The sequence below is a fragment of the Microbispora sp. H10670 genome (genome assembly GCF_014161385.1).
Taxonomy (GTDB): Bacteria; Actinomycetota; Actinomycetes; order Streptosporangiales; family Streptosporangiaceae; genus Microbispora; species Microbispora triticiradicis.
Map to the genome: position 1 here is coordinate 1 of NZ_JABBWW010000040.1, position 48,649 is coordinate 48,649.

Consider the following 48,649-nt stretch of genomic DNA (forward strand, 5'->3'; position numbering starts at 1 on the left):
TCCCGGCAGGTCACCCACACATCCGGTCCGACCGGCTCCCCGGTCCACTCACCCTGCATGCCGACGAAGTCTGGCCCCGTGCTGTCCCAAGCGAGGCCAGAACGCAAGATTTTCAGTGATCTTCTAGTCGGGAACCGGGCCCAGCCCGAGAACGGCGCGCAGAGCGTTCTCCAGGTCGGTGGCGCGGTCGAAACCGCCGGCATGGCCAGTGAGGAAGGCGAAGGTGTAGCCGGCGGCTCCGGCATAGTTGCCGCCCAGGCCGCCCATCCCGTAGTCGTCACCCTCGACGCCGAAGCCCAGCCCCCAGCTCGCCTGTGCCCCGAAAACCGCGTCCATCCCCGAGCACTGGGCGGTGGTGGCCTCGGCGAGCAGGTCGGCTGACAGCAGCCGCGGCAACGCGGAGTAGAACCCGGCGGCCGCGCGGGCGGTGCCGTGGCCGTTGACAGCGGGGATCTCGGCGGCCCGCCAAGTGGCGGAGTTGACCACAGCCGGGTCCTGGGCACCGAGCGGATTGCCGATCGCCCGGCGGTAGAGGCCGGGTTTGCCGTCCAGCGCGGCGGCCCGGAAGGCTGGGGTCAAGCCGGTCAGCTCGATCGCCCGTTCCTGTTCGGCGGGGCCGAGGCCGATGTGAAAGTCCAGCTCGTGTGGGCCGCAGACCTCCTCGGCGAGAAAGCGGCCAAGCGTCCGCCCGTCGGTGCGCCGGACCAGTTCACCGACCAGGTGCCCGTAGAACAACGCCGACTCGCCGTGCGCGGTGCCCGGCTCCCACGACGGCTCCTGCGCGGCGAGAAGCGCGCACAGCCGGTCCCAGTCGTAGAAGGTCTCGGTGGGCACCGGTTGGTCCAGTGCCACCACGCCGGCCTGGTGCGACAGGACATGTCGTACGGTCGCCGGCGCCGTGAACTCGGGCCAGTAGCGCTGCATCGGGGCGTCCAACTCCAGCACGCCCCGATCCACGAGGAGCAACGCACAGACCGCCGCGAACGGTTTGGTCACGGAGTACGGCATGACGATGCTGTCGCGTGACCAGCCGGGTCCTCCCCACAGGTCGACGATCCATCGGCCGTCCAGCTGGGCGGCGACCGCTGCCCCCGCTCCTCCGGCCTGCCGCTTCAGCACATCGGCGAAAACGTCCCGTACCTGTTCGAAACCCGGTTCCACCGTTCCGCTGATCACGGCGACTCACCCTAGGAGCGGAGGTCAGCCGGAGGCAATCGGGATTCGGTCACGACAGATCGGCGATGCCACGTCCCCCACGCGGATACACACGCAGAGGCCCTCGGGGGCGGCCATCGGCCGAGGGCGACGTCTCCCAGGAGGAGGATGTCCCGACCGCGGAGGATCACCCCAGAGGGGGACATGGAATCAAGGACTGCTTTGACGACCGGGAAGGGGGACCACTTCTACCGTTCGATCCATGATTTTCAACGCGAACTCATTCCGCCGCACGGCAGCCGGGGTTGGTCTTGTCCTCGCCGCCCTCGCATTCCCCGCCGCGGCACAGGCGGCCACGACGCAGACCTCCGCGCCCCAGCTGTACGGCATCTACTCGACGTCGGACGCATGCCTGCGTGCGGCTGCCGAATACACCGCTGCCGGGAAGTCCGCTGTCTGCCGTCCGAGCAGCATCTATGCGAGGCCGCCCCTCTGGATGCTGTACGTCTCGTAGACCGCATCGAGGTAGAGGTAACCGGTGTACGGTTGCCGCCGAGCTGCCGTATGAAACGCAAAAGGCCCTCCCGGATCGACCGGGAGGGCCTCTGTGGTGGAGCCGCCTAAGGGAATCGAACCCTTGACCCCTTCATTACGAGTGAAGTGCTCTGGCCGACTGAGCTAAGGCGGCAGGCCGCGTACGGCTTCGCACAGTCTACAGGGTCGGCCGGGCTCTCGTGCACCGGTCACCGTCCGGTGTGCCGTGTCCGCGCGGCCTGCCGCCGTACGCGGGAGACGGGCCGGCTCGTACGGCGGGCGGGGAAGATCGGCGGGGCCGGGTAAATTCTCCCTCGCCGCCTCGGGATCGTCCCTTTACCGGGAGACGGGACAAGCCCGGCGCAGGTGTCACAGGAGGAGCGCTCCGTCTCTCCCGGCCAGGTCATCCGGCCGGAGGACGCCGCATGACATTCTCCGGAACCGCTCGCGTCCGGTGGCCGCTCCCGCCGGCAGGCGGCATGCTGGTCCTCGTCACGCAGACGACGGCAGGGGAACGACGAGCATGCGACTGGCCGGCCAGACCGCGAAGGTTACACACAGGACGAAGCGGCGAAGCGATGGCCCCGGCCGGCGCCTGGCGGCCGCGGCGGTGATCGCGCTGCTGCCCGTCAGCGCCTGCTCCGCCCGCACCCCGGCCCCGTCGTCCCAGCAGCCCGGTGTGACGAAGGCGCTCCCGGCGATGCGGACGCCCGCGTCGGAGCTGCGCCCCTTCTACGAGCAGCGGCCCGACTGGAGCGACTGCGGCGACGGCTTCCAATGCGCCAGGATCCAGGTCCCTCTCGACTACACCAAGCCCTCCGGCGAGCGCATCGAGCTCAGCGCGATCCGCCTCCCGGCCTCCGGCACGCGGGCCGGCTCGCTGCTCATCAACCCCGGCGGACCGGGCGGATCGGGCATCCAGTACGCGCGGGCCGCCAAGTCCGTGGTCAGTGAGCGGGTGCGCGAGCAGTACGACGTCGTCGGCTTCGATCCGCGCGGCGTCGGCGAGTCGACTCCCGTCCACTGCATGACCGGCACCCAGCTCGACAGGTACGTCGGCATGGACTCCAGCCCGGACAGCCCGGCGGAGGTCACCGAGCTGGACGATGCGTCCAAGCAGTTCGCGGAGCGGTGCGAAGCCCAGTCGGCCCGCCTGCTGCCGCACGTGGGCACGGCCGACGCGGCCAGGGACATGGACGTCCTGCGCGGCGTCCTGGGCGACGCCGGGCTCACCTACCTGGGCAAGTCGTACGGCACCTACCTCGGCGCGATGTACGCCGAGCTGTTCCCCAAGAACGTGCGGGCGCTGGTGCTCGACGGCGCGGTGGACCCGGCCATGTCGGCCATCAAGTCCAACGAGGTGCAGGCCAAGGGCTTCGAGGTGGCGCTGAGGGCGTTCGCCGAAGACTGCTTCCTCGACGGCGCCTGCCCCTTCACGAGCCGTACGGTCGACGGCGCGATGAAGGAGATCAGCGACCTGCTGGCGAGGGCCGACCGGCAGCCGCTGAAGAACGATCTCGGCGACGGCCGGGTCGTCAACGAGGCGTGGACGGTGCTCGGCATCGCCACCCCGCTCTACGAGCGCACCGCGTGGCCCCAGCTGCGGCAGGCCCTGGGCCAGGCCATGACCCACGGCAACGGCACGTCGTTGCTGCGGATGGCCGACCTGCTGGTCGACCGACGGTCCGACGGGACGTACTCGAACCAGACCGAGGCGAACATGGCCGTCAACTGCGTGGACCACCGCTATCCCACGTCGCTCGACGCGTACGGCAAGGCCGCCGACGCGGCCGGGAAGACGGCCCCGCACTTCGGGCCGTTCGTGATGTGGGGTTCGCTGCCCTGCGCGTACTGGCCGGCGAAGTCGGCCGAGGCCGACAAGCCGATCAAGGGCGCGGGCGCGCCGCCCATCCTCGTGGTCGGCACGCTGCGCGACCCCGCCACGCCGTACGAGTGGGCGCAGGGGCTCGCGAAGGAGCTGACCTCGGGCGTCCTGCTGGGCTACGACGGCGACGGCCACACGGCCTACCGCAGCGGCTCGACCTGCGTGGACACCGCGGTCGACGACTACCTGCTCACGCTGCGCGCGCCCAAGAACGGCACGGTCTGCCCGAAGGCGACCTGAGAGGCGGTTACGAACGGGCCGGTACGCGACGCGTGCCGGCCCGTTCGACGACCGTCGCCCCGGTCTCCGACTCCAGCGCCGGGGCGTACCCCGCGGCGCGCAACCGCGCGAGGGTCTCCTCCTCGCCGGCGGCGCTGATCAGCACGGTGGGTGCGATCTTGCGCAGCCCCAGCGCGCGCAGCGCCTGCGCACGGGCGAGTTCCTCGATCAGCGCCTCGTCGTCCGCGCGGAGGCAGCACCCGGACCGCACCACCCGGATCCGGCCGTGCACCCGGGCCGTGTCCTTGACCAGGTATTCGAGGGTCTGCGGCAGCGGCCCCTCCGCGGCCTCGGCGAGCCGCGCGAGCAGGTCGTCGGCCTCGTAGCCCTGGTCGAACGCGCGGCGCACGGTCGCCGCGCTCAGCCGCCAGACCACCGCGTGCCCTTCCGACTCGCGCTCCGCCACGCCGTCCAGCAGTTCGGCGAGGGACGGGTCGGGCATCCCGGGCACCACCGCCGTCAGGTCGGCCTGGAACCGGGCGGTGGCCTGGGCGGGCGGCAGCATGGCCGACAGGGCCGTGGTCAGCGCGGCCTCCGGCGACCGCCACGCCTCACCGCTGACCAGCAGGTCCCGTACGGCGTGCCCGACGGCCGTGAGGGCGCCACCGGCGGTCACGCCGAGCAGTCCGGCCTCGCGCAGGATGGCGCCCGCCTGCTCGGCTCCGAGACGCGCGGCCGAGACATGATGGGGACGATGCCAGGCGGCGCGGAGCATCAGGTAGGGGAGGCCGTCCGGCGGAAGGCCCCTCCCTGGAGGCACCGCGGCGAGGGCTTCGAGCAGGGCGTACCTGAGGCTGACCGCGTGCGGGTCCGAGGGCTCGGTGAGGGCGACGGGCGTCCCGGCCTCCGCGGGCCAGTGGGTGTAGGTCGCGGGCAGGGTCGCCCAGGTGCCGATGATCCTGGCCAGCCGCTCGACGGGCGACCGCTTGAGCCAGGTGTCGTACTCGGTGGTGGGCAGCAGGTTCACCACCGGTTCGGGCAGCCTGCCGCGGTGGCCCTTCGGGCGCGGCACCGGCTCGGCGTACAGGCCGAGCAGCTCCGCCTGCGTGGCCAGGTCGATCCAGAACCTCGCGAGGTCCTCGCCCACGCCGGCGGCCTTGGCGATGCGCCTGGTGTCCCGCACCGCCAGACCGCCGGCCTTGCGCAGGGTGGGTGGCTGATCGACGCACGCCGCGAGCAGACGTTCGATCTGGGAGAGCGCGGAGGTGGCGGCCGCCTGCGCGGTCCCCTCCGCCCCGTCCGCACCGGGCAAGTCGTCCGGGGGCGGCGGCGGATCGGGGGTGAACGGCACGCGTGGCCCGCCGAGGACCGCCGTGGCGACCTCGAACGGCACCTCCGCCACGTCGGGCGGCCCCGCCGGGAGCAGCAGGCCGTGCGCCACCAGCCAGTCGGTGGCCAGGTCGCCGGAACCCCCGGGGCGGACGACGTACCTGACGTTGTGCTGGTAGCCGTACCCGCTGTGGACCTGGTAGGCGTGGGTGCGCAGCCGTGATCCGTGCCCGACGAGGCGGAGCAGCCAGTCCCGTACGGACGCGGGGGCGCCCGCGACCAGGGCCCGCACCCGCTCGGGGTCGCCCAGCAGGCCGAGCACGTTCCGTTCCGCGACCTCCCGCACGCGGGCGTTCGGGAACCCCAGCACTTCGGCGATCGCGTGGACCTCCGGGGGGTTGAAGTGCGCGGCGAGAAGCTCGGCGGCGGGACGCCCGAGCCCCGTCTCGCCGGCGAGGTCCATGTGGACGGCGCCGGGCACGATCACCTGGTCGCCGTGCGGCGGGAGCACCAGCGCCATGCCCGCCAACTGGTCCAGTACGGCGTCGGCGGCCGTACGGCGGCCGAGGCAGGGCCCGGCCAGCAGGTCGAGCACGTCGGCGCGGGGCACGGCGCGGGAGGCCGGATCGTCCCCCTCAAGGTGATAACCCAGCGGCCCGTGCCGCTGCGCCGCCAGCCAGGCGACGGCCGCGAGCGCCTGACGCTGGGGCAGGGTGCAGAACCTGACGAGCGGCACCACCGCCTGCCGCCGGAGCAGCAGCCGGGCCAGGTCCTGCGGCGGGATGTCCTCGTCGACGACGAAGCCCACCCGGGCGAGCAGCAGCCGCCGCTCGTCGGGCGACCTGGTTCTCAACCACGTGGTCAGAAGCCGGGGCGTGCTCACCACGGCACCCTACCCGCGGCCCACCGCCCGCCGGCCCCTTCACCCGGAGGTCCTCAGCCCGCGTGCTCCGCCGCCCAGGCGCAGATGGCGGCCAGCGGTTCGCGCAGCGTACGGCCGAGATCGGTCAGCGCGTACTCGACGTGCTGGGGCGCGGAGTCCTTGACCACCCGGCGTTCGACCATGCCGTCCGCCTCCATGCCGCGCAACGTCTCGGTCAGCACCTTCTGGGTGATGCCCGGCAGGCGGCGGCGCAACTGGCCGGGCCGCTGGGGCCCGGCCAGCAACGCGTAGATCACCAGCACCCGCCACTTCGCCGCGAACCGCTCCAGCGCCTGCCGCGTCGCGCAGGTCTCCTGCAGTACGTCCGGAATCACCGGGTCCATCTCGTCTCCCTGCCCTGTGGGATGGGTACCTCGAAGTGCCTTCTGGCGCCGTGGTTCAGGCACGCCTAGCCTCACGCTCACCGCGAGATCACACACTAGGACGGGGACGCGGGCATGAGCGATATCACGAATCATCCATATACGGCGGCCGGACGGGGCCTGCCCGGCGCGCCGATGACCGCCGTACGGACCGAGCGGGTCACGTTCTCGGCGGGCGGTGTCGATCTCGTCGGGGATCTCCGGCTGCCGGATCTGCCAGGTCCCGCCCCGGCCGTCGCGCTCACCGGGCCCTTCACGGGGGTGAAGGAGCAGGTCACCGGGCTGTACGCGGAGCGTCTCGCACGGGCGGGGCTGGTCACCCTGGCCTTCGACCACCGGGGGTTCGGCGAGAGCGGCGGGCGGCGGGGCCACGAGGACGGCGAGGGCAAGCTCGCCGACCTCCGCGCCGCGGTGAGCCTGCTCGGCGGCCGGCCCGAGGTCGCCCCGGGCCGGATCGGGCTCGTCGGCGTGTGCCTCGGCGGCGGGTACGCGGTGCGGGCCGCCGCCTCCGATCCCCGGGTGCGCGCCGTCGCCGGGATCGCCGGCGCGTACAACAGCCCGGTCTGGTTCGCCGAGCGCATGGGCGTCGACGCCTACAGGGGCGCGCTCGGCGGCTTCCTCGACCGGTACGACGAACTCCTGCCCGCGGTGGCGCCCGGCGACGGCGAGGCCGCCATGCCCGGCGCCGAGCCGTACGCCTACTACGGCACCTCCCGCTCGGCGTCCCCGCACTGGGTGAACGAGGTGACCCGGGGGTCGCTCCACTCGCTGATGACCCTCGACGCGCTCGGGGCCGCCCCCCTTCTCGCCGCCACGCCGCTGCTCGTCGTGCACGGCCGGGCCGACGCCTACTGCGCGCCGGAACTGGCGGCGGAGCTCGTCGACCGGAGCCCGGGCAAGAAGGAGGTGATCTGGCTGGACTGCCGGGAGCACATCGATCTCTACGACGTGGAGCCCTACGTCACCCGGGCCGCCGACGCGGCGGCCGCCTTCCTGCACGACCACCTCTGACCGGGTTTCATTCGGCGTCGCCGGCGGTGGCCGTCCGCGCCTCCCCGTACGTCGCGTCGTGGGCCTTACGGGGGGCGCACACGCTGGCCCGGGAGCAGGAGCAGCGGCGGCCGCCGTCGTTGAGGCGGACGACGACCGAGTCGGAGGGCACGTTGTGCCCGACCACCGTGCCGGGACCCTCGGGGGTGTCCACCGCGAGACCGGCGCGCGGCGCCGAGGCCCGGAACTCCTGGTAGAGCGGGTGCTCGTACTTCAGGCAGCACATCAGCCGGCCACAGGCGCCGGCGATCCTGAGCGGGTTGACCGGCAGGTCCTGGTCCTTGGCCATGCGGACGGAGACCGGCTCGAAGTCCTTGAGGAACGTGGCGCAGCACAGGTCACGGCCGCAGGGACCGATGCCGCCCTGGATCCGGGCCTCGTCGCGCGGGCCGATCTGCCGCAACTCGACCCGCGCCCGCAGGTTGCGGGCGAGGTCGCGCACGAGCGCGCGGAAGTCCACCCGGTGCGGGGCGGAGAAGTACACGGTGTAGACGTTGTCGACGTCCAGGTAGTCGACGCCGATCACCTTCATCGGCAGCTCGTGCCGTTTGATCAGCCGCTTGGAGACGCTGCGGGCCTCCGCCCTGCGGCGGCGGTTGACCTCGTCCCTGGCCAGGTGCTCCTCACCCGCGACGCCCTGGCACACGGGCAGGCCCTCGACGTCCTCGCTCACGTACTGCGGCGCCCACACGCACTCGGCGACCTCCGGACCGGAGTCCGTCGGCACCAGGACCTTGTCGCCCACCTTCGGCGAGTGCGCACCGGGATCGAGGTAGTAGAGCCGTCCGTAGCGCGTGAAGCTCACGGCCATCATCATGCCCAAAGAGCCGGCCCTCCTCGGTTCTGTACGGCGGTCGCACGCCGAGCGCCCGGAACCACCATACGTCCCGTCCGGGACTGGCAATCATCCCCTGTGGACGACTCCGGGCGAGCGGAGGGCGAGAGTCATGGCCTCGACCGCGATCTGCGGGTGGACGTTGGCCGCGAGCCGCTCCCGGCACTTCATGATCGCGTCCGTACGGCGGAGCGTGTCCTCGGGCGAGGACGCCCGCGCGACGGCCTCCACCTCGTGCCTGCGGTCCTCGTTGGCCAGTTCCACCGAGGCGCCGAACTGCACGGCCAGCACGTCGCGGTAGAACGCCATCAGTTCGAGCAGCGCGAGGTCGAGCGAGTCGCGCTTGATGCGGGTCGCCCGTGACTTCTGCATGGTCTCGAGTTCCTTGAGCGCCCCGGCGCCACCCCGCACCAGGCCCTTGTTGAGCCCCTTGCCGGTGGACCCCTCGCCGTAGACCCGGCGCAACTCGGCGGTCTCGACCTCGTTCAGCGCGGTCGTGGCCGCGTCGGCGTCCTCGGTGGAGGTCTTCACCAGGCGCTCGGCGGCGGTGACGCACTCCGCCACGCCCGTCAGCGAGCGGGGGATCGACAGCACCTCGGCGCGGCGGCGCCGCGTCTCCTCGTCCAGGGCGAGGCGGCGGGCCCGGCCGACGTCCCCCTGCGCCGCCCGCGCGGCGTCGATGGCCACGTCGTGGGGCACTCCGTCACGGGTCGCCAGCACGTTCGCCACGGCCTCGGTGGAGGGCGTGCCGAGCGTCACGACCCGGCAGCGCGACCGGATCGTGATGATCATGTCGTCCGCGGACGGCGCGCACAGCAGCCACACCGTCCGCGGCGGCGGCTCCTCGATCGCCTTGAGCAGCGCGTTGGCCGCCTGCTCGGTGACCCGGTCGGCGTCCTCGAACAATACGACCCGCCAGCGGCCGAGCGTGGGCGCCCCCGCCGCCTTGAGCACGAGCTCACGCGTCTGCCGCACGCCGTACGACAGGCCCTCCGGCCGTACGAACGTGACGTCGGGGTGCGAGCCGACCTCGACCTGGTGGCAGGCGTCGCAGTGGCCGCAGCCCTGCTCGGGGCAGAGCAGCGCGGCGGCGAACGCCTTGGCGGCGGTGGACCGCCCGGAGCCGGGCGGGCCGGTGAACAGCCACGCGTGGGTCATGCCCGCGCCGCGGCCCCCGGCGACGGCCTCGGCGGCGGCGGAGGCGGCCCGCCGCAGCACGCCGATCGCCCGGTCCTGCCCGATCAGATCCCCGTAGACGGTCATTCGTTATCCGAAGTCACGGATGGCGGGCATCGTGCCGGTGGCCTCCTCGGCCTCGTACGGCACCGGATCAGGCAGGATGTCCCGCACCCGGTCCTGGATCAGGAGCGTCACCTCCCGCTGCTCCAGCGTGCCGTCCACCAGGAGATACCGGTCGGGGTCGGCGGCGGCCAGCGCGCGGAACTCCCGGCGCACCCGCTCGTGGAACTCCAGCGGCTCGGCCTCGATGCGGTCGGCCGGCGAGGCCATCCGCCGCAGCCCGACCGACGGCGGCACGTCGATGAGCACGGTGAGATCGGGGACGAGCCCGCCCGTCGCCCACTTGTTGATCTTCGCGACGTCCTCGGGGTCGAGCGACCGCCCCGCACCCTGGTAGGCCAGGGAGGAGTCCACGTACCTGTCGGTGATCACCGTCGAGCCCCGCCGGAGCGCGGGCACGATCACCTTCTCCACGTGCTCGGCCCGGTCGGCGGCGTACAGCATCGCCTCGGCGCGGGCGGAGAGTCCCTGGTGGGCGGCGTCGAGCAGGATCGCCCGCAGCCGCATGCCGACCTTGGTCGAGCCCGGCTCGCGGGTCTGCACGACGTCGAAACCCTGGTCGCGCAGCCAGATGGCGAGCAGCCGCGACTGGGTCGTCTTGCCCGAGCCCTCGCCGCCCTCGAACGCGATGAACAGCCCGCGTGCGGGCTCGGCCTCGTCGGGGACGAACCGCCGTCCCCGGAGGGCCGCCAGCAGGTCGGCCCCGATCGGCACGCCCGGCCGGTCGTCCATGTGGCGCAGCGCCAGCACGCCGACGGCCACGGCCAGCAGCGCGCCGAGGAGCAGCACGAGGTTGGCCCCGTCGAAGCGGTAGGTCAGCTCGGAGATCCGCAGGTAGTGCCGGCCGAAGAGCGCGGCCAGCGCCGAGGCCACCGCGACGACCAGCAGCAGTACGACCCGGCCCAGCGACTGCAGGAAGGCGAACGTACGGCCGCGCAGCCCGTCCTCGACCTCCAGGCCGATCGTGGTGTAACCGATGATCCAGGCGATGCCGGCGAAGGCGCCCAGCACGACCGTCAGCACCACGACGACGACCAGGTTCTGGATGAGCGCGACGGCGGCCAGCGTGACCCCCGCGCACAGGATCGACAGCCCGAACATCCGCCGCCGCGACAGGCCGCCCAGCAGGCGGGGGCCGAAGAACATGCCGAACGCCATGCCGAGGAAGACGGCGCAGAACACCGTGCCGTACCCCGCGTCGCCGCCACCCATCACCTGCACGTACGCCTTGGCGACGCCGATGACCGCGCCCCCGGCGGCGAACGCGCCGAGCATGCCGATGATCAGCCCCCGCACCACCCGGTTGCCGCCGACGTACCGCCAGCCCTCGGTGATCTGCCTGAGCACCGACGGCGCGGCCACGTGGCGGACGTGGTCCTTGGGGATGGCCCGCAGAGTGAAGATCATCACGGCGGAGGCGAGGTAGGCGAGCGCGTTGAGATAGAGCGCCACGCTGGTCGCCGCGACCGTGAACGCCGGTACGGCCGCCGAGATCGTGGTGATGACCCCCGACAGGACCGCGAACAGGGCCGCGGCCACAGGAGCGGTGCCGTACGTCACGAGGAGGTTGAGCTGGTTGGCCTCCTCCAGCCGCTCCTTGGGCACCAGGTTGGGCACGGTCGCGTCCTTGGCCGGCACCCAGAACAGGTTCACGCACTCGACCAGGAGCGTCGCGACGAGCAGCCACTGGTAGCCGCCGATCAGCGGGATCGACAGCACCACCGCGAACCTGAGGACGTCGGCGACGACCATCGTCAGCCTGCGGTCGAACCGGTCGGCCACCGCTCCCGCGAGCGGGCCGAGCAGGATCGCGGGCAGCATCTTGGCGACGAAGACGCCGCCGATGGCGAGGCTCTGCGTCTGGAAGCCGGACGGCGCGGTGAGGTTACCGGCGAGGGCGGTCAGCGCGATGATGTTGAGCCAGTCGCCGAGGCTGCACGTCGCCATGGCGGTCCAGAGCCTGCGGAACGGCGCGTTCGCCAGCACGTGCGGCTGCTTGCGTCGCGCGGCGGCCCGGGCAGGAGTGCTCATGATGTCAGCGTATCCAGGGTGTTCGCTGGGCTGGGAGACGGACGAGCGGGCCGCTCGGGCCTGCTCGTCGCCTGAGGGTATTACGTCCGCCTCGTCCTCGCTCTCATGATGACGGCAATGCTCTACGCCGATTCCCGCCGCCCGCCCGGCGAGACGGCTCAGGCGCGCAGCTCGATGAGAGTGATCTCGGGTGGGGCGCCCACCCGGACGGGCGGGCCCCAGAAGCCCGCGCCCCGGGTGACGTAGATCTGGGTGTCGCCGCCGCCCTGGCGCGGCACGCTCGCGAGCCCCGCCACCACGGGCTGCTGCAACGGCACGAGCAGGTTGAACGGCGCCATCTGGCCGCCGTGGGTGTGCCCCGAAAGCTGGAGGTCGACGCCGTGCGCGGCAGCCTGCGCCACCTGGACGGGCTGGTGGGCGAGGAGCACGACGGGCCGGTCCGCGTCGCGGCCCCCGAGCGCCCTGCCCATGTCCGGGCCGTCGCCCGAGAGCGCGCCGTTGAGGTCGTTGACGCCCGCGAGGTCGAGCACGGCTCCCCCGTGCGTGATCTCGACCCGCTCGTTGCGCAGCGGCCGGACGCCGAGGGAGCGCAGCTCCTCGATCCACTCCTGGGGGCCCTCGGCCGTGTAGTACTCGTGGTTGCCGGTCACGAAGTACGCGCCGTACCGGGATTCGAGGGACTTGAGCGGGGCGGCGAGACGGCCGAGCTCGGCCACCGTGCCGTCGACCAGGTCGCCCACGATCGTCACCACGTCGGCCCCCAGGCCGTTGATCATGCGGACGATCCGCTCGGTGTGGCCCCGGCCGGTGAGCGGCCCGAGGTGGATGTCGCTGACGGCCGCGATGCGCAGCCCGCTCATCCGCGGATCGAGCCGCGGCAGGCGGACCGGCACCCGCTCGATCACCGGATCGCCGAGAGCCCGGGTCACGCCGTAGCCCACGGTCGCGAGCGCTCCCGCCGCCACGACGGCGGAGGCCGTACGCGAGATGAACAGCCGCCGGTCGATCGCCGGCGCGTCCGCTCCGGGTCCTCCCCCGGCCGGTCGGCCCCCGGAAGCGGCCACCGGAGTCGCGGAGTCCGGCGCGGCCGGCCCCGCGACCGCGGCGGACTCCCCGGCCGCCGTACGGGCGAGGACCGACGCGTCCTCGGCGTCGTCCACCGCACTGTCCACCAGGGCCGCGCCCGGGGTGGTGCGGCGGCCCCTAGCCAGGGCGAACGCCGCGATCGCCCGGGGCACCTCCGCGACCAGGCCGAACACGAACAGGTAGAACATCAGGGCCAGCCACAGGTAGCCGGGCCAGGCGACGACGCGCACGACCTCCACGCCGGAGAGCCGGCTCCCCGCCATGGTCACCACCATCAGGGCGGCCAGGACCACGAGCGTCCACGTCAGCACCCGGCGGAGGCGCGAACCCGGCGTCGTCGACGCCCGGACCAGCCGCCGCCACAGATAGACGTGCACGACGGCCACCGCCGTCAGGATCATGACCAGGAACCCCACGAGATCTCTCCTCGACCGGCTGACGATCAGGGGCCGGCTGACGACGATGCTACGAGGAGCCACCGGCGGCCGCGTTCCCGGGAGCCGTGGCGAGAACGATCACCGGCAGGCCCGTCCGGTGAAAGTTTCACCTCCGAGTCGGCCCGATGCCGCGCCACCATCGGCGATCTTTGCCCCTGACCAGGAGCAAGCGGACGATCGCGGCAGAAACGTCCCTCAGACGTGGCCCCGGTGAGTCCCCCGGGTGCCGACACCGACCGAACGACAACGAGGTGACACATGAGAAGTCCCCGCTATCTGGCCTGGCTGGCCGCAGGGGCGGCGGTCGCCGCGGCGATCGCGCTCTCCGGCGTGCCCGCCGGAGCGGTGGCCGCCACGCCCACCCCCAGCCCGAGGCCGTCCGCGGCCCCGTCGCCGAGCGCCGAACCCGGCGCGCCGACGACACCGTCCAACGTGCAGCTGTGCCCGCCGCCGGTGCCGACCGGCTCCACCCAGGGGTACGTCGGCCTGTGCTGGAGCGCGTCCACCGACGACGTCGGCGTCACCGGCTACGAGGTCTACCGGCTCACGGCCGACGGCTTCGTCAAGGCGGCGTCGACCACCAGCACCCTCACCGTGTTGAGCGGGCTGGTCTACGGCAAGGTCTACACCTTCTACATCGTGGCCAAGGACGCCGACGGCCACACGAGCCCGCCGACGGCGCTGATCAACACGCGGGCCGTGTCCGGCATGGTGGTCAGCCCGAGCCCGATCCCCGGAGACAGCACCCCGCCGAGCAAGCCGACCGGGCTGCACGACGGCTGCGTGTACGACTTCCCCGGCACGGCGTTCTGCTGGACGGCCTCGACCGACGACGTCGGCGTCACCGGCTACGCCGTCTACCGGCTCACCTCGACCGGCTGGCTGCTGGTCGGAACCCGGACCTCGCCCTACTTCATGGAGGGCAACCTCACGACGTACGCCAGGTACACCTACATCGTGGTGGCCAGGGACGCGGCCGGCAACGTCAGCGTGCCGTCCGACCCGATCACCACCACCGCCCTGCCGGGGTTCCCCACGCCGAGCCCCTCCGTAAGCCCCACGCCGACGCCGAAGTCCACACCCACTCCCAACTGCAAGGTCGCCTACACCCAGTCGACCTGGTGGACGGGCTTCTCCGCCAGCGTGTCGATCACGAACACGGGCAGCACGCCGATCTCGGGCTGGACGCTGCGGTTCGCCTTCCCGTCGGCGGGCGAGCGGATCACGCAGGGATGGTCGGCCGACTGGAACCAGGGACCGGATAACACCGTCACCGCTTCCAACATGGCCTGGAACGCCAACATCGCTCCCGGCGCGTCCGTGAGCATCGGTTTCAACGCCTCGCACACCGGCGTCTCCGACGCGCCGAGCACTTTCTCGCTCAACGGCGCGCCCTGCGCCGTGGCCTGACCGCTCCCGGGCGCGACCCGCGCCCGGATCCGACGCTGCACCCCGGTGGCGGCCGTGCCGCCACCGGGCCGCCACCGGGGTCACGCGGTCAGGACTTGGCGGCGGGCTTCTTCGTGGTGGTCCTGGCCCGGGTGGTGGTCCGCTTGGGGGCGGGCGCCCGCTCCCGCCGGTCGGCCAGCAGCTCCGCCGCCCGCTCCAGCGTGATCTCCTCGACCGTGTCGCCCTTGCGCAGCGACGCGTTGGTCTCGCCGTCGGTGACGTACGGGCCGAAGCGGCCCTCCTTCACCACCACCGGCTTCTTGGAGTTCGGGTCCTCGCCCAGTTCCCGCAGCGGCGGAGCGGCGGCGGCACGGCCGCGTCCCCGCGGCTTCGGCTGGGCGAACAACTCCTTGGCCTGCTCGATCGTGACCGTGAGCAGGTCCTCCTCGGACGCGAGCGACCGCGAGTCGGTGCCCTTCTTGATGTACGGCCCGAACTTGCCGTTCTGCGCCGTGACCTCCTCGCCGTCGATCGCGCCCACCACACGCGGCAACTGGAGCAGCTTCAGCGCCTGCTCCAGCGTGATCGTGTCCAGGTCCATCGTCTTGAACAGCGAGCTGGTGCGCGGCTTGGGGGCGTCGGCCTTCTTCGTCCGCTTCCTGCCGTCCGCCGGCGCCGGCTCCTCGGGCAGGATCTCCGTGACGTACGGGCCGAACCGGCCGTCCTTGGCGACGATCCTCCGGCCGGTGGCCGGGTCGACGCCGAGATCGCGGTCGCCGCTCGGGCGCGAGAACAGTTCCTCGGCCTTCTCCGCGGTGAGGTCGTCGGGCGCCATGTCCTCGGGGATGTTCACCCGGGCGCCGTCGCGGTCGAGGTACGGCCCGTAGCGGCCCACCCTGATCACGATGTCCGTCCCCTTGATCGGGAACGAGCTGATCTCCTTGGCGTCGATCTCCCCGAGGTCGGTGACCATCTCCTTCAGGCCCTCGTCGCCGTCCCCGGCGCCGAAGTAGAACCTGCGCAGTTCGGGCACCCGCTCGGCGCGGTCGTTGGCGATGTCGTCGAGGACCTTCTCCATCTCGGCCGTGAAGTCGTAGTCGACCAGGTTGCCGAAGTGCTGCTCCAGCAGGTTGACCACGGCGAACGCGAGGAACGACGGCACCAGGGCGGTGCCCTTCTTGAACACGTAGCCCCGGTCCAGGATCGTTCCGATGATCGACGCGTACGTCGACGGCCGGCCGATCTCGCGGTCCTCCAGCTCCTTGACCAGCGATGCCTCGGTGTACCGCGCGGGCGGCTTGGTCGAGTGCCCGAGCGCGGTCAGTTCGGCCGCGGTGAGCCGGTCGCCCTCGGTCAGCGTGGGCAGGCGCTTCTCCGAGTCGTCCCGGTCGGTCGCGGGATCGTCGGCGCCCTCGACGTACGCCCGCAGGAAGCCGTGGAACGTGATCGTCCGGCCGGTGGCGCTGAACTCGACCTCCACCGGGTCCGCGGCCGTCCCGGCGGAGCCGTCGCCGCCCGCGCCGGACGTGCCGGCGACCTTGACCGACACCGACTCGCCGACCGCGTCCTTCATCTGGGAGGCGACCGTACGCTGCCAGATGAGCTCGTAGAGCCGGAACATGTCCCCGGCGAGCCCGGTCTCGCCCGGCGTGCGGAACTCCTCCCCGGACGGCCGGATCGCCTCGTGCGCCTCCTGGGCGTTCTTGACCTTGCTGGTGTAGGCGCGCGGCTTGTCTGGCACGTACGCCGCGCCGTACAGCTTGATCGCCTGGCTGCGGGCCGCGGCGACGGCCGTCTCCGACAGCGTGATGCTGTCGGTACGCATGTAGGTGATGAAGCCGTTCTCGTACAGCCGCTGGGCCACCTGCATCGTGTACTTGGCGGAGAAGCCCAGCTTGCGGCTCGCCTCCTGCTGCAGGGTGGTCGTCCGGAACGGCGCGTACGGCTTCCGCGTGTACGGCTTGCGCTCCACCGAACGCACCGCGTACGAGGCGCCGGCGAGCCGTCCGGCGAGGGCGGTCGCGGCGGCCTCGTCGAGGTGCAGGATGTCGGGGCTCTTGAGCCGGCCGGTGGAGGCGAAGTCGCGGCCCTGGGCCACGCGCCTGCCGTTCACCCCGGTCAGGGTGGCGGAGAAGGTCCGGGGGTCGTCCCCGGCCCGGCCGGTGTCGAACAGCGCCTGGAGGTCCCAGTAGGCGGCCGCGGTGAACGCCATCCGCTCCCGCTCACGCTCCACGACCAGGCGGGTGGCGACCGACTGCACGCGCCCGGCCGACAGCCGCGGCTTGACCTTCTTCCACAGGACGGGACTGACCTCGTAGCCGTACAGGCGGTCGAGGATGCGCCGGGTCTCCTGGGCGTCGACCAGGCGGAGGTTGAGGTCGCGGGGGTTGGACACCGCGTCCCGGATCGCGTGCGGGGTGATCTCGTGGAACACCATGCGATGCACCGGGATCTTGGGCTTCAGCACCTCGCGCAGGTGCCAGGCGATGGCCTCGCCCTCCCGGTCCTCGTCCGTGGCGAGGTAGAGCTCGTCGGCCTCCTTGAGAAGCTGCTTGAGCTTGGAGACCTGTGCCTTCTTGTCGGGGTTGACGACATAGAGCGGCTCGAACTCGTGGTCGACGTTCACCCCGAGGCGGGCCCAGGCCTCGCTCTTGTACTTCTCCGGGATGTCGTCGGCCTTCTCCGGGAGATCACGGATGTGGCCGATGCTCGACTCGACGATGTAGCCGCGCCCGAGGTACCCGGCGATCGTCTTCGCCTTCGCGGGCGATTCCACGATCACCAGGCGGGTTCCGCCGGCGTTGCCGTTGTTGGCTGGCACGCTGCTTCCTACCTCGCTGTCCGCTGTCGTTCCCCGTGTATCCGGGAGTTTCCGGGTGTTTCACGTGTTTCCGGGTTTCGTGCGCCCCGGCTCACTGACACCCTCGTCGCCCGGGACGGGGGTGCCTACCCCCACCGGGCGCCGTGGAGGCACCGCTTTGAAGGTACCTGCCGCCGCACGTTCCTCCCCCTCGGGCTACCCGGTTCTGTCCGGGAATGTAACTCGCCTGGCGCTGTTATCCACGAGGACGCAGAATAGAGCCCATCGAGTTCCCTAGCACGCCCCGGAGACCAATGGCTGTGCTCGACTACTCCTACCTGGACCTGTATCTGCCGCGTGGCACCCCTCGGGAGGTGGCGCGACAGATGCTGACGGAGCATGCCGAGCACGGAGACTGGGAATTGGAGCGGCTGCGCCTGTATCCCGACGGCAGCAGGCGCGTCCGGCTGCGTCGGAAGATCATACGGGCCGCTCGGACGATGTGAGCCGCGGAGGCGGCGACGCCACGGTCAAAAAGAGCTTTGCCCGCCCCGGGCCGCGCCCCCGGAACGGGCAAAGCGTCGATGCCCTCCTCCACTGGCCGGGAGGCGGCGTCCTGGTGGCCCGCGCCGGGCCCGTACGACGAGCGGCTGGTTCGCCGCCGCCGCGCCCGGCGCGAGCGTGATATCCCTCGCGTCCTCAGCCGGGCGCGTGGTTCTTCACGCGCCCGGCCGTCCGGCTACCTGCGGCCGAAGCGGAAGCGGCGGGTGACGGCGAACAGGCTCGCCGAGACGGCGAACATGGCACCGAGGACCAGTGCGGCGAACGAGCCGGCGTTCATGCCGGTCAGCCCGACGGGCTGCTCGGCGCTCATGAGACCGAGCTTGCCCAGCGGGAGCACCTCGGTGGTCTTGCCGAGGTCGCCGGTCGGCAGGTTCCGCGTGGCGTCGGCCACGGGCAGCGAGGCGGTGGCGTCGTCCAGCGTCCGCTGGGCGGGCAGCGTGCGGGCCGTGTCGTCGAGCGAGCCCGCGGCCGGCAGCGCGCCGGTGGCCTTGGACACGACGGCGGCGGGGTTGCCGGCGGGGACCACGCCCTTCACGCCCTTGCCCGCCGGGACGGGCGGGGCGGCCGGCAGACCCGGCGTCTCCGGCAGGCCGAGCATGTTCGGCAGGTTGCCGATCACCGGCCCCGAGGGCGCTGCGGGGGCGCTCATCGGCTGCATGGTGTGGGCGCCCGACAGCACCGGCATCGCGGGCGTGGCGGGCACCATGGCGCCGCGCGCGGCCCTGTGCTGGGGGTGCGGCCGGTAGCCGTGGGGACCCCAGCCGCCCACCTTGGCCCCGCCCAGGCAGCCCGCGGCGGCGTCGCCCAGCACGGCGACGGCGTTGCCGCAGACGTTGACCGGCGCTGTGATCGGCGCGACCACCTGGTTGCCCGCGACGATCCCGTGGCGACCAGAGGTCACGTTGCCGCCCGCACCGGCGCCGCCGCCGACCACCGCGGCCCCGCCCCGGCAGCCCGCGTGGGCCTTGCCGAGCGCGGCGACGGCGTTGCCGCAGACGTTGACCGGCGCCGTGATCGGCGCGACCACCTGGTTGCCGCCCAGGATCGAGGAACGGCCGGAGGTGATGTTGCCGCCGGCGCCCCAGCGGCCGCCGTGCCCGCCGCCGATCACGCTCGCGCCGCCGCGGCAGCCCGCGAAGGCGTCGCCGATGACCGCGATGGCGTTGCCGCAGACGTTGACCGGCACGGTGATCGGCGCGACCACCTGGTTGCCGCCGCCGACGCTGTGCGTGCCGCTGGTGACGTTGCCGCCCGAACCGCCGGACCAGCCGCCGTGACCCCCGTGACCCCCGTGACCGCCGTGGCCCGGCCTGGACCCGCCGTGGCAGCTGCCCGAGCCGTTGCCGCACACCTCGACCGGTGCGGTGATCGGCGCGACCACCTGGGTGCCGCCACCCACGGAGTAGCGCCCGTCGGTGTCGTGACCACCCGAACCGGGACGGGGCCGGTGGTGACCGCCGTGGCCGTACCCGCCGTGCCCGCCGTGCCCACCGTGACCGCCGGGGCCGCCCACGGACGAGCCGCCGCGGCAGCCCGAGAACGCGTCACCCAGGACGGCGACGGAGTTGCCGCAGACGTTGACCGGCGCGATGATCGGGGCGACCACCTGGTTGCCGCCGAGGACCGAGGAGCGGCCGCTGGTGCGGTTGCCGCCGGCGCGGCCGGCCGGACCGGCGCCCCCCACGTAGGCGCCGCCGCGGCACCCCGCGGTGGCGTCGCCGAAGATGGCGATGGAGTTGCCGCACAGGTTGATCGGCGCGGTGATCGGGGCGACCACCTGGTTGCCGCCGCCGACGCTGTGCGTGCCGCTGGTGACGTTGCCGCCCGCGCCGCCGCGGCGGCCCGGGCCCTTGGCGACCGCACCGCCGCGGCAGCCCGCTCCGGCCTCCCCGAGGACGGCGACCGCGTTGCCGCAGACGTCGATCGGGGCGGTGATCGGCGCGACCACCTGGTTGCCGCCGAGGACGCTCCCCGCACCGGAGGTGCGGTTGCGCCCGGCGCCCTGGCCCGCGCCCTGTACGGCCGCGCCGCCCAGGGACGAGCCATGGGACTCTCCCGCGACCGCCACCGCGTTGCCGCTGATGTCGATCGGCAGGGTCACCGGGATGTCGACCTGGTTGCCGCCGAGGACCGAGTGGCTTCCGTCGGTATCGGCGAAAGCCGTACCGCTGCCAAGGGCCATGACGCCGACGGCGAGAAACGCCGCGGAGGCCGAGCCCTTCGCCCACGTTCGCATGATGAATGCTCCTAGTGGTTCTTCTTAGGGGGTTACCTGACAGCTCGCGACTTCTGTCCACGCCGAATGAGCACAGCGGAGCGGTGGACGGTCACGAGGATGGGAGATTCCGCGTCACCCGCGCGGGAGCCTGCCGCCTGGGCACCACAGGTCAGGGCAGACGGTGGCACCGGTCGCCGTACCGAGGCGGACCGGCGCGAAGGCGGGATCAGTCAGGAGAGAAAGACGGGTCGTCCGCCGCTGTGCGGACCACCGGGGGAACAACCGCCGCCAGTGGGGCGGGCAGGGTGGTGAGACGCGGCTCGAACACAGGCCGCGCGACATCCCCGAACAGGATGCTTCCACCGCTTGTCTGCGGGACCAGGCCCTGGTCTGCGGGCGCGTGGTCCGCGGTGGACGGCGGAGGGAGCATGGGCTTCGACTGGCTGGTCAGCCCGTCGACCGTGCGCCCCGCCATCGCCTCGGCGTTCACCGAGGTGTCGTCAGCCGCCGTGGGGAAACCGTCGGCACTCTTCCCGTGAGACCTCGCCACACCTGCGGCGCCCGGCGAGGGCGGCAGGCCGAGGTCCGGACCGGAGACACGGTCGGGAAGAACCGACCCGGCGGCGTCAGGTGAGGGTGCGGCCCCGGCGGCGGAGGTCGCCGTGCCGAAGACGCCGAGAAGCACACCGAGCAGCCATGCGGCGGCGATCAGCCCGCCGACGACCAGCAGGCGGCTCGATCGGGAGCCGGCCGCGAACCGCGCCATCCGGCTCCGCTCGTGGCGGCCGGGAGACGTGACGGGCACGCCGGGAACGGCGACGGGCGAAGACGCCCCCCACTGCTCCTGCGACGTGCTCGTCACGCGACCTCCCCATACCGCTGAGCCGACATCCGGCCGACTCGACCCGGAGCGGATCAACCCTCAACGGAGAGTCACTGTAGCGGCACGGCACGTGATCGCAACAGCTTTCTCAGCAGTATTCGAGGAAACGGTCAAGGACCCGGACGCCAAACTGGAGCGAATCCACCGGAACCCTCTCGTCGATGCCATGGAACATCCCGGAGAAGTCCAAGTCCTCGGGAAGCCGCAGCGGCGCGAAGCCGTACCCGCTGATGCCGAGGCGGCTGAACGCCTTGAGGTCGGTGCCGCCGCTCAGCGTGTACGGCACGACCCGCGAACCCGGGTCCTCCTCGTGCAGCGCGTCGGCCATGGCCTTGACGAGCGGGCCCTTGAAGGGCGTCTCGACCGCGACGTCGTGGTAGACGAACTCCCGCGTCACGTTGGGCCCGAGCAGCTCGTCCACGGTCTGGAAGAACTCGTCCTCGTACCCGGGCAGGAACCTGCCGTCCACGTGCGCGGTCGCGGCCTGGGGGATGACGTTCGCCTTGTAGCCGGCCTGGAGCATGGTCGGGTTGGTCGTGTTCTTGAGCGTCGCGCCGATCATGCGGGCGAGCGGGCCGAGCGTGGCCACCGCCGCCTCCGCGTCCTCGGCCTTGACCTCCGTGCCGAAGACCTCCTCGAAGAACGCCTGCACGGTCGGCGTGAGCCGCACCGGCCACTTGTGGCGGCCGATCCGGCCGACCGCCTCGGCGAGCTCGGTCACGGCGTTGTCGTCGTTGAGCATCGAGCCGTGCCCGGCCCTGCCCTTGGCGGTCAGGCGCATCCAGGCGATGCCCTTCTCCGCCGCCTCGATCAGGTACAGCCGCCCCTTTTCCGTGGTCACGCTGAAGCCGCCGACCTCGCCGACGGCCTCGGTGCAGCCCTCGAACAGCTCCGGGTGCCTGCCCGCCAGCCACTGGGCGCCGTAGTGGCCGCCGGCCTCCTCGTCCGCGGTGAAGACGAGGACGACGTCCCTCGGCGGCCTGCGTCCCTCGCTCAGCCGCCGCCGAACGACGGCGAGGATCATCGCGTCCATGTCCTTCATGTCCACGGCCCCGCGGCCCCAGACGCAGCCGTCGGCGACCTCGCCGCTGAGCGGGTGGTGCGTCCAGTCGGCGGCGTCGAAGGGCACGACGTCCAGATGGCCGTGCAGGAGGAGGGCGTCCCGGCTCGGGTCGGCGCCCTCCACCCGGGCGACCACGTTCGCCCGGCCCTTGTCGGACTCCAGGATCCGCGGTTCCAGGCCGACCTCCGCCAGCTTTCCGGCCACGTACTCCGCGGCCTCGCGTTCCCCGGGGCCCGTGTTGTCCCCCGCGTTCACCGAGTCGATCCGGATCAGGTCGCGGCACAGCTCGACGACCTCGTCCTCCCCGAAGCGTGGGGTCATTGCGCCTCCTCCTACCGGACGGGTCGCCCAGTGGCCGGACCCGCCCGTGTCTGTCACGTCGTACGGCTCGCGCCTCCATCCTGCCGCCGTACAGGCGTGTCCTTCACCCCCGGGCCGCCGCACGCCGTACGGAGGGGCTGAATCCCGGTATGAAGCAGGGCGGAGAGAGTGCTAACCTGTATCAGCCGACGCGGGATGACGATCCCGCGTGAGGCACCACGTCCGGGTGGCGGAATAGGCAGACGCGCTAGCTTGAGGTGCTAGTGCCCAGTGATGGGCATGGGGGTTCAAGTCCCCCCTCGGACACAAACCCACATGTGGAGGCTGGGGGCAACCCGGGCCTCCACAAGTCGTTTCCGGGGTCGGTACGTCGATCGCGCGGGGACGGCCTCCGGGGGCCTGAGTGCATATGCGCTTGCGCGAATCAAGGAAATGCGCGTGCCCATACGGCCTTCTCACACGCAGATCGCACGGTGGATCGAAGGCCAGAAGCCACGAGGCATCACCGCTGCTCTGATCGCTGAAGCACTCAGCCGCAAGCTCGGTCGCCAGGTCACCCTGGCGGACATCGGGCTGGAGGGCACCACTGTCTCACCCGAGATCGGGCTCAACTTTTCTGACGTCCGGCGAGCTTGGTGAGGTACTGCGTACCGCGCCGTCGAGAATGACGCCCGCACTACCTTGGCTCTCCTGACGTGATCATGCCGGACACGGGACGGGCCGTGCGGCGATCTGAAACAGCAGGCGGCGCGCAAAAGCGGGTGTGGAGATGCGCAGCGCGGCTCGACACAGCGCAACAGTGAATGAAAAGGACGACCAGATAAAAATCCCTGGCGAGCGGAGATGTTCCCGGCGCTCGGCCAAGCGCTGAGCCATCCACGTCTACAGCTGAAGGGCTATGGTGTGTCTCGGTTTGGAGAGGGGACAAGGCGTGACCAATGGTAATGAGGCACCCCTGCCAGTATGGACACTCGCCACAGAGGCCTTGAGCGTGCCGAATGTGCTGGGCGATGAGGGCATGACACCGGCCCGACTCGCCGAACTGCGAACAGTCCTGGCAACACTTGCGGATTCCCCCATCGCCACGTTGGAAGCGCATCCGATGTCGACCAAGCGCGATCGAAACGGTGGGATTCCGCTCCATGCAGCCAGCCCGCTCGCTCAGCAGTTGTCGCACCTCGTGGCTCAGACAGCGAAGTCGGCGCCTCCGACGCTGAACGTCGCCGCTACCGGTGACGTGCTCTACCGGATGGTGGTACCGGCAAAGGTTGCCGCACAGGTCGGTAAGGGACTCGTCCAGCCCATGAAGGCGTCTGCCGGAGGTGTTCACAGCGCGCTGGTCAACTCCGCCGGCCGCATCACAAACCACGCGAGTTTTGTTCCCGTTGCCGGCAAGGCCGCTGTCGCAGGTGCTGCGACCGGATCAGCCGGCACAGCCGGTGTGGCCGCGGCCAGCGCCGGAGCGTTGACCGTGGCCGCGCCACTCGTACTGATGGCCGTCGCGGTCGGCGTCAGCGCCTACGCTGATCACCAACGCCAGGCAGCGATCGAGCGGATCACCGACCTCCTGGAGCAGTTACACGAGGACAACCTCGAGGACGAACGCAGCGAGTTGGACGGTTGCCGGGATGCGATCGATAAAGCGACGTCAATCCTCCTCGACCAGGGCAGAATCGGCCTCTCGTTAGGGCTGGACACTTCGTCGTATGCGATCAGCACGGCGATCGAACGAGCCAAGCGTCGGCTCATCAGGTGGCAAGATGCGCTAGCCAAGCTACCCGACGGCCCTGTCGAGCTCGGTGCGTTGACGAAATCATTCCCTGGTGTCGACAAGGAAGGCGGAGCATTCCGCGCACACCTGGAGCTCGCACGACTCGCCATCGCTCTCAAACGCCGAATGCTCGTGCTTCAGGCAGTTGAACACGCTCAGCTTGTGGACACGAACAATCCGTTCAAGAGCTTTGTCGGGACGTTGCACGACGGCGAGCGTCGCGTCGACGAGTTGGAGTCAGGCATCAACTCAGTCCTTCTTCGACTGTCGACTCTCGAACTGAAGCGTGAAGGCGGTTTCCTGAGCATCATGTTCACGCAGGGCGAGGTCGACGACCTACTCAAAGCCGTATATCGCCTTCGCGCCTTGGGTGATGGCCTCAACATGGGAATCCACCAGGCCGACGTTGCGATTGAGATCGAACGAAGCAGCGACGGATCGCTCGTAGTGTTCCCTGCTGTCGCTGCCTGACCGGACGCCGTGCGGAACCCGACCGCGCCCATAGCACCAGGAAGGCTGAACAGGATCGCTGCGTTTCAGGCGGCCAGTCCTGCATTGGTACGTGCGCCATCCACCAGTCCGCCGAACCGGTCAAGGCTCTCGATGTGGAGAAGCGGTCCCCGCCGTGCCGGTGGCCAGGTGGAGCGGCACCGGCCATCACAGGCCATAGCGGACCGGGGGATCACCTCGTGGGGCCCAACGGACCGCCTACGGGTCACACGAGTGACTAGCTAGAAGTGCGCGACGAGTCTGCGTACGACTCTGGGGTCGCGGAGGACCACGCCGAGCTGGAGATGCTCAAGGCGGTGGCGCGTCAGCGGCTGGTTGCCGGTCAGCAAGAGCTGGACCTGCGCCCGGAAGATGGACGGCGGAGGGAGGGCCGGTGGAGATCACTTTATGATCTCCTCGGTGCTCTCTCTTGCGGTGGACAGTGCGTAGCTGTCCTTCTGCCTTGAGTCCTCGGGAACGTAGGCCGTGCGCGGACGTCCGATCTTTTTGGCCACCGCGTGTTCGGCTGGAAACTTTCAACGGTAGTGCGACCGGCTGTTGTCCCAGGAAGCCTCCGTCCGGCGCGTGCGGACCCCGCGGCACAACAGATCGCGAAGCACGTACGGGCGCGGAGCGCTGCGAGGCTTCCGCTGGTCAGCGGTGCGCACCCTTCGCGCGCACTCGCTTCCCCCTTCGTCACACCCTCGCCAGCATCGACGGGCCAGGCCTTTTCGTGCCAAGCCGCCAAGGCCGAGCGCCCGGTTCCGGGTATTGACCGGACTGATGTTATCGCTCACACTCTCGTAACACCGATGTAATCCTCACTTCCACCGCGGGTAAAGAATGCGCGTTCGGCGTCCGGTGATACGAACCCAGTCCCCATCGAACAAGGTAGCCCTGCCGCACAACTATCAGCGCTGACATTCGTTGGAGCTCTGATGCAGTCCCCCCAGCTGAACCGGCGACGGCTGCCGCAGGCCGCCGGTGCGGCCGTCGCCGCCGGGGCGTGCCGTACCACCGCCCGCACAAGACCCTCGCCGGTCTCCTCGACGTGAGCAGTCACATCGGCAGCACGCGCTGCGGCATGCCGCCGCGGTTCGCGGCATGGGTTGACCGGCCTGCACGCCGACACGCGGATCCGCCGGCAACACGACGTGCGCAAGCGAAAGCCGACCCAGCAATCCAGATCTAGTGATGGGATAATTCATGGCACTGAGCATGGCGTCTGGTGGTTACTCATCAGGACCATCGCGGCGCATCCGGCCATTGCGCCGGTTGCTGATCGCCCTTGTGGTGACCACGCTCACCGCAGCGGCGGCCCTCGTCTCCGCGCCGTCGGCCAATGCCGCCACGAGCCAGTTCCGCGGCATGAACTGGGCCGTGCTGGGTGACAACTTCAGCACCGGCCCGCTGGTCGTGCAGGGCCTGAGCCAGTCCGACAGCAACGCGACGGTACGGGCCAAGGCCAACTCGCTCTACGACAGCATGGAATACCTCATGGGGGTCAACACCGTCCGGCTGCCCATCAACACGCACACCGTGGCCAACACGACCTGGTGGAACGCCTACCGCGGCGCCATCGACGCCGCCGCCGAACGCGGATTCAAGGTCATCCTGGCCTACTGGGAGGACGGTGCCGCCTCCGGCGGCAGGATCACGAACCTCGCCGCATGGAACGCGATGTGGTCCAGCGTGATCAGTACTTACGGCTCGAACGGCAACGTCTACTTCGAGCCGATGAACGAGCCGCACGGCTATTCGTCGTCGGAGTGGCGCAACGTCGCGGCGAACTGGCTCAGCTCCCACCCCTCGGCGGTGCCCGGCCGGGTGCTCATCGGCGGCACCGGCTTCAGCCAGGACCTGCGGGACATCTGCAACGACAGCCGCTTCAACTCGACGCTGCTTTCCTTCCACTACTACGCCTTCTTCTACAGCGCGATGACCTACGACGGTTTCCGAAGCCACATGCAGTCGCTTCTGGGCAACTGCGCCTCCCGCGCGGTCGTGACGGAGTACGGCGCGCCGATGGCCACCGGCCTGAACTACGGCGACCCGAACAGCACCGACAACTTCGTGCGTTACCTCCGCGCCGTGACGCAGGTCATGCGGGACAACCAGATGGGCGGCACCTACTGGCCCGCCGTCGGCGGCAAGATAACCGCAGGCCTCGGCTACGACCACTACTCGATGTTCGCTCTCGGCGGCAGCGGCACCACCCTCAACCTGTCCACCCGCAACGGCTACGGCGCCAACCGGGTCCGCTACGGCTGGGGCGACACCGTCGGCGACTCCAGCCCTTCGCCTTCGCCCTCGTCTTCGCCGCAGCCGGACACGTTCTACCGGATCGACGCGCGCCACAGCGGCAAGGCCATGGACGTCCAGCAGGCCAGCACCAACAACAGCGCGCGCGTCGACCAGTACACCTACAACGGCAACGCGTGGCAGCAGTGGCGCTTCCAGGACGCCGGCGGCGGCTACTGGCGCGTCATCAGCCGCCACAGCGGAAAGTGCCTCGACGTGACCAGCGCCTCGACCGCCGACGGGGCCGAGCTCATCCAGTACACCTGCGGCACCGGCAACAACCAGCAGTTCCAGATGGTCGCCAACGGTGGCTACTTCCAGCTCCGGGCACGACACAGCGGCAAATGTGTGGACGTACCGGCCGCGTCCACCGCGGACGGCGTGATCCTCAAGCAGTACTCGTGCAACGGCGGCACCAACCAGCAGTGGTCGCGCACGGCCGTCTGACGGTCGTCTCGACGTGACCGCGGATCCGCGGTCCAGTCCTCCCCGGTGCCGAGCGCGTGCTGCGCGCTCGGCGCCGGGGATCCCATACATGTCGGGCCTGGCCTCGACTGCGACCTTCTCCCGGGGGGCGTAGGCGAGGTGCAGGCCCATCCGCATGTGGAGGTCGTTCCGGTCGGCGGGATCCGCCTCCTTCAGCACCTTGACCATCTCGGCCGCCGATGTCCCGGCGGTGGTCGCCGAGGCCGCCTGCCCACGGTCCGAAGACGGCTCAGGTGACGCCGTCCGAGGTCGTTCCGGGTTTCGTGTGGAGGATCTCGCGCGCCTGGTCCGCGGCGCGGGCGATGCTCTCGGAGACGAAGTCGATGAAGCGGGCGATGTTCTCCAGGCGGCCGGCGGCCGGGGTGCCGGGGCCGAGGATGCCGACGCCCTGCCGGGCGACCTCGCCGAGGTGCGCGGTGGCGCGGGCGCTGGCCATCGTGGATTGGTACATGACGTCGTCGTCGACCACGTAGCGTTCGCGGCGGCGTTCGTCGCGTTCCCGGCGGATGAGCCCCTGGCTTTCGAGGAACGTGATCGCTTTGGAGACGGACGCCGGGCTGACCTGGAGGCGCCCGGCGAGTTCGGATGCGGTGAGACTTCCGGTGTCGGCGGTGTAAAGGCCGGCCAGCACCCGGGCCGTCATCTTGGGCAGGCCCGACTGCATGAAGACGGTGGCGAACGTCTCCTCGTACTCGCGCACGGCCTCGGCATCGCGCCCGTGGGCCTGCGGGGGCGTGCTGGGGTCCCGGGGAGCGGCGCGCCTGCGGCGGTGGGCGCGGTGTTCGGTGGCGCGGTGGGCGAGGTCGGCGCGGTAGGCGGTGGGGCCTCCGTTGCGCATCACCTCACGTGTGATCGTCGAGGTCGGACGGTCGAGGCCTCTGGCGATCTCCGCGTAGGCGAGGCCGTCGGCCAGTCCCAGCGCGATCTGCTGGCGTTCCTGCTGGGTGAGTCGGCCTCCCGGCATCGCGGTCTCCTTCGTTGTCTGCGGTGCCTCCAGAATAGCGTTCACTCTCGGTTCATTGCAACGAGCGGAGTGAGTGTTGTTGCATTAGATTCACAACCATTGCAACAAAATACCACCGTTCACCTGGGATTATGACCGTCTTACACAACGGGATGATTGCCGAATCTCGAAATGCAACGTAGTGTTTCCGTCATCGGAAAGAACAAGCCGCAGGAGAGCACGATGCAGAAGTTCGACACCCCCATCCCGGTGACCGCCGTCCTCGACGTCCCCGCCGGCCGCATCCGGTTCATCGCCGCCGACCGGGCCGACACCGCGGTCGAGGTCCTCCCCGCGAACGCCTCCAAGAGCCGCGATGTGACGGCGGCGGAGCAGACCGAGGTCGTGTACGGCGACGGCGTCCTGCGGATCAAGGCCCCGGAGGCGAAGAACCAGATCCTCGGCCCTTCCGGATCCGTCGAGGTGACCGTCCAGCTGCCCGCCGGCTCCCGCATCGAAGCGAAGGCGGCCCTCGCCGACTTCCGGGGAGTCGGCAGGCTCGGCGATGTCGTCGTCGAGAGCGCGCAGGGCTCGGTCAAGCTCGATGAGGCCGCGAGCGCTCGCCTCACCCTTCAGTCCGGCGACGTCTCGGTCGGCCGCCTGGGCGGCCCCGCGGAGATCAGCACCCTGAAGGGCGACCTCCACATCACCGAGGCCGTGAGCGGCACCGTCACGCTGCGCACCGAGGCCGGTGAGATCTCCGTCGGCGCCGCCCGCGGAGTCTCCGCCGCCCTGGACGCCGGCACCACCTACGGCCGGATCCACAACGCGCTCAGGAACACCGACGGCGCCGACGCCGCCCTGACCATCCACGCGACCACCGCCTACGGCGACATCACCGCCCGCAGCCTGTGAGGGGCACCTCTCAGGCGCGACGATCCTGTCCGTTCAATCGAAATCCCGTAACAGTTCTCAAGGAGCACGCCACCATGTCCCTCACCCTCACCGACCAGGACCGCCCGGAGCTGCAGAAGGTCATCGAGGAGATGATCGATGACGGCTTCACCGGGGTGACGATGCGCGTGCACGATGAGCGTGGCGAGTGGGCCGGCAGCGCAGGGGTGGCCAAGCTGGGCGAGAACACCAAGCCGCCGGTCGACGGACATGTCCGGATCGGCAGCAACACCAAGACGTTCACGGCGACCGTGGTGCTGCAACTGGTGGCCGAGGGCAAGGTCGAGCTGGACAGCCCGGTTGCCGACTACCTGCCGGAGTTCGGGCTGGACCGGCGGATCACGGTGCGGATGCTGCTGCAGCACACCAGTGGGGTGTTCAACTTCACCGGCGAGTACTTCGAGGACGGCACGTTCGTGCCGGGGATCCCCGCCACCCCCTCCGGCAAGGAGTGGATCGACAACCGCTTCACCACCTACCGGCCCGAGGAGCTGGTCCGGCTGGCACTGTCCAAGCCGTCACGGTTCGAGCCCGGCACCGACTGGAGCTACTCCAACACCAACTACGTGCTGGCCCGGCTGCTGATCGAGAAGGTCACCGGCCGCCCGGTCGCCGAGGAGATGCAGCGCCTCATCCTGGGCCCGCTCGGCCTGACCGGCACCGTTCAGCCGGCCACCGAGACCGACATCCCCGAGCCGCACGCCCACGCCTACTACCGCTACGAGGAGGACGGCCAGACCCATACGGTCGACGTCACCCGCCACAACCCCTCCTGGATCTCCAGCGGCGGTGACATGATCTCCACCACGCGGGACCTGCACACGTTCATCTCCGCGCTGGTGGGCGGCAAGCTCCTGCCGGCCCCTCTGCTGGCCGAGATGTGCACGCCGGAGCCCAAGGTCGGCTACGGCCTGGGGGTGTTCGTGCAGGACGCGGGCGAAAACAGCGGCACCGTCATCACCCACAACGGCGGAGCCGCGGGTCACGCCGCGCTGATGTACAGCACGCCTGACGGCAGCAAGACCCTGACCGCCGCGCTCAACTATGTCGACGACGCCGCACTGTCCCTCGGTGAGGCGTTCCAGAAGGCGACGCAAAGGCTCGTCGAAGAGGTTTTCGGCGGCGGACAGGCCGGGCCGGCCAGCTCGGCCGAGCCGGCTCAGTAAGGGAATGGCGAGCCGTGGGACCCCGATGACGGCTCTGGCCATGTCTCGCCGATCTCGTCGGCAAGGGTGGCGATCTCTTCCCGTCGCTCACTCGCCGTACCGAAGGCGCCCTGGACGAGGATGCCACACTATGCGAATATACGTTCGATTGATGAAGATCGTCAGCGGAAGCGGGTCCTCCAGGCACGTCAGAGTGCTCGCTTTTCCCCTTCTCATCAGAACGGAGTGCATGTGCGCCCGTCGACCTCTGGCCGTGCTCCCCTGTCCCGCCGATTAGTCGCCTTGGCCGGATCCCTGCTCGTGATGGCGGGCCTGCTCGCCGCTCAGTCGCCCGCCGCCGCGGCCGCGGACACCGGGGTCGTCGCCGACCTCGGCGTCGTCGCGGGGAGAGGCGGAGACGTGGCGGCCGGCGGCGGCAAGGTCTTCGTCGCCGCCGACGACCGGATCGTGGTCGCCTCCTACGACGGCCGGCCCGTCGACACGATCAGCGGCCTGCCCGGCGCCGTCGCGCTGCCCGTATCGGACGGCGCCAGGAAGGTGTACGCGGCGCTGCGCGATTCGAACGAAGTGATCGAGATCGACACCGCTACGGTCACCATCACCCGGCGTATCGACCTCAGTGCGTACCCGTGCCCGTCGACTCTGACGCAGTCCCACAACCGGCTGTGGATCGGATACGGGTGCGGCGAAGCGGGAGAGGGAGGCGTCGTCGGCCTCGTCCTGTCGGCGACGGCACCCACCCCAAGCCGGTGCTCACCGTGACCGGACCGGCGACGGGCGCCGTCGGCGAGCGACTCGAATTCAGCGGAACCTTCGGCGCCGACGGCGTCTCCTTCCCGCGGACGACGATCGTCGTCTCACGCAAGGTCGTCAGCCCGGATGGCACCGTCACCTCGAAAGCCCTGCCGAAGGTGGCTCCCGCCGCCGACGGGTCGTTCGGCTTCACCGACACGCCGACCACGGCCGGCGAACACGAGTACACCGTCAGGCTGGTTGGGAACTCGGTCATCGAGCCGGCGAACACCAGCCATGTGGTCACCGTCCTCCAACCGGCCACGTAGCATCCCGGCGACCCGGTGACGGCGATTCGAATCGCCGTCACCGACGGTCAAACGCGGTGGTCGCCGGCGCGCGCTTCGAGAAGGAACTCCTACCTCCGCGTCTGCCGGGGAACATGCAGGCCGTGGGCGCCGAGTCGCGAGAGGTCCGGCGGCTCGCGGAGCCGACGCCGCCGTCGCGGGAGCGGTTCGTCGACCTGCTGCGAGCCGTGTCGATCGTCGCGGTGGTCCTCGGACACTGGCCGGCGCCGGTCCCGCACCGGTGGCGTCAGATGGCGGGGCTGCGGCGTTCGATCAAGAGGACGTCGCGCCAGACGCGGTGATGGCGGCCGACGCGTTCGCGGTGCCGAGGACGCGGAAGCCGGCCGCCCGGTGCAGGGCCAGGCTGGCCGTGTTCTCGGGAAAGACGCCGGATTGGATGGTCCAGACGCCAGCGTCCTCGCTGGCGGTTCAAGGCGTGATTCATACGTTGTCTGTCCACATGTGGACACGTTCGTGATGCCCGGACTCCGTCAGGGTACGACGCCCACGCCATTCGCGCTGAGGCGACGCCCGGCAGAATGGCGGCACGTCCCCAGACAACGCACGCGCGAAGAGAGGGGTCACCATGCGAATGTCCGCATCAGCCAGCCGGAAAGCCGGGCTGTTACTGCTGGGAACAACGCTGGCAGGCGGGCTGTTAACCGCCACCTCATCGGCCAATGCCGCTGATTGGAACTGCAGGGTGGTCACGGCGCAGGATGTGAGGTGGTTCGCTTCCTCCACGGGGACCGCAACCAATCCCCCACACAGCCTGTCCAACGGCTCGCTATTCAAGAGCTTCGGCGTGGCCAACGGGCGGTACAGCGCACAAATCGTCTCGCCGTTCGCAGCTGCCGGCTGGGTGACCGCCGACAGCCGGTATGTAGCGCGAGTGGATGACGGCTACTGCAACTGGTGAGCCGGGCACACAGAAGGCGCCTCCCGCCCGTCATGGGTCGGAAGGCGCCTTCGTGACCACGCCAGGCGTCCCCCCTCGATGGCGCAGGTGCCCCAAGCAGACGGCCGGCGGCCGTCATTTCGTTCTCCGGTGCTTCAGCGGCAGGACTCACAACCCCAAGCCGTCGACGGCGAGCGGAGCCGCCAGCGGATCGAGGGCTGTCAGGTGGCGACGGGCGGTGCCGGCTGCGACGGGGTTCCGGGGGTTCGCAGCGTCGGGGTGAACCAGGTTCTCGCCGGAGGAAGCAGGAGCAGCGTCACGATGAGCGCGGACCAGGGCGCGGTCAGAACCCACTCGAAAGTGCCTTCGACCAAGAAGTGGACGAAGTCGAGCAGGGGGATGGCGACCTGGACCGCGATGGTGGCGTGACGGATCCGTGGGCGACGGGTGCGCCACTGGTTCGCCAACCAGCCGGCGAGGATCGGCGGAAGGTAGAAGGGGGCGTAGAGCAGGTTCTCCAGGACGTCGTCGGAATCGAGAACCAGCTCCAGGATGAGCAGGACGATGCCGAGCAGGGCGAGTGTCGCCTGGAGCCAGATCAGGTTCCGGGCGACCCTTACAGACAGAGGCATGCGGGGGGATCCACTTTCAGCTCTCGGGAACGCGGCGAAGGCGTCCGCGCAGACGGCTCGCCGGACAAATAGTCCCATTTCTATGCGGCAGTTGATCTCGTCCAATCTCGGGCCACCTGGTTGTCCACGTGAGCGGGACGGCCGGTCGGATGAGGCGGGTGAGGGCGTGCCACACGGCGGACGCGGGGGATGAAAGTTTCACGACATCTCATCGCAACGGTGCGAACTTGTCGGGGTAAGAGCCCAGGCGGCGCGCCGATGGCACCCGGGCGTCCGAGAGAGGCGATCCACGTGCTTGACGCCGGGACCTTCCTTGATTTGACTCCGCACTACCCCGTTAACCGTCGAATCGATTCGGACGCTCCTCAATGTTAGCGCTAACACGCGCCTGGCTAGGCCTGCCGCATCGGTGCCGTCCGGTCATGATTCCTGATGAAAGAAGAAGGCATGATGCTTTTCGGGAGCCTGAGAAGGGTGCTCGCGGCCGGGGCGAGCGCGTTGATCGCCACCGCCTGCCTGACCGGCGTCTCCACGCCGTCGCAGGCCGCGACGCAGGGTCCGTGTGACATCTACGCGGCGGGTGGCACGCCGTGTGTGGCGGCGCACAGCACCACGCGTGCCCTGTACGCGGCCTACAACGGCCCGCTCTACCAAGTCAGGCGCGCCTCGGACAACACCACTCGCGACATCGGCGTGCTGAGCGCGGGCGGAGTCGTCAACGCCGCCACGCAGGACTCGTTCTGCGCCGGCACGAACTGTGTGATCACCATCCTCTACGACCAGTCCGGCCGCAACAACCGCCTCACCCAGGCGCCGCCCGGCTACTGGAAGGGTCCGGCGGCGGGCGGATACGACAACCTCGCCGACGCGAAGGCGGCGCCGATCACCATCGGCGGCCAGAAGGCCTACGGCGTCCGCGTGGAGCCCGGCACCGGCTACCGCAACAACAACACCAACGGTGTGGCGACCGGCGACCAGCCCGAGGGCATCTATGCCGTCGTCGACGGCACGCACTACAACCAGTGGTGTTGCTTCGACTACGGCAACGCCCAGACGGACGGCCAGGCCGACTCCCCCGCCATCATGGAGACCGTCTACTTCGGCGCCAACAAGCAGTGGGGTTACGGGGCCGGAGCCGGTCCCTGGATCATGGCCGACCTGGAATGGGGACTGTTCTCCGGGGTGAACGCGGGCTACAACAACCTCGCGTCGATCAACCACCGTTTCGTCACGGCCATGGTCAAGGGCGAGCCGAATCACTGGGCCATCCGGGGCGGGAACGCGCAGTCGGGCGGCCTGACGAACTACTTCGACGGACGGCGCCCCAACGGCTACAACCCGATGAAGAAGGAAGGCGCCATCCTGCTCGGCATCGGCGGCGACAACAGCGTCTCCGGCCGCGGCACCTTCTTCGAGGGCGTGTTGACCTCCGGTTATCCGAGCGCCGCCACCGAGGACGCCGTACAGGCGAGCATCGCCGCCGCGGGCTACGCGCCGGCGGGCGGCGGCAACCCGCAGCAGGGCGTCCAGATCGTGGGCGGCCAGTCCGGCCGGTGCGTCGAGGTGCCGAACTCCAGCACCGCCAACGGCACCCAGGTGCAGTTGTGGGACTGCGGGAGCGGCACCAACCAGCGGTTCACCTACACCTCGGGCAAGCAGTTGCAGGTGTACGGCAACAAGTGTCTCGACGCCTACGGGCAGGGCACCGCCAACGGCACCCAGGTGATCATCTGGGACTGCAACGGCCAGGCCAACCAGCAGTGGAACGTCAACTCCAACGGCACGATCACCGGCGTGCAGTCCGGGCTGTGCCTGGACGCCAACGCGGCCGGCACCGCCAACGGCACGAAACTCATCCTCTGGGCCTGCAACGGCGGAAACAACCAGAAGTGGACCCTGCGCAGCTGATTCCGGCCTTCGGCGCATGAGGGCGATCGGGTGAAGCCACGGGCAGAGGTCCGGACACCTGGGTGGGGCCACGTCTCCCCCAGACCGGTCCTCTGCCCGCACAGGCGGAGCTCGGCCGCGGTCATCACCCCAAATCGCCACCAGGAGCTTCGATGAACATGCCGCTGAACCGTCGACGCTTCATCGCCACCACGGCGGCGACCGTCGGCGCCGCCGCGCTTCCTTCGGCGATCTTCTCCGACCGAGCGGCTGCCGCCGTGCCGCCGCAGGTGACGCTGCCGCAACGCGGCATCTACGACACGGCCGCGGCCGCGAGTTGGACCGATGCCTTCCTTACCGGCAACGGGGAGTACGGGGCGATGCTCTACGGCGCGCCCACTCTGGAGAAGGTGGTCTTCACGCATCATCGGTTCGTGCTGCCCAACGGCACCCGTAACCTGACTCCGCCGGTTCTGTCGGGCCGGTTGGCGGGGGTCAGGGACAAGGCGCTCGCCGGCGACTTCAACGGTGCCACCGGCGACTTCACCTCCGGATGGTCGCTGCGCTGGACCCAGACCTTCCATCCGGGCTACGAGCTGCGAATCAGCACCCCGGGGATGACGACGGCCGGCAACTACGCCCGGGTCACCGATTTCAGGACCGGTGAGGTCACCTCGACGTGGACCGACAGCTACGGTGCGTGGACGCGCCGGGCTTTCGCCTCCCGAGCCGACCGGGTGATCGTCCACGAACTCACTCCCGCGCCGGGCCGGACGATCGACACCACGCTGAGCGTCAACACGGCCCTGAGCGGCGTACCGGGGTCCGTCGGCTTCACCACGCTCGCCACGGCCGGAAACGGTGAGGGCTACCTGAACCTGCGGGGCACATACCCGGCCGGGCAGGGGGCGTTCGGCTATGAGGGCGTCACCCGAGTGGTCGCGACCGGCGGCTCGGTACGGGTGAGCGGGTCGACCATCGTCGTGGCCGCGGCGACCAAGCTCGTGCTGCTGACCAAACTCGACCGCTACGAGTCGTCCACCGCGTGGGACGCGAAACCCCTGCACACGGCGCTGGCCGCGCTGACCGCCGACTACACGGCGCTGCTCGCGCGGCACACCGCCCTGCACACCCCGCTGTACGACCGTTCACGCCTCGACCTGAACGTCAGCGCCGCCGATCGGCAACTGCCGACCAGTGAGCTGATCGGCCGGCAGAACTCCAACCGCAACGTCATCGACCTCGCGTTGCTGGAGCGGATGTACGACTCCGGCCGTTATCTGTTCCTCAGTTCCAGCGGCGTCCTGCCACCACGGCTGACCGGCCTGTGGACGGGCGCCTGGGACGCGGCGTGGGCCGGGGACTTCACCACCGACGCCAACGTCAACTTCCAGGTCGCAGGGGGAAACATCCTGTCCCTCACCGAAGCCATGGACGGCTACTTCACCCTGATCCTCGGCCAGATCGACGACTGGCGCACCAACGCGAGAAATCTCTACGGCGCTCGCGGCCTGCTCGCTCCCTCCCGGACCGACGGTGAGTACGGCAAGATGCTGCACTTCGACAGCGGGTTCCCCGGCCACACCTGGATCGGCGGCGCCGACTGGCTGCTCTATCCGCTGCTCGAGTACTACCAGGTCACCGGTGACGCCACCTTCTACCGCACCAGGCTCGCCCCGGTCCTGATCGAGCTCGCACTGTTCTACGAGGACTTCCTCACCCGCACCGACGCCAACGGCAGGGTCGTCTTCGTACCGTGCTTCTCCATGGAGAACAGCCCGGGCAACACGGGCAGGCAACTGTCGATCAATGCGACCGGCGAGATCGCAGCAGGCAGGCATGCGCTGCAGGCCGCCATCGACGCCGCCGACTTCCTCGGCACCGAGCAGGGCCCGGGGCAAGGCGTGCAACGCTGGACCGCCTTGCTGGCCAAGATGCCCGACTACCGGATCAACGGAGACAGGGCGCTCGCGGAATGGTCGTGGCCCAGTCTGACCGACCGGTACAACCACCGTCACGTACAGCACATGTACCCGGTCTGGCCGCTGCACGAGATCAACCCCGAGGACAAGCCCGACCTGATCCGCTATGCGAGCCGTGCCCTGGATCTTCGGGGGGACGAGGGAGGGGAGGCCCACGGTGCCATCCACCGCGGCCTCGCCCGAGCCCGGCTCAAGGACGGCGCCGGCGTGTACGGCAGCCTGCGGAAGATCCTGGGCAACAACATGATCTTCCGGTCGTTGATGACCTCGCACAACCCGAACCTGTCGATCTACAACGCCGACGCCGCCAATTCGCTGCCCGCGATTCTCGCCGAGGCGTTGATCTACACCAGGCCCGGCGTCCTGGAGTTGCTGCCCGCGCTGCCCGACCAGTTCGCCAAGGGCACGATCACCGGCGTACGCGGCCGCAACCGCATCCGGATCGAGTCGCTCACCTGGGACATCAGCGCCCGGACCGTCACCGCCGCCGTCGTCTCCGACATCACCCAGACCATAACGCTCATCTGCCGGCGCGGGATCGTCTCCTTGACCACCGGTGCGAGCGTCACCGCCTCGCCGTTGGGCAGCCACGCCCGGCAGGTGTCACTCACCGCGGGTACGACGACCCAGATCACCGTCGAACTGAGCGCCGGCGGCCCGTCCGCGGGCGTCGTCCGCCTGGTCAACCGCAACAGCGGCAAGGTGCTGGACGTCTACGGCGGCTCCACCGCCGACGGCGCCGCCATCGTCCAGTGGCCCTGGACCGGCGGGACCAACCAGCAGTGGCGGATGACGCAGAACTCCGACGGCTCGTTCCGGCTGATCAGTCTCGGCAGCGGCAAGGCTCTCACCAGCCCGAACGCCAACCAGGGCACCGCGCTCGTCCAGACGACCGACACCAACGGCGCGAACCAGCGGTGGAAACTCGTCCCCGCCGCCACGAGCGGCTACTACCGGCTCGTCAACGCCGGCACCGGACTGTGCGCGGATGCCGAAGCCGGCTCCACAGCCGACGGCGCCCGAGTCATCCAATGGGCCGCCAACAGCGGTGCCAACCAGGAATGGCAGTTGATCCCGGCCTGAGACCATCTGATGCGGCCCGGCCACGGCGGGCGAGGGAGGTGATGACGAGGTCGAATCACGGGGTGCTGCAAAGACAGCAGCGGTCGAAGCTGAACGGTTCCGCGCAGGCCTGAGTCCAGATGGTGTTGTTGGCGCGGTTGTGCTTGGGGTTGATGAGCCGGGCGACCACGAGCACGGTCACGGAAGCCGCGCCGGCACGGTGGAGGGCGGAGGCCGCGCTCTGGACATGGGCGCCGGTGACGAAGATGTCGTCCACGAGCAGGACGACCTTGCCGTCGATGCGCCCCATCACCTCGAAGGCGTCTTCGTTCGACTCCCGGGGGCCGACCACTGCGGCGCCTACGCCGGGCCAGAGGACAGGCCTGTAGAGGTCTTTGAGCGCAGCGATCATCCTTATGGCTTTGGGCATGGGATGAAAGGCGGGGAGCGGCTCACCCGATCGCGTGCTTGGGACCGTCGTCACCATCGTGAAGTCTCCACCCGCCACGCGTTTCAGGCACAGGGCGTGGGCGCTGTAGAACCGGGAGATCGTGGCCGCCAGGAATGCCGTCCTGTCCGGGCCGAGTCGACGCTGGGACTGGATGCCGGAACGGGACACGATGTCGTACAGCTGGTCATCCCTTTTGACGCACAAAGAGACGGGGACGACATGCCTGGTCGGACGGCGAACGTTCTTCATCGTGTCCCGGCAGCCATCGCAGACGGCATAGGAGGAGTCATTGGGCCCCGAGTGGCAGATATGGCAGACACCGGGACGTGCCGCCGGAACGTTCCGATAAAGATTGATGTACCGCTCGGTCACTTCGCGGGCGGAATCACTCATCGGTCAGAACATCTTCAGGTGTCGGGTCACGTCTAACAGAATCACCACCTGAGACAACAGGTCGTCAATATCCCGTACGACAGTGACTCCTCCCCGGTAGGCCATGCGCTGTACCCACTGGTGTTGCGCGTGGAGTTGGTGAGGCACGAACAAATGCTTCCCCTGAGCGAGGGCACCCCGCGCCTGCTGGGCGGAGCCGCTACCGTCCCCCCCGTTCACCAAGTAGACGGCGGCGGCCAAGCCGCTGGTCACGACGCGGGACAGGGTCACAGTCGTATGCGTGGTCGGGGCCGAGGGCCAGAACGGCGAGACCAGCGCGCCGCTCTGAGCTACCTCCTTGGCCAGAGTCGCGTTCTCCTCAGGGGCGACCGGCATAGCGATGCCGTGAGTCAGAGTGGCGATCGTGCGGCCACCCGTCGCGAGGGCGGCGGAGTGGACGGCCGGATCCAGGCCCGCTACGACCGTGAAGCCCGCCTCTGTCAAAGCTTCTACGTCCTGCCGGACCTGCCCGATCTCCGGCCCGTCGGGATGGCACTCGCCGACGACCGCTATGGATCGGTCGTCCTCCTCGATCAAACTGCCGCGGAACCAGAGGAAGGGCTGGAAGTTATGAACGAAGTCCAGATTGCCTGGATATTCCTCATCCAGGACGGTGACCAGATGTACCCCGTCGGCTCGAGTGGCTTCTATGAGCTCTTCGGCCTGCACGAGGGCTCCGGGCCGGCACCGGGAGACGAGCTCGGTGGCGTATGCCCGGTCCTCCTGGTCCAGGCCGGTGAAGTCACCGTCCAGAAGCCGCAGGGCGCTGCCGGCAGCCTGGATCAGGCGAGCCGTGTGATGCCATGGCCGGACGGTGGCCTTGGTCAACACGAGGACCGCGGCCTGTTCTTCGACCTCGGACATCGCCACCACCCTATCGAACGTATATTCGGCTTGAACGTACGCCGGTCGGTCGCGAGCGTCCAGACCGGTCATGACCCGAGCCTGACGACAGAATCTGATCCATCGCTCGATTTCTACCGAACCGGTAGTGCTCATCCTCCGAACGTGGAGGCGGTCTTGTTCCAGAGCAGCCCTCAGCAGGACGTCTGCCGGGGAACATGCAGAACATGGGCGCCGCGTCGCGGGAGGTGCGGCGGCTCGCGGAGCGGACGCCGCCGTCGCGGGAGCGGTTCGTCGACCTGCTGCGAGCCGTGTCGATCGTCGCGGTGGTCCTCGGACACTGGCTGGCGACGGTGGTCGGCTACGACGAGCACGGCGAGCTGACCGGCCGGTCGGCGCTGCCGGAGCTGCCGTGGGCGCAGCCGATCACCTGGGTGGTCCAGGTGATGCCCGTGTTCTTCCTCGTCGGCGGGTACGCCAACGCCGTCTCTCTGGCCGCGGAGCGACGCCGCGGAGGGAACGCCACCGAGTGGCTGATCAGGCGGAGCGGCCGGCTGATCCCGCCGACCACGGCCCTGGTGCTGGTGCTGGGAGGCGGCGCGCTGGCGGCGGGCCTGTTCGACGCCGACCCTGCCCGGGTTCGTACGGTGGTCTGGCTGGCCTCGATCCCGTTGTGGTTCCTCGTGGCCTACCTGGTGGTGGTCGTGCTGACCCCGCCGATGTACGCCCTCCATCGCCGGTACGGACTCGCCGTCCCGCCGGTGCTGGTGGGGCTCGTGGCAGCCGGTGATGTGGCCCGTCTCCTCGGCCACGACTTCTGGGGCGGCGGCAACTTCCTGTTCGGCTGGCTGGCCGTCCACCAGATGGGTTTCGCCTGGCGGGACGGGCTGCCGGCCCGCCCTCGCGTCGCGGTGTCGCTGCTGCTCGGCGGGACCGGCGCGCTGCTCCTGCTCACCCTCGCCGGTCCCTACCCGATCAGCATGATCAATGTGCCCGGCGAGCGGCTGCACAACATGTCCCCGCCCAGCCTGGCCCTGCTCGCGGTCGCCACCGCCCAGCTCGGGGCGGCGCTGCTGCTGCGGGATCGGGGCGAGCGATGGTTGCGGCGCGGCCGCAGGTGGACGGCCGTGGTCGCGGTCAACTCGGTGATCATGACGATCTTCCTCTGGCACATCTCCGCCGCGATCCTGCTCGTCGCCGCGCTGCACGTCGCGGGCGTGCTGCCGACTCCGCAGGCCGGATCTGCCGCGTGGCTGGCCTGGCGGATCCCGTTGCTGGTCCTGTTCGGCGCCGCTCTCACGCCACTCGTCGCGATCTTCGGCCCGGTCGAGGTGCGCGGTGTCCTGCGGCTCCGCCGTATCTCGCTCCCGACGCCGGCCGTCCTGGCCCGCATGGCGTCCTGCCGGGTCTTCCGGCCGTGGCTGGCCATCGCGGGATTCACGGGAGTCTCCTTCGCCCTGCTCGCCAACAGCCTGTGGCCCAGCACCGCTCCGACCGGATCAGGAATGCCGGCGGTCGCGCTGGTCACCTACCTCGCCTGCGCGGCGGTCCTGCGCCTGCTGCGCTCGACCCCTCCTGCCACGGAGGCCGGACCGCGCCACCGGTGACGCCGAATCCGGCAGCCGGCACGATGGCGTGGCGTCTCATGCCGCCCTGGAAACCTGGTCGCCATGTGTCCCGTCCGCGCTCGGCACGGGGGAAGGCAGGGCCTGTTCACACCAGATGGTCTTGCCACAAGCCGACTGTCTCGTGCCCCAGCTCTGCGTGAGCTGTGCGACCAGCAGCAGTCCACGGCCTCCCTCGTCGAAGACGCGGGCCCGGCGCAGATGCGGTGCGGTGTTGCTGCCGTCCGAGACCTCGCAGATCAGCGTGCGGTCGCGGATCAGCCGCAGCTGAATCGGGCCGGTCCCGTGGCGCATCGCGTTGGTGACCAGCTCGCTCACCACGAGCCCGGTGACGAACTCCATCTCGGCCAGTCCCCATACGAGGAGCTGGTCGATGGCGAGCTTCCGGGTGTGCGTGACCACGGCCGGGTCGGCGGGGACGTCCCACGTCACGATCTGGTCCGGGGAGAGGGCCGCGGTGCGTGCCAGGAGAAGGGCCGCGTCGTCGGCCGCGCGGCCGCCGAGCAGGGCGCCGGTCACGGTGTCGCAGGTGTCCTCAAGCGATGCGGTCGGCAGCGCCAGGGTACGGCGCAGTTCGGCGAGGCCCTGGTCGATGTCCCGGTCGCGGGACTCGATCAGGCCGTCGGTGAACAGGGCGATGACGGTGCCCGCGGTCAGGCCCAGCTCGGTGGTTTCGAAGGGCAGGCCGCCGACGCCGAGAGGAGGGCCGACCGGCCCGCTCACCAGTTCCGTGGCGCCGTCGGGAGCGACCAGGACGGGCAGTGGGTGACCGGCGGTGGCGATGGTGCAACAGCGCGAGACGGGGTCGTAGACGGCGTACAGGCACGTGGCTCCCAGCTCGGCGAACGCGGCCGGGTCGCCTTCCGCCGTACCGGGCTGTTCCTCGCCGGTGAGGTGGATGACCAGGTCGTCCAGGTGCGTGAGGAGCTCGTCGGGCGGCAGGTCGACGTCGGCCAGGGTGCGTACGGCGGTGCGCAGCCGGCCCATGGTCGCGGCGGCGTGGATGCCGTGGCCGACGACGTCTCCGACGACGAGGGCGACCCGGCAGCCGGACAGCGGGATCACGTCGAACCAGTCGCCGCCGACCCCGGTCTGCGCGCCCGCCGGCAGATAACGGGAGGCGATCTCCACCGCCGGCTGCACGGGCAGCCGCTGGGGCAGCAGACTGCGTTGCAGGGTGAGCGCGGTGTTGCGTTCGTGGGTGTAACGGCGGGCGTTGTCGATGACGACGCCGGCCTTGGCGGCCAGCTCCGCCGCGTAGGACAGGTCCTCCTCGTCGAAGAGGCCGGGCGGACGCGAGCGCCAGAAGCTGACCACGCCCATCCGCATCCCCCGGCCACGCAGCGGAGTCGTGATCAGGGAATGGATGCCCTGGTCCAGGATCCGGGCGGCCTCTTCCGGGTTCTGGGACCGCCACGCGGTGGAGGCCCGCAGATCGGGCTCGATCACGGGGAGGTCACAGTCGAAACTGCGGGCCTGAGGCGTGGGCGGGGCCCACGTGATCGGCACGCCGGGCGGGTGGAACGACCCGGTGTTCCCGATGCCTCCGATCGCCACCCGGCACAGCGTCTCGCCCTCGTCCGGGTGGTGGTCATCGCCTTGTACGACGGCCAACACCAGGTCGACCGTGACGAAGTCGGCGAACTCGGGGACCGCCACCTCCACCAGTTCCTCCGCCGTCCGCCGCACATCGAGGGTGGTGCCCACCGCCGTGCTGGCGTCGTACAGCAGTTTGAGGCGTCTGTGCGCCTTCTCCGTCAGCTTGCGACTCTCCTCCAGCGAGTGCCCCATGCTGTTGAACGCGACTTCGAGCTCACCGATCTCGCCCGCACCGGTTTCGGGCATGCGCGCCGTGAGGTCTCCGTCGGCGAGCCGGGAGGCGACGGCGGCCGCTTTTCGCACCGGCCGGACGATCGACCGGATCAGGTAGGTGTCGAAGGCGAGGATGAGCAGGATCGATCCCACCACACCGATCGACGCCACCGCGGTGGCCCGGACGGCGGCTTCGGCGGCGCGTGCCTGTCGCAACGCGAGAAGTTGATCCTCGAAATTCACGAACTGCTGGAACTGTCCCCTGATCGCGTCGACGCGGCGCTTTCCGTCCTGCGTCACCGCCACGGTGTGCACGGATGCCGGATCCCGCCGCGCGGCCTCCACGGTCGGGATCGAATAGTCACGGATATAGGCGTCTATGGATTGCCTGATCAGGCGCGCCCGCTCTCCCTGCTTGGGGGTGCCCGCGGTCGCGAGGCGCTCCAAGGTGGCCGCCTGCTCGGGGATGGCGGCACGGGCCTGTCTCCATGGTTGCAGGAAGCTCTCCTCCCCGGCGATGACGAACCCCCGCTGGCCGGTCTCGAGGTCGATGACGAGCCTCTGGAGGTGGTTCGCGCTCGTCAGCACATGCCTGGAGTGGTTCGTCAGATCCACCGCCTCACGAAGACCCACGATCGCCGGCAGGAGGAACGCGAAGGCGCCGCTGATGAGGCCCAGGAGCAGCACGCTCACCATGATCGTGCGCCGGGTCAGTCCGCCTTTCCCCTCAGCCCGTCGCGTGCGACGCGAACCGCTTACCCCCATGGCATGCCTTCTGAACAGCGGCAATCTCGTCTACTTCGTCATCTTACGACTGTGACCCCTTCGCTCCCGGAAGGGAGCGGCGCCGTCCCCGGGCAGACGAACGAGCGGGTCCGGCCGGGCGAGGTGCTCCGGCCGGACCCGCTCGGTCCGGTTGTTCGGTTCTTATGTCAGGCGGTCACGGGCTGGAGCAGGTGACGGAGGGGGTGGCCGCGCTGCCGTTGGCGGTGAAGCCCAGGGTGGTGGAGGCACCCGAGGCGATGGAGCCGTTGTAGGGCGCGTTGCGGACCGTCACGCTGGAGCCGGACACGCTCTGCTGGCCGTTCCACAGGCTGCTGATGCTCTGCCCGCCGGGCCAGGTCCACTTCACGGTCCAGCCGTTGACCGGCGCGCTGCCCGCCTGCACGGTCACCTCGGACTGGAACCCGCCGGGCCAGGAGTTCACCGTACGCATCGTCGCGCTGCATCCGCCCGGCTCCGTCGACGGCGACTGCGACGGCGACTGGGACGGCGACTGGGACGGCGACTGCGACGGCGACTGGCTGGGGCTCTCCGAAGGACTCGTGCTGGGGCTCACCGGCGGGGAGGGCGAGACGGGCGGGGCGGCGTTGAGGGCGTTGAGGACCGAGGTGTAGGCGGCCTTCTTGTTGCCGCTGGTGTCGAACAGCAGCGGGCTGGTGTTCGCGCCGAGCCAGGAGTCGCTGTCACGGACGCCCCACACGGTGATGCCGACGCACCGCGACACGGCCAGGCAGTCGTTGGTCACGTTGGCGTAGGTCTGCGCCGAGCCGCCCTGGATGTCCAGCTCGGTGATCGCCACGTCGACGCCGAGGGCGGCGAAGCTGGAGATCGTGGTGCGGTAGTTGCTGTTGTAGGCGCTCTGGCTGTTGAAGTGCGACTGCAGGCCCACGCAGTCGATCGGCACGCCGCGCTGCTTGAAGTCCTTGACCATGTTGTAGACGCCCTGCGTCTTGGCCCAGGACCAGTTGTCGATGTTGTAGTCGTTGTAGCAGAGCTTGGCGGCCGGGTCGGCGTTCCGCGCGGTGCGGAAGGCCACCTCGATCCAGTCGTTTCCGGTCCGCTGCAGGTTGGAGTTGCGCCGCCCGCCGTTGCTGTCGTCGAAGGCCTCGTTGACGACGTCCCAGTAGGCGATCTTGCCCTTGTAGTGGGACATGACCCCGTTGATGTGGTCGATCATCGCCTGCCGCAGCGAGCTGCCCTCCAGCGACTGCATCCAGCCCGGCTGCTGCTGGTGCCAGGCCAGCGTGTGCCCGCGCACGCGCTTGCCGTTCTGCACGGCCCAGTTGTAGACCCGGTCGCCGGCGGAGAAGTTGAACTGACCGCGGTTCGGCTCGGTCGCGTCGATCTTCATCTCGTTCTCGGCGGTCACCATGTTGAACTCACGGTTCGCGATGGTCGTGTACTGCGAGTCGCCGAGCTTGCCCGAGGCGATCGCGGTGCCGAAGTAACGGCCGCTCTGCGCCGCCGCCGCGCCCAGCGTGCTGGCCGCCGCGTCGGCGGGGGCCGAAGCCGCCGCGAACGCCGTGACCGCGCCGAGCACACCGAGAGCACCGACGGCCAGAGCCCGCCGCATCCCCGTGAGGGGCTGCCGGGTTCCAGGCCGGGAATTGGCGCGTACGCCCATGCCTGAGCCTCCATAACTGAAACGGGAAGGGAGTACTGCGGCGACATGCCGCGCGGGATGGACGCGGGCCCCATCACTGGGAACGCACACCCGTCAGGCGTCGCGAAACGGCGGCCCCCTGCCTGCGCACCACCACCGGACAGGAGGGCCGCCTCGGGACCTCAGTGTGGAAACCACGCCGAAACATGTCAAGACTGGGGTGAAACTTTCGGAGGCGGGCCGTCGTCAGGCTGGCGTCTTACCCCCGTATATGGCCTGCCCAGGGCCCTGGAAATTTTCGAGCCGGCCAGCCCGCCAGAAGGGCGGTAATGGCTGAAATTTACATCATCGCCCAGCGCGAGCCGTGCGCTCCGGCGGCCTCGGCGAGGTCTTCCCGATCACTCCGCCCACAACAAGCGAAGGCCTCCGGTGCGGCGGCGTGCGCCGTGCCGGAGGCCTTCTTTCACCACCAGGAGAGGAGGAGAGTCAGCGGATGGACTCGCCTAGCTGTTCCAGGTCCACTTCTGGTTGTTGCCGCCGTGGCAGCTGTAGAGCTGGAGCTTGGTGCCGTTGCCGGTGCCGGCTCCGACGGCGTCGAGGCACAGGTTGGACTGGACGCCCTGGATGCTGCCGTCGGAGTTCACCCGCCACTTCTGGTTGTCCCCGCCCCAGCAGGAGTAGATCTGGATGGCGGCGCCGTTGCCCGTGCCGGCCGCGTCCAGGCACTTGCCGCCGTAGACCCGGATCTCGCCGGAGGACGTGGACGACCAGGTCTGGTTGCTCTGGCCGTTGCAGTCGTACAGCTGCACCTGCGTGCCGTCGTTCTGGCTGGCGTTGGGCACGTCGATGCAGCGACCGGAGGCCACGCCCCGGATCGCCCCGTTGCCGCCACTGGTCGGGCTCACCGTCGGAGTCGCGCTGGGGCTCCCCGAAGGACTCGCGCTGGGGCTCACCGGCGGCGTGGGCGAGACGGTGGGGGCGGCGTTGAGGGCGTTGAGGACCGAGGTGTAGGCGGCCTTCTTGTTGCCGTTGCCGTCGAACAGCAGCGGGCTGGTGTTCGCGCCGAGCCAGGAGTCGCTGTCACGGACGCCCCACACGGTGATGCCGACGCACCGCGACACCGCGAGACAGTCGTTGACCACGCTCGCGTAGGTCTGCGCCGAGCCGCCCTGGATGTCCAGCTCGGTGATCGCCACGTCGACGCCGAGGGCGGCGAAGCTGGAGATCGTCGTGCGGTAGTTGCTGTTGTACGGGCTGTTGCTGTTGAAGTGCGACTGGAGGCCGACGCAGTCGATCGGCACGCCGCGCTGCTTGAAGTCCTTGACCATGTTGTAGACGCCCTGCGTCTTGGCCCAGGACCAGTTGTCGATGTTGTAGTCGTTGTAGCAGAGCTTGGCGGCCGGGTCGGCGTTCCGCGCGGTGCGGAAGGCCACCTCGATCCAGTCGTTGCCCGTCCGCTGCAGGTTGGAGTCGCGCCGGCCACCGGAGTTGCCGTCGGCGAACGCCTCGTTGACGACGTCCCAGTAGGCGATCTTGCCCTTGTAGTGGGCCATGACCCCGTTGATGTGGTCGATCATCGCCTGCCGCAGCGAGCTGCCCGACAGCGACTGCATCCAGCCCGGCTGCTGGGAGTACCAGGCCAGCGTGTGACCACGGACCCGCTTGCCGTTCTGCACGGCCCAGTTGTAAACCCGGTCACCGGCGGAGAAGTTGAACTGACCGCGGTTCGGCTCGGTCGCGTCGATCTTCATCTCGTTCTCGGCCGTCACCATGTTGAACTCACGGTTCGCGATGGTCGTGTACTGCGAGTCGCCGAGCTTGCCCGAGGCGATCGCGGTGCCGAAGTAACGGCCGCTCTGCGCCGCCGCCGCGCCCAGCGTGCTGGCCGCCGCGTCGGCGGGGGCCGAAGCCGCCGCGAACGCCGTGACCGCGCCGAGCACACCGAGAGCACCGACGGCCAGAGCCCGGCGCAGTCCTGTGAAGGACTGCCGGGTTCCAGGCCGGGAATTGGGGCGTTCGCCCATGCCTGAGCCTCCATAACTGGAACGGGAAGGGAAAGAGGCGAGTAGAGTCGCGAATCGACGCCGCGCTCCATCGATCGGGAGCGCACACCACCGGGGGCGTCGCGGACGGCCTCCCGCCTGTGCACCACCATCAGGCAGGAGATCGCCTCGGGGACTCAGTGTGGAAACCACGCCGAAACATGTCAAGACTTTAGTGAAACTTTCGGAACGGCCGGCCCTCGCCCGGGAGTGTCGCACCCCGCCGGCATCCGCCCCGGTCTCCCGAAACGTCTCGGCGGGCCGTCGCCTCCGGCCCGGCCGGAATGCCTGAAAGTTTCATCACACATCCCCTGCGCACCGGTGAGACGTACGACATAAGACCTGCTGGGCCCGTGCCCGGTCGTCGCACGCCCCTTACGCGAGGTTGCGGGTCCTTGACTCCGCCTCGCCACCTCGGCTTTGCTCCGCCCCACCACCACTTAGCGCGACCGAAGGGAGAAGGGAGCCTGGCCCCCAGGTAGTTGTTAACGTTAACAGCATCTCGTCTTGAAAGCGCACCACGCGGCCCGAGCGACGCGAGACCCCGGATGGACACACCACCTCCCTCCGCGGCCTCCCCTCGCCGTCGCTTTCGATGGGAGGTCGCCCGTACAGAGCGGGAGGAGCCGGATCGGCCGGCCCGTGACTCCTCGCAGCGGTGCGGCCCGTACGACGGGCCGGCCCGGCCACCCCGATCATGTTCGGCCGCAGAGCCACCACTTCACGGCGTTCGCCCCCTGAGAAAGCTGGGTACAAAAATGTTAGCGATAACAGAAATAATCCATCGTCCGCGCTGGTCGCGTGCGCGGAAGTCGCTGGGCCGATGGCTGGCCGTACCGCTCCTGACCGTGGCCATGGCGGCGTCGGGCGCGGTGCTGGGGGCGGGCGCCGCGAGCGCGGAGTCCAACGGCGGGGTGCGGGTGATGCCGCTGGGCGACTCGATCACCGAGGGCACCCAGGTGCCGGGCGGCTACCGCATCGGGCTGTGGCAGCGCCTGGCCGCCG

The 48,649-nt window shown here is 69.9% G+C and carries 34 protein-coding genes and 2 tRNA genes; 17 read left to right on the forward strand and 19 right to left on the reverse strand.

Annotated elements, in window-relative coordinates; translation table 11 throughout:
- Positions 1-123: 123 nt before the first annotated feature.
- Positions 124-1,176: a serine hydrolase domain-containing protein gene (locus tag HHX33_RS32415; RefSeq protein ID WP_220502447.1), complete on the reverse strand. Its 1,053-nt coding sequence runs from the start codon at positions 1,174-1,176 to the stop codon at positions 124-126.
- Positions 1,177-1,417: 241 nt separating this feature from the next.
- Between HHX33_RS32415 and HHX33_RS32420 the strand changes: the two genes are divergently transcribed.
- Positions 1,418-1,669: a hypothetical protein gene (locus tag HHX33_RS32420; RefSeq protein WP_182877910.1), complete on the forward strand. Its 252-nt coding sequence runs from the start codon at positions 1,418-1,420 to the stop codon at positions 1,667-1,669.
- Between the two features lie 97 nt (positions 1,670-1,766).
- On the opposite strand, the gene HHX33_RS32425 is transcribed toward HHX33_RS32420, so the two are convergent.
- Positions 1,767-1,843: transfer RNA gene (locus HHX33_RS32425), tRNA-Thr, on the reverse strand.
- A 369-nt stretch (positions 1,844-2,212) separates the two neighbouring features.
- On the opposite strand from HHX33_RS32425, the gene HHX33_RS32430 reads away from it, so the two are divergent.
- On the forward strand, positions 2,213-3,814 hold the full coding sequence (locus HHX33_RS32430) for an alpha/beta hydrolase (protein WP_182877911.1): 1,602 nt from the start codon (positions 2,213-2,215) through the stop codon (positions 3,812-3,814).
- Positions 3,815-3,821: 7 nt separating this feature from the next.
- Here the strand turns inward: HHX33_RS32430 and HHX33_RS37550 are convergent, their stop codons facing one another.
- Positions 3,822-6,005, reverse strand: coding sequence for a helicase-associated domain-containing protein (locus HHX33_RS37550; protein ID WP_182877912.1), 2,184 nt, complete (start codon positions 6,003-6,005; stop codon positions 3,822-3,824).
- A 53-nt stretch (positions 6,006-6,058) separates the two neighbouring features.
- Positions 6,059-6,388 carry a winged helix-turn-helix transcriptional regulator gene (locus tag HHX33_RS32440; protein WP_182877913.1) on the reverse strand — a complete coding sequence of 110 codons (330 nt, stop codon included), beginning with the start codon at positions 6,386-6,388 and terminating at the stop codon, positions 6,059-6,061.
- Between the two features lie 114 nt (positions 6,389-6,502).
- Between HHX33_RS32440 and HHX33_RS32445 the strand changes: the two genes are divergently transcribed.
- Entirely contained in the window at positions 6,503-7,438 is a 936-nt protein-coding gene (locus tag HHX33_RS32445; RefSeq protein ID WP_220502448.1) for an alpha/beta hydrolase, read from the forward strand.
- A gap of 7 nt (positions 7,439-7,445) precedes the next feature.
- Here HHX33_RS32445 and HHX33_RS32450 read toward each other — a convergent pair whose 3' ends face one another.
- The 4 genes from HHX33_RS32450 to HHX33_RS32465 form a co-directional block, all read right to left on the reverse strand.
- Positions 7,446-8,294, reverse strand: coding sequence for a PSP1 domain-containing protein (locus HHX33_RS32450; RefSeq protein WP_111697829.1), 849 nt, complete (start codon positions 8,292-8,294; stop codon positions 7,446-7,448).
- Positions 8,295-8,381: 87 nt separating this feature from the next.
- Positions 8,382-9,575 carry a DNA polymerase III subunit delta' gene (locus HHX33_RS32455; RefSeq protein ID WP_182877914.1) on the reverse strand — a complete coding sequence of 398 codons (1,194 nt, stop codon included), beginning with the start codon at positions 9,573-9,575 and terminating at the stop codon, positions 8,382-8,384.
- A 3-nt stretch (positions 9,576-9,578) separates the two neighbouring features.
- Complete coding sequence (gene tmk / locus HHX33_RS32460) at positions 9,579-11,642, reverse strand: dTMP kinase (protein ID WP_182877915.1); 2,064 nt, start codon at positions 11,640-11,642, stop codon at positions 9,579-9,581.
- Between the two features lie 158 nt (positions 11,643-11,800).
- Positions 11,801-13,144 (reverse strand): metallophosphoesterase, encoded by a 1,344-nt coding sequence (locus HHX33_RS32465; RefSeq protein ID WP_310741620.1) that lies wholly within the window; start codon positions 13,142-13,144, stop codon positions 11,801-11,803.
- Positions 13,145-13,423: 279 nt separating this feature from the next.
- On the opposite strand from HHX33_RS32465, the gene HHX33_RS32470 reads away from it, so the two are divergent.
- On the forward strand, positions 13,424-14,575 hold the full coding sequence (locus tag HHX33_RS32470; RefSeq protein ID WP_182877916.1) for a cellulose binding domain-containing protein: 1,152 nt from the start codon (positions 13,424-13,426) through the stop codon (positions 14,573-14,575).
- Between the two features lie 88 nt (positions 14,576-14,663).
- Here HHX33_RS32470 and topA read toward each other — a convergent pair whose 3' ends face one another.
- Positions 14,664-17,375 (reverse strand): type I DNA topoisomerase, encoded by a 2,712-nt coding sequence (topA, locus tag HHX33_RS32475; protein WP_182877917.1) that lies wholly within the window; start codon positions 17,373-17,375, stop codon positions 14,664-14,666.
- Positions 17,376-17,668: 293 nt separating this feature from the next.
- Between topA and HHX33_RS32480 the strand changes: the two genes are divergently transcribed.
- Positions 17,669-17,860, forward strand: a complete 192-nt coding sequence (locus HHX33_RS32480; RefSeq protein WP_220499497.1) for a DUF5703 family protein — start codon at positions 17,669-17,671, stop codon at positions 17,858-17,860.
- A gap of 233 nt (positions 17,861-18,093) precedes the next feature.
- On the opposite strand, the gene HHX33_RS32485 is transcribed toward HHX33_RS32480, so the two are convergent.
- From HHX33_RS32485 to HHX33_RS32495, 3 genes are all read right to left on the reverse strand, one after another.
- Entirely contained in the window at positions 18,094-20,154 is a 2,061-nt protein-coding gene (locus HHX33_RS32485) for a chaplin family protein (RefSeq protein ID WP_182877918.1), read from the reverse strand.
- A gap of 208 nt (positions 20,155-20,362) precedes the next feature.
- The gene (locus HHX33_RS32490; protein WP_310741621.1) at positions 20,363-20,998 is read right to left on the reverse strand and encodes a hypothetical protein; all 636 of its coding nucleotides are present in this window, start codon (positions 20,996-20,998) and stop codon (positions 20,363-20,365) included.
- 109 nt (positions 20,999-21,107) lie between these two features.
- Complete coding sequence (locus tag HHX33_RS32495) at positions 21,108-22,403, reverse strand: M20/M25/M40 family metallo-hydrolase (RefSeq protein ID WP_182877919.1); 1,296 nt, start codon at positions 22,401-22,403, stop codon at positions 21,108-21,110.
- A gap of 220 nt (positions 22,404-22,623) precedes the next feature.
- Here HHX33_RS32495 and HHX33_RS32500 point away from each other — a divergent pair.
- The 3 genes from HHX33_RS32500 (at position 22,624) to HHX33_RS32510 (ending at position 27,411) form a co-directional block, all read left to right on the forward strand.
- Positions 22,624-22,709: transfer RNA gene (locus HHX33_RS32500), tRNA-Leu, on the forward strand.
- A 625-nt stretch (positions 22,710-23,334) separates the two neighbouring features.
- Complete coding sequence (locus HHX33_RS32505; RefSeq protein ID WP_182877920.1) at positions 23,335-24,645, forward strand: hypothetical protein; 1,311 nt, start codon at positions 23,335-23,337, stop codon at positions 24,643-24,645.
- A gap of 1,293 nt (positions 24,646-25,938) precedes the next feature.
- Entirely contained in the window at positions 25,939-27,411 is a 1,473-nt protein-coding gene (locus HHX33_RS32510; RefSeq protein ID WP_220502449.1) for an RICIN domain-containing protein, read from the forward strand.
- 268 nt (positions 27,412-27,679) lie between these two features.
- Here HHX33_RS32510 and HHX33_RS32515 read toward each other — a convergent pair whose 3' ends face one another.
- Positions 27,680-28,414 (reverse strand): GbsR/MarR family transcriptional regulator, encoded by a 735-nt coding sequence (locus HHX33_RS32515; protein ID WP_182877921.1) that lies wholly within the window; start codon positions 28,412-28,414, stop codon positions 27,680-27,682.
- 222 nt (positions 28,415-28,636) lie between these two features.
- Between HHX33_RS32515 and HHX33_RS32520 the strand changes: the two genes are divergently transcribed.
- The 6 genes from HHX33_RS32520 (at position 28,637) to HHX33_RS32545 (ending at position 32,511) form a co-directional block, all read left to right on the forward strand.
- Complete coding sequence (locus HHX33_RS32520; RefSeq protein ID WP_182877922.1) at positions 28,637-29,308, forward strand: DUF4097 family beta strand repeat-containing protein; 672 nt, start codon at positions 28,637-28,639, stop codon at positions 29,306-29,308.
- 74 nt (positions 29,309-29,382) lie between these two features.
- Entirely contained in the window at positions 29,383-30,513 is a 1,131-nt protein-coding gene (locus HHX33_RS32525; RefSeq protein ID WP_182877923.1) for a serine hydrolase domain-containing protein, read from the forward strand.
- Between the two features lie 282 nt (positions 30,514-30,795).
- Positions 30,796-31,275: a hypothetical protein gene (locus HHX33_RS32530; RefSeq protein ID WP_182877924.1), complete on the forward strand. Its 480-nt coding sequence runs from the start codon at positions 30,796-30,798 to the stop codon at positions 31,273-31,275.
- Positions 31,272-31,574: a hypothetical protein gene (locus HHX33_RS32535; RefSeq protein WP_182877925.1), complete on the forward strand. Its 303-nt coding sequence runs from the start codon at positions 31,272-31,274 to the stop codon at positions 31,572-31,574. Before HHX33_RS32530 ends, HHX33_RS32535 begins: the two co-directional genes overlap by 4 nt.
- 113 nt (positions 31,575-31,687) lie before the next feature.
- Positions 31,688-31,894: a hypothetical protein gene (locus tag HHX33_RS32540; protein ID WP_182877926.1), complete on the forward strand. Its 207-nt coding sequence runs from the start codon at positions 31,688-31,690 to the stop codon at positions 31,892-31,894.
- A 284-nt stretch (positions 31,895-32,178) separates the two neighbouring features.
- A complete protein-coding gene (locus tag HHX33_RS32545; protein WP_182877927.1) occupies positions 32,179-32,511 on the forward strand; it encodes a hypothetical protein in 333 nt (110 codons plus the stop codon).
- Positions 32,512-32,711: 200 nt separating this feature from the next.
- Here the strand turns inward: HHX33_RS32545 and HHX33_RS32550 are convergent, their stop codons facing one another.
- Positions 32,712-33,122, reverse strand: a complete 411-nt coding sequence (locus HHX33_RS32550; RefSeq protein WP_182877928.1) for a hypothetical protein — start codon at positions 33,120-33,122, stop codon at positions 32,712-32,714.
- Positions 33,123-33,569: 447 nt separating this feature from the next.
- Between HHX33_RS32550 and HHX33_RS36825 the strand changes: the two genes are divergently transcribed.
- A complete protein-coding gene (locus HHX33_RS36825) occupies positions 33,570-35,030 on the forward strand; it encodes an arabinofuranosidase catalytic domain-containing protein (protein WP_182877929.1) in 1,461 nt (486 codons plus the stop codon).
- Between the two features lie 152 nt (positions 35,031-35,182).
- On the forward strand, positions 35,183-38,074 hold the full coding sequence (locus HHX33_RS32560; RefSeq protein ID WP_182877930.1) for a glycosyl hydrolase family 95 catalytic domain-containing protein: 2,892 nt from the start codon (positions 35,183-35,185) through the stop codon (positions 38,072-38,074).
- A gap of 55 nt (positions 38,075-38,129) precedes the next feature.
- Here HHX33_RS32560 and HHX33_RS32565 read toward each other — a convergent pair whose 3' ends face one another.
- Both HHX33_RS32565 and HHX33_RS32570 read right to left on the reverse strand, forming a co-directional pair.
- Positions 38,130-38,897 (reverse strand): hypothetical protein, encoded by a 768-nt coding sequence (locus tag HHX33_RS32565; protein WP_182877931.1) that lies wholly within the window; start codon positions 38,895-38,897, stop codon positions 38,130-38,132.
- Between the two features lie 3 nt (positions 38,898-38,900).
- Positions 38,901-39,872 carry a DNA-processing protein DprA gene (locus tag HHX33_RS32570; RefSeq protein WP_182877932.1) on the reverse strand — a complete coding sequence of 324 codons (972 nt, stop codon included), beginning with the start codon at positions 39,870-39,872 and terminating at the stop codon, positions 38,901-38,903.
- Between the two features lie 134 nt (positions 39,873-40,006).
- Between HHX33_RS32570 and HHX33_RS32575 the strand changes: the two genes are divergently transcribed.
- Positions 40,007-41,386, forward strand: coding sequence for an acyltransferase family protein (locus HHX33_RS32575; protein WP_182877933.1), 1,380 nt, complete (start codon positions 40,007-40,009; stop codon positions 41,384-41,386).
- 36 nt (positions 41,387-41,422) lie between these two features.
- Here the strand turns inward: HHX33_RS32575 and HHX33_RS32580 are convergent, their stop codons facing one another.
- The 3 genes from HHX33_RS32580 to HHX33_RS32590 form a co-directional block, all read right to left on the reverse strand.
- The gene (locus HHX33_RS32580; protein WP_182877934.1) at positions 41,423-43,903 is read right to left on the reverse strand and encodes a SpoIIE family protein phosphatase; all 2,481 of its coding nucleotides are present in this window, start codon (positions 43,901-43,903) and stop codon (positions 41,423-41,425) included.
- A gap of 253 nt (positions 43,904-44,156) precedes the next feature.
- Entirely contained in the window at positions 44,157-45,572 is a 1,416-nt protein-coding gene (locus tag HHX33_RS32585; protein WP_220502450.1) for an endo-1,4-beta-xylanase, read from the reverse strand.
- A gap of 533 nt (positions 45,573-46,105) precedes the next feature.
- Positions 46,106-47,626, reverse strand: coding sequence for an endo-1,4-beta-xylanase (locus HHX33_RS32590; RefSeq protein WP_182877936.1), 1,521 nt, complete (start codon positions 47,624-47,626; stop codon positions 46,106-46,108).
- Between the last annotated feature and the right edge of the window lie 1,023 nt (positions 47,627-48,649).

Coding starts and splice junctions, on each gene's coding strand:
- HHX33_RS32420 (WP_182877910.1), top strand. CDS start 1,418: ATGATTTTCAACGCGAACTCATTCCGCCGCACGGCAGCCGGGGTTGGT.
- HHX33_RS32430 (WP_182877911.1), top strand. CDS start 2,213: ATGCGACTGGCCGGCCAGACCGCGAAGGTTACACACAGGACGAAGCGG.
- HHX33_RS32440 (WP_182877913.1), bottom strand. CDS start 6,388: ATGGACCCGGTGATTCCGGACGTACTGCAGGAGACCTGCGCGACGCGG.
- HHX33_RS32445 (WP_220502448.1), top strand. CDS start 6,503: ATGAGCGATATCACGAATCATCCATATACGGCGGCCGGACGGGGCCTG.
- HHX33_RS32450 (WP_111697829.1), bottom strand. CDS start 8,294: ATGATGATGGCCGTGAGCTTCACGCGCTACGGACGGCTCTACTACCTC.
- HHX33_RS32455 (WP_182877914.1), bottom strand. CDS start 9,575: ATGACCGTCTACGGGGATCTGATCGGGCAGGACCGGGCGATCGGCGTG.
- tmk (WP_182877915.1), bottom strand. CDS start 11,642: ATGAGCACTCCTGCCCGGGCCGCCGCGCGACGCAAGCAGCCGCACGTG.
- HHX33_RS32470 (WP_182877916.1), top strand. CDS start 13,424: ATGAGAAGTCCCCGCTATCTGGCCTGGCTGGCCGCAGGGGCGGCGGTC.
- HHX33_RS32480 (WP_220499497.1), top strand. CDS start 17,669: ATGGCTGTGCTCGACTACTCCTACCTGGACCTGTATCTGCCGCGTGGC.
- HHX33_RS32485 (WP_182877918.1), bottom strand. CDS start 20,154: ATGCGAACGTGGGCGAAGGGCTCGGCCTCCGCGGCGTTTCTCGCCGTC.
- HHX33_RS32495 (WP_182877919.1), bottom strand. CDS start 22,403: ATGACCCCACGCTTCGGGGAGGACGAGGTCGTCGAGCTGTGCCGCGAC.
- HHX33_RS32515 (WP_182877921.1), bottom strand. CDS start 28,414: ATGCCGGGAGGCCGACTCACCCAGCAGGAACGCCAGCAGATCGCGCTG.
- HHX33_RS32520 (WP_182877922.1), top strand. CDS start 28,637: ATGCAGAAGTTCGACACCCCCATCCCGGTGACCGCCGTCCTCGACGTC.
- HHX33_RS32525 (WP_182877923.1), top strand. CDS start 29,383: ATGTCCCTCACCCTCACCGACCAGGACCGCCCGGAGCTGCAGAAGGTC.
- HHX33_RS32540 (WP_182877926.1), top strand. CDS start 31,688: ATGCAGGCCGTGGGCGCCGAGTCGCGAGAGGTCCGGCGGCTCGCGGAG.
- HHX33_RS32545 (WP_182877927.1), top strand. CDS start 32,179: ATGCGAATGTCCGCATCAGCCAGCCGGAAAGCCGGGCTGTTACTGCTG.
- HHX33_RS32550 (WP_182877928.1), bottom strand. CDS start 33,122: ATGCCTCTGTCTGTAAGGGTCGCCCGGAACCTGATCTGGCTCCAGGCG.
- HHX33_RS36825 (WP_182877929.1), top strand. CDS start 33,570: ATGATGCTTTTCGGGAGCCTGAGAAGGGTGCTCGCGGCCGGGGCGAGC.
- HHX33_RS32560 (WP_182877930.1), top strand. CDS start 35,183: ATGAACATGCCGCTGAACCGTCGACGCTTCATCGCCACCACGGCGGCG.
- HHX33_RS32565 (WP_182877931.1), bottom strand. CDS start 38,897: ATGAGTGATTCCGCCCGCGAAGTGACCGAGCGGTACATCAATCTTTAT.
- HHX33_RS32570 (WP_182877932.1), bottom strand. CDS start 39,872: ATGACCGGTCTGGACGCTCGCGACCGACCGGCGTACGTTCAAGCCGAA.
- HHX33_RS32575 (WP_182877933.1), top strand. CDS start 40,007: ATGGGCGCCGCGTCGCGGGAGGTGCGGCGGCTCGCGGAGCGGACGCCG.
- HHX33_RS32585 (WP_220502450.1), bottom strand. CDS start 45,572: ATGCGGCGGGCTCTGGCCGTCGGTGCTCTCGGTGTGCTCGGCGCGGTC.
- HHX33_RS32590 (WP_182877936.1), bottom strand. CDS start 47,626: ATGGGCGAACGCCCCAATTCCCGGCCTGGAACCCGGCAGTCCTTCACA.